The organism is Dyadobacter sp. HNCC25DJ183, assembly GCF_056895175.1.
In genome coordinates this window covers 288358-337448 of record NZ_JBXHAP010000009.1, presented here as the reverse complement: position 1 = coordinate 337448, position 49091 = coordinate 288358, and the positions used below count along the sequence as shown (strand labels likewise).

Genomic DNA, 49091 nt, shown 5'->3' with positions numbered 1-49091 from the left:
TTGCTTATACCTAAAGATAATCAATCCGGAAAATTTGCACAACCGCTACAAACAAAAAAAGACTGCCTCATTTGAGATAGCCTCTTGATTTCAAGTGGGCCCACCTGGGATCGAACCAGGCACCTACTGATTATGAGTCACGTAAAAATAGTATTTTTTGTTGCTTTTTTGTCTCTCTATGATTTTATAAAAGGCTGTAAAACAAGTGATTGATATTTTTTCTTTCGTTTTTATTTTTTGTTATTTTTGGATGTTTTTTAAATTTGTATTGCAAGTTTATTGCAACCACTACCAAATGACAAGAAATCATGGGCGCTATAACAGTCAATTTATTCCTTGATAAACGTACTTCAAATGAGGGTGCAGGTATTGTAAAATGGTTGGTTTCCTTCGAGGGAAAACAACGGCTTTTTACCACCGGGATCAAAGTGCATAATGAGGATTGGACATTTCTAAAAAAACATAAGAATGGAATCCCGGGACAAGTCAAGAATGACTATCGTCGGAAGTTATGGAACATGTTTTACGGGAATTACTTTGAAGAAGATCAAACCGGAAAGGAAGTAGAAAGTTACCTGTCCCGAGCTAAGACAATTATCTCGAAGCTTCAAGGTGATTTTAGCTTCGAATTGTTTGCACACGAGATAAGCATGTACGGCCAGGACCGAAAAACCTTGGAAAACCGCAAGGATGATAATAACGTTGTTGCTGCACTGAAATCAAAAGCCGAAACCATGACACAGCAAGGCAGGATCGGTAATGCAACCAGTTATCTGTCAGCCGCTGCTTCCCTGAGCCGTTTCGTAAGTTCGCTGGCTGTTGAGCAGCGGTATGAATACCTAAATTACATTGCGCCGAAAGGAAAGGCTGTTGCAGCTGAGGACCTCGTCATAAAATTTGAACACCTGACACCGCAGATGCTGGCCCTATATGAAAGATGGATGCTCAAATACGGAAAAGCCGCAAAAAGCAAAAAAGGAAAAGCTGTTGCTGCTTCCCTGACGACAGTCGGTATCTACGGCCGCCACATACGGTCAGTGTTTAATGATGCTATTGAAAAGGGCATCGTCAACCGGGATTTGTACCCGTTCTCTAAAAATCGTTACACCATTCCAGCTGGCAGCAATACCAAAAAGGCGCTAACGAAAGGTGAAGTGTTAAAGATCATGGAATACAAGTGTGCACCTGGGATGGAGCAACGAAGCCGAGACCTCTGGGTATTTTCCTATTTATGCAATGGGATGAATATCAATGATATCTGTCGATTGAAATGGGAGGATATTCAGTCTGACAAGTTGACCTTTGTTAGGCAGAAGACAGCCAGGAGCAGAAAGAGCAACCAAACCCGTATTAAGGTTACGCTGTTCCCCGAAACGCTGGCAATCATAGAAAGGTGGGCAGGCAAAGACCGACACCCCAAAAAAAACATTTTCCCATTCCTTGAAAACGATATGCCGGTTTTAAGAGAGCGGATCATCATCAGTCAGGTCATTAAGATCACCAATCAATATATGAGAGGCATTGCCAAAGAGCTTGAAATCGAAAGTGACGTTAATACCTACAGCGCCAGACACTCTTTCGCGACAATCCTTCTGCAATCAGAAGCACCACTCGCATTCATCAGTCAGTCGCTTGGTCATACTTCGATTTCGACTACAGAAAGCTACTTAGGTAGTTTTGATGATGAAAAAACAAAGAAATATCTCAGCGCGCTGTTGTAGTTTTTGGCCGTAAGCATCGTCTGATAGTCTGTACTAGATTTTATTAAGCATGGAGCATTTCAAAGAATATTTCACCTTCTTACAAAAATTTGACCTTCGACTAACTGAAATCAGGGACAAACGCGAGCCCGCTGAACTCGGCCCAGTCTTCAAGGCTGGCTATGACATCACCCACCAGACCCCACATTTCTCGTTGCAGTTTGCAAAGCGGTTGCAAATCTTAAAGGACCTGGCTGTCATTGACATCATTGGCGCAGATCCCGGGAGGCGAAAAGCATATGTGGGTCAGGCAAAGAAGCTTTTAACCCTATTCAATAGATTTTGGCAGAGCTACTTCCGTCATTACCCTGCAAATGGCGAAAATATCCAGGACAACTTTTTGCTTGTTATTGAATTTGCTGAAATCTTTTACACCGATCTTTTGGAGCCCAATAAAACAGATGGCATCGTCACCCCGGAGTTCCTGGAGGATCTTTGTGATTCAATCCGTGAGAGAGAAGAAAGCCTGGCCGAGTTTATCACAGAAATCACTGCGCTTGAACAAACGGAAGAGCAAAATTCCGAGGAAGAAAAGATAACTAATTGTAAATCGACGCCAATACATATTCGCCGCTACCCTGTATTTATTGAAGGTGTGGCCGAGCAGTTTTTGAAGATCTTCAAGGAGTATTTCGAAGAGAAAGACCAGCAGCCATTGTTGTCGCTTTTGACCGATAACATTGCACCCAGGGAGAAACTGCTTTTTAATAGCAACGGCAATCAGCTTGCTGATGCATTTAAGCAGTTGATAGAAGCCAATCTAATCGTTTCTTGCAATAAGGCCGAGCTTGAAAGTTGGATCATTACGCATTTTCAATATGTGTCAAATGCCCATGCCAAGCCGTTCACAACTGGATACCTGAATGGAATTATTTCTTCAGATACCAAAATTTGCAAGTCGCCAATTCTTGATATCATTAGTAGCAGCCCGGGCGGTTTTTCCCTGGCTGCTGTGGCCAGAAGCAAAAAAGGGCGCGACAACTAAATAAAAATCAAAAAATATCGGTAGTCAATTGTAGGGTAACACGGCTTCCTCCTTGTAACCCACCAAGACAAGCACATAACATTGCGGTATCAAATCAAAAAACGCAACCTTATGGAGCAATACTCATTCGACCAGCTGCCACGCGCAGTTTCCGAGCTTCACCAAAAGCTCGACAGCATCCAGGATCTTCTTTTAGAATCCCGGCAGCCAGCGACACCGGCCATCGAGCTCATGACGATTTCCCAGGCTGCTGAGTTTCTTAATCTATCCGTGCAAACGCTGTACGGAAAAGTCTGTCACAGGGAGATTCCGGTCAGCAAGAAGGGGAAAAGACTGTACTTCTACAAGTCTGAATTGGAGGAATGGATCAAGTCGGGAAAGAAGAAAACGATAAGCGAGCTCAGAGAACAACTTCCCTCACTCGCAATTCAGCAGAAAAGAAGACTTCGCTAAGATAATTCCTCAATGATGTCAGCCAACAATTATCCGTTGAACCTGCCAGGCAGCTATATACGGGTTCAGACCGGCTATTACAAAAAGTGTATGCAGCCGACTGTCAGCAAGGAATTTATGGAGATGTGGATCCCATGGTCTGCCGAAATGCTTAGGCAGGATCTTGAACCAAGTCAGATCAAGAAGATCAGAAAGTTTGATGGTTTCTGTTGTGTTCCGGATCATCTGGAGTACAAAGAGATCGTTGGAAACTTTTACAATCTCTACCACCGGCTGGAAGCGAAACCAGAACCAGGTGATCCAATTAACACGCTAGGGTTTATACGGCACATTTTCGGGGAACAGTTTGAGCTCGGCCTTGACTATTTAAGCCTTTTATACCAGAGACCAACACAAAAGCTTCCGGTGTTGTGCTTTGTATCCAAAGAGCGGAAAACCGGCAAGACCACTTTCCTGAATTTTCTGAAAATGATCTTCGGAAAGAACATGACCTTCAATGGCAATAGTGATTTCCGCTCACAGTTCAATTCCGATTGGATGAACACCTTGATCGTTGCCGTCGATGAAGTGCTGCTCGACCGGCGGGAAGATTCAGAAAAGATCAAAAACCTGAGTACTGCCAAAAACTCCAAGGTTGAAGCCAAAGGAAAGGACCGGAAGGAAACCGAGTTTTTTGGCAAGTTTGTACTCTGCTCTAACAACGAAGAAAACTTCATTGTCATTGACCCGGCCGAAACCCGGTATTGGGTACGCAAGGTGCCGGTGCTGCCCTCGGAAAACATCCATCTGCTGGATTTGATGGCCTCTGAGCTTCCGGCCTTTCTTCATTACCTGATCTCGCGAAGCCTGTCAGTCCCGGTCGCCCAAACCAGGATGTGGTTTACTGAAAGGCAGATTCGCACCGAGGCATTGATGCGCGTTATCCGAAACAACCGTAACCGCCTGGAAACGGAAATGCTATTTATCCTCAGGGAGATCTTTGAGAATACCGGCATCAGTAAACTCGAATTTACAAACAAGGACATGCTGGAGCTTTTGAAGCGGAACATGCCAAGGCTCACCCGGCAGCAGGTTTCCAGTGTCCTGCAAAACGATTGGGGTTTAAAGCCGGTAGCAAACAGTCTGAACTACCAGACTTATCTATACAACAACAGCAATGACCTTGCCGCAGTGCATTCAACAGGCAGGTATTACAGCGTTTCAATGGACTGGATTAGCCAAAAGTATGATGAGGGGCTCTAAAAAGAGCCGCAACTCAGTAATTATCAACGCATAACATGCTCATCAAAGTATCTTATTTTATGATGAGGTATGATGAGCACGATGAGAAAACTCATCAAGGCAAATATGCTTGATGAGGCTTTGATGAGCCCATAAGTTATATCATTATCAATTATTTATATCCATTTCTCATCATCTCATCATAAAAACGGCTTCTACCAGCCTGCTTAAAACAGGTGTCTGCTAATCAAAAATTAAAACCATGAATATCAAGCAATTAAATCAGCTGCCGATCACTGATTTCCTGAATAGAATCGGTATCGAGTCCAGCTATAAAAGGGGGGAAAACCAATGGTATGTATCCCCAATCCGGGAACCTGAGCATTCCCCATCGTTTAAAGTCAATACAGTTATTAATCGATGGTATGACTACGCCATTATGCAGGGCGGGAAGTTATTTGACTTGGCCGAAAGGCTCTATCCCAACCAGGATGCAAGTAGCCTAATTAAAAAGATAAATGACCTTTTTCTCTTTGAACAGCAATTGCCCAATCCCTTATTGACTGCTAAACCTATATGGCAAAGCGTTACCGAAAAGCCGGTCCATGCTGGTGTTTTCACTATTGACGAGGTTAAGCCCTTAGGCAACAACCCAGCAATAACCAGCTATCTGGAAGGCCGGGCTATTCCGCTTGACGTTGCTAAGCCCTATTGTAAGGAAGTGTATTATCAGCTGGAAGACAAACAGTACTTCGCCGCAGGGTTTGAAAACAGGTCCGGCGGTTATGAACTTAGAAATACTTACTTCAAAGGATCAACTTCTCCCAAGGACATTACCCACATTGAAAAAGGGGCAAAGTCCATTTGCGTTGTTGAAGGGTTTATGGATTTTCTTTCCTTGCTCACCCTGCAAAAAAACATCCATCCAATCCACAGTGATTTTCTGGTGCTCAACTCGGTGGGTCTGGCAGACAGGAGCCTGGATATTTTAGAAAGGTATCGCAGCATTTTCCTGTATTTGGACCATGACAATGCTGGTAGAAAGACGCAGGAAAAATACGAGTCGGCAGGGCTTAAAACAGTTGATGCCTCGATCATCTACAAGCAGTACAAGGATGTCAATGACTACTTAGTCAGTCAGAAATCAAGCCAAAAACAAGTGAAAAAGCAGCTGACTTTCAAAAAGTCGGGCGGGCTGCATTTGTAAAAGTCTTCAGAGAGCAAGTTTGTGTTTTCGCTTCGCAAAAACCCGTCCCGCTCCCGCGCGACTAAAACTTGCCTTTTTCTCCCGGTGGTCGCAAAAGGTTTAAAATGAAAAATGGAATGTGAGATGGAAAAGACAGAAATCAAAGACCAAAAGCCCTATAACCCCAAAGGCGGCAGGCCACCAAAAAAAGTAAAACGGCGGAGCCAGCTCATGGTAAGGCTGACAGAAACCGAGCGCTTTTTGATCGAAGAGAAAGCCAAGGATGCCGGCATGAAACCAAGTGCCTGGTTCAGGTTAGCTGCCAAGAAAGCAAAAGTTTTGGCCAGGCTAAAACCCGATGATCTCAGGCATCTGAGGACTCTAACCGGCATGGCTAACAACCTGAACCAGCTAACGCATCTTGCCCATAAGGAAGGCTTGACATTCATCCGGCAATCCTGCAACGAGCTGCTTTTGCAAATCGATTCGATACTGAAAAAGCTCGGAAGCGATGATCGGTAAGGTAACGATTGGCAGCAGCTTTGGCGGCGTGATCCGGTATGTGATGCAAAAGCAGGAGGCAAGTTTGCTACTGGCTGAAGGTGTGCGAACAGGTCAAGTTCAGGCTATGATTGATGATTTCAACATGCAAAGGAAATTACACCCAGACCTTACAAAAGCAGTCGGGCATATTTCGCTGAGTTGGAGCAAGCTGGACCAAGCCATTCTTTCGCCTCAGATTATGAAGCAGCGTGCTTTGGAGTACATGGAAAAAATGAAGATCACCAGCACGCAGTTTATCCTGGTCGAGCACCGGGACAAAAATCATCCACATCTGCATATCATCTACAACCGGGTGGCTAACGAAGGCAAGACGATCTCAGACCGGTTTCAAAAAGAGAGGAACCACAAGGTCTGCAAAGAGATCACACTCGGATACGGCTATCATTTGGGTAAGGGAAAACAGCAGGTTAACCGGCAGCAGCTGAAAGGGGCAGACAAAGTAAGATATGAATTGTATGATGCAATCAAATCAGCAAGCGCAACCGCTGCAAGCTGGAATGAATTGCGCGCCAGGTTGGAAAGGCAAGGCATCGAGACCATTTTCAAGTATAAACCTGGCGCGAGTGAGATCCAAGGTGTGAGCTTTGCCAAAGGCGATATGCAATTTAAAGGATCAAAGATCGACCGGAGTTTAAGCTTTGGCAAGCTGGATGCATTGATCCGGCACAATGAGAAACTGGCGATGACGCAGCAGTTTCTCATTGTGCCACAATATCAGCCCGGACACCCGCAAGAAAGATTTCGCCTCGCAACTCTCTCCCAGCAAAGCATGGACGATAAAATATTTGATGACTTGCTCCGACCTGTACAGCAATTTGACCAGCAGAGCTCGAATCCATCAAAAAAGAAAAAACGTAAAAAATACTTAGGACAAAGCTTATGAAAAAGATAGAAGAACAACTAGAATCGATTGAAGAAGTGCTATCACTTCTTATCAGGAAGAACGCATCGATTGAAAACCTTATCCAAGCGGCCAGTGAATCTCAAAACAAGACGCTTTCCGATACGCTGATTGAGATAAAAAAGGATTTAGAACATCATTCGTCAACTCAAGATTTAAAGACCTACTTTTCCCAGATCCAGCAAGCAATTGTAAGCGTCCCAAAGGAATCACAAGTAGGGCACCACCATCACTTTGACCTTCGTTCGAAAGGTTTTATTATCTCGGCGGTAGTGCTGTTGATCATAACAGCTTTGAGCGTCGCAGTGGCGATCAGCAATTACAACGAAAGCAGCAGACTCGAAGAAAGCGATCTCAAATTTCGAATTGCCAGGCAACTTAGTCCGGCGCTTACAGTGAGAGTTGATAGTATTTACTATGAAGATCCTGACCGAGCAGAACTTGAAACCCAGAAACGTGAGGCAAATGAGCTAACAATTAAAGAAGCGGAAGAGCTTTTGAAACACAAGCAAATGGAGGCCAAGAAAGCGAAGGAGTTGCTCATAAAACTCAAAAGAGAATAAAATTTTACCTGATTGGGGAGAAGTGCAATCAGCTTTTTTACTAATGATACTGTCAAATTTGGTACAGAAATACCGTCGTTTAAATGTAATTTAGAATATTATGACAAATGCCGGTTTAGAGCTCATTTACATCATTCAAGGTTTGATATACGCTAAATTAAGCACCTTAAACTGTACTTCTGGACAACATTGAAATACTTTAAGCGGTTGTCGCCATGGAGCTACAACGAACTGAGCCATTATAGCAAGCGTCGGTAGAATTTAGATCAGCTTTTGATGGTATAACGAAGTTGTTATCTATTGCCTTTAAGCACAGATAAATGCCCGCCACGATTGTTGTTGAACCAGGCTCTCACAATAATACCACCAATAGATATTGTTAGTAAAATTGTTTTACCGGGAAAGCTCATTTGCATCAGTTGGTAGCGGCCGATGTTTTCCAGTACCTTATAATCAACTCCAACAAATCCTTTAACTCATTAAATCCCGTTGGCTTCAGGAAAAATCCCTGGGCTGATTCGCAATACGCCTCAATCACGTGCGGAAGATATATCGCCGTTGTCAGGTAAAGATGAGGGACACATTTTAACACGATATCTGCATTCTTTCTCAATTCTGCCCGCAGTTCGATTCCGCTAAGTTTTGGCAGACTGATGTCTGATAAAATTAGGAAGGACGGTGTACTGGGCCCGCTTAGATAGTCAAGTGCAGCGTGGCTATCTGGTAAGAAAATTCTTTGATTTGAGATTTCAAGCTCGCTAAAAGCTTCTTCCAAAATAAATTGATCGTCAAGGTCGTCCTCGATCACAATAATAACTCCATTTTTATTCACAGGTGGGTTTGTTGGTGTCATGGTATCCATACAATTAATCATCCAGGCGCGATAGGACATAAACCTAATCTTTGCTCAATAGCCGCAGGGGAGTTTATAAAGGCGATTAGTAGCAATTCTGTATAGGTAAATTCCCTTTGTTTAAAATTGATCTAAACAAAATCCAATGATTTGTGTTAAAATTATTTTTACGTGAACCGATTGCCCTTTAACGGGATACCCATAGCGGGATGATAAATCCTTAAATCAAAACTATCTAATATCTACTTGTAGGGTGTCGTATGCAACGGCGTTAAAAAGGGAGTATTTGTAAGAGGACTTCCAGAAATGCCTGTCAAAAACATCACCATGGAAAACATGGTGCTTACTTCTATGGTAGCTGATATTCTGCGGCATGCAGAATCAACATGTCAGCCAACGACGTAGCGGACTTTTTTCTGTAAGCCCCTTTTGGCCAGGCAATGGTTGCCTGGCGCTGCATGTTGGCTCCGGTGATAGGAACCGCCTTTAATTCCGGATGATGAAGTATTGTCGAGTTCATCAGCACGGTCACCCAACGACTTGTTTGTACAAATTGGAGTAAGGTGTATATGTCATTGACCTCAATGCTTAGTGAAGGCGACAAATTATGCTTTTGCATTACCGAGTCCAGATAGCTGCGGATGCTGTATCCAGCCGAGGGTAAAATCAGTGGCAGATCAGGCAAGTCTTTCAGCTTAATATCCTTCCTGGCTGTCACGGGATGGTAGCGATGGGCGATCAGAGATAGCTGAGCGGAAAATAAATGATCTGTTGTAGTGCGTTCATTGTCTGGCTCATCGTAAAATGATAGCATTAAATCCAGATTTCCTCCTTCCAAATTTCGGAGCAGCTCCTGCGTTGTCCCGAAACTGATCATCAATTTGATCTGTGGGTGCTTTTCACAAAAGTCGGCTACTGCCTTGGTTAGCAGGTTACTGAGGCCATACGTAACTCCAATAGAAAGTATTCCTGTTTTGAGATTCATCAGATCCTTAAGAATATCCCTTCCGTCTTCTGAATCCTTCAATGTTTTCAAAGCGTATGGTAAAAATGACTTTCCTGCTTCTGTGAGCCGCACACGCTTGGCAATCCGATCAAAAAGCGGCAGTCCAAGGTCATCTTCCAACTGTTTGATCTGTTGCGACAATGTGCTCTGTGTGATAAACAGTGCTGCGGCTGCTTCTGTGAAATTTTGCAGCTCAGCCGCTTTTGTGAAATATTTCAATTGACGTAACTCCATGCAGCAATATAACCACTTGATCGTTTTTGGCGATGAACTCGATCGAAAAAATGAGTTTAGACGATTAACTTTTGCGTCGGACATTTGGATTATCAAACAAAAACAAAACAGATCATGGAAATCAAACAAACCACTGCCAATGCATTGTCTCATGTTGTAGCCAAAGCTATCATCAACGCGCCCATCGAAAAAGTGAACATTGCTGATTGGCTGCTAAACCTGCCTGATGCCGAATATCAAAAATGTTCCGTCAACCATATCGCTGCAGGGGCTACGAGGACATACGACGGTCAGCCGATGTCGATCAATGTCGAGATGATCGGCGAGGCATTGGTAATCCAGCATTATGTTGCGACCGAATTCCGTGCCGACTATTGTCGAATGCTCTCGCAGTCTGATGTGATCAGCCAGAACGGACGCAGCAAAGTTCAGGTGCTTTGGGAGCTGAAAGCCACCAGAATTGATGATCAGCGTTGTGAATACACCAATGAAATTCACGCGACGGCTACGCCGGAGTTTTTGGAATTCATTGACAAACACGGCATAACCCTTGCACAGGCAGCCGCAGCGCGCCAGGCCGCATCCGATCTTCACAACCAGGAAGAAACGCCACTGTTTGCAAAAAGTATTGAAGCAAAAGCGCTGAATGGCATTTATGGATTCTAAGTAAAAACATGGAAATGATTTTGGGAATTTTGGACTAGAACCCCGTCCCTGGCCTGTGCATTAATTATGTTTTCAAGTGAATCCATTCTTGGCTGTTTTATATCTTTGGTTGATTTGTTTTATTGATGTAAAGCACGCTTAGTTGCGGATTTTAACCGCCGGACAATTTGGCGCAGATGGCGGACAAATCAGCTTAAATTCAGATATTCCTCAGACATATGGAACAGTGCTCGAATCCCTATCAAAACAACAATATCCATACAAATCTTGAATGGGAACGGCAGCTGCTGCTTGATCTGGGCAACGATATCACCAAAGTGCGCGACAAGAATGATTTGATCGTTCTGTTTTCTGAGCGGATCAAGTCGTTATTCCATTTTACGCATACCATTGTTACCTTGATTGACCGCAAGGATGAGACCTACAAGCCATTTTTACTGGATCACCGCGCATCAGCCATTAAGGACCATCCCGAATATGATGATATGGTCAAGGCGTGTTTTCCGCTTGACGAGCCCTTCATCGAATCGGTTTTGGCAGCGGACAGCCCCGTCGATTTTTACCTGGCTGATCTGGTGGATGCGCCGCAAAGCCCGGCATTCCTTCGCGTAAACTTTGAGAAAGGCATCCGGCATGTGCTGATGACAACGCTCCGGACCGGCGACCAGCCGATCGGATTTATCCATATTTACACCGATCGGGAAGATGGGTTTTCGCAAGAATTCAAGGACATTGTGCAAAGGATCACACCGCAATTGTCTAGCGCGGTTTCAAACATTATCAAAAATGAAGAAATCACGCAAAAGGAAAATGAAAAGTCATTCCTGCTTGATTTTAGCAATGATATGACGGCAGTCCGGACTAGGGAAGATCTGGCCATCGTCGTTAAAATAGCCTTGCGGAAGCTGAACCCTGACGGAGGCTATGTGATCCGCAAGATCAATGAAGATGGCGAAACAATGTCTGCTTACCTGTACGATACCGGCGCTTCTGCATTCGATCCGGCATTGCTGGCGCTGGTGCTTGCTGAGAAATACCCGATTAATGACGGGCTCCAAAACCGTATCCTGGATAGCTACATTCCGTTGCTTTTCAATGTTGGTCGCGAGTTGCAGAGAGGCTATAAGCTGTCCTACCTGGATCTTTGGCAAAATATGGGTTTCAAAACAATGGTGGGCATTGCCCTGCGGAATGGTAACACGAATATTGGTCTGCTCTGGCTGAGCATTGACGAGATCAACATTCCGATCCTGCAGGGCATCTGCTCGCAGATTGCCATTGCCATGGGCAACATTATGGCCAACGAGGACATTCTGCGTCGCCAGGCTGAGCAGCAGCTGATGCTAGCATTTTCAAAAGATATCACGGGTGTTAAGTCCAAATCGGACCTGGATCACGTCATTTCCAGTGTTTTGCAGGGCCTCTTTAATACCCGGGTCGCCGTTTTGTATTTGCTGGCAGAAGACCAGGTTACCCTGCGGCCTTACCTTTTCGATCGGCAGTTTTTCCAGGAAGATGAGGTTGAAGAAAATGAGGAATTTTACTCCTTGAATATCAATGAGCAGCATATAAAACAGGTTTTCGAAAGCAGCCAGCCCATTTTGCTGGACATTGATGAAAACCTGGAAGCGAAGTGCCTAAAACTGTCCGTCCAGCGTGAGCAGCGCGGCCTCAATAGCGTATATGCATCGGCGCTCAGATTGGGTGAACAGAATCTGGGGATGGTTTGGATGCTGGGTGAGCAAATCAGTGGGCCGCTTTTGCAAGGCATTTGCGCCCAGATTTCGACGGCGGTATCCAATGTGCTTGCGCACGAACAAATCCTGCATTTGAAAAAGCAGCTGGAAGACGAAAATGATTACCTCAAACAGCAGCTCGACAGGGATTTTGAGGAGATCGTCGGTGGTGGCGAGGCCATGCAGCAGGTGTACCGTCTGATTTCCCTGGTGGCTGAAAGCAACTCGACGGTGCTGCTGCTGGGCGAGACGGGTACTGGCAAGGAGCTGATAGCAAAGGCTGTGCATAACGCATCTGCCCGAAAAGAAAAGCTGATGATCAAAGTCAATTGCGCTGCCATGCCAGCCAGCCTGATCGAGAGCGAGTTGTTTGGGCATGAGCGTGGCGCATTCACAGGAGCCGTCGAGCGGCGCATCGGCAAATTTGAGCTGGCCAATAACAGCACCCTGTTTCTGGACGAAGTTGGGGAGATGCCGCTGGAAGCACAGGTGAAGTTGCTGCGGGTAGTGCAAGAAAAGGAAATGGAGCGCGTAGGTGGCAAAACCACAATAAAATTAAACGTCCGGATCATAGCGGCCACCAACCGCGACCTGGAAGCCGAAGTGAAAGCGGGCCGGTTCCGCTCGGACTTGTATTACCGTTTAAATGTTTTCCCCATTAAGCTGCCAGCGCTTCGCAACCGCCGCGAAGATATCGAAAGCCTTGCCGGATTTTTCCTATCCAAATTCAGCAAAAGCATCGGCAAGAAAACCATGAAACTCTCAGCCAATGCGTTGCGGCAATTACAGGCCTACTTGTGGCCCGGCAACGTGCGTGAACTCGAACACCTCATTGAGCGCTCAGTGATACTAGCGACAGGTCCGATGATCAGCGAGTTTTTCTTGCCGCAGGCAATGGTGACAACGACCGATGAGCAGACGATGCAATCCGATTTACCATTGGAGGAAGTCGAGCGCATGCACATCATACAAGTCCTGCGCCGGTGCGGCGGCAAAATTTCCGGCATCGGGGGCGCCGCGGATATTCTGGGCATCCCCGGCAACACCCTTCATTCTAAAATGCGCAAGCTCGGCATTTCAAAGTCTCATTACTACGCTCATTGAGCCCTTTCATCAGGCAGGACACTTCGTGTCTTCTCATCAAATAAGGTGATGCTTTTCATGCTTTCACTAAATAAAGTGAAAATCAGAAGGAGTTATTTTAATTATAGATCTGATAATCAAATTGTTACCTAATTGGCATTGAAATGGAAAGTTTAGAATCATCTGTAAGATTTTAAATTTAAACATTTCAGAACCATGAAAATTGTAATTGTTGGCGGCACGGGGTTAATCGGATCCAAGGTTAGCGATAAACTCCGGCTGTTGGGCCATCAGGTAGTCGTAGCTGCTCCTTCAACGGGGATTGATGCACTGACAGGTGAAGGACTTGCTGAGGCTATGAAGGATGCCGAGGTGGTGGTTGACCTGTGCAACTCGGCTTCTCCCGAGGAAGATACTGCCATTAATTTCTTCCGTACAGCCGGTAAAAATCTGGCTGTGGCAGAAATGTCGGCTGGCGTAAAACATCACCTTGTTCTTTCGATCGTAGGAACCGACCGAGCCTTGTACATCGGTTACCTGCGCGCTAAAAAAGAACAGGAGGATATCGTCAAAGCGTCCGGTATCCCGTACACCATCATCCGCGCGACGCAGTTCCACGAACACATCACGACATTGATCACAGCCCAATCCGACGAGGAAGCCATCCACATTTCCACCGTGGACTATCAACCCATTGCGGCAGAAGACGTGGCCGAGTTGGTAAGCCGGCTCGCATTGGAAGAACCTAAAAATACAACGGTGGAGATCGCAGGGCCAGACCTGGCGCCCATGAACGAGTTCGTCAGCCATTATCTTTCTGCTAAAGGCGGGGAAAAGCCTTTGAAAGTAAACGACGACAATAAGTACATGTTCTTCGAAATTCCCAAATCCCTGTTGGTCCCTCAGGGCGACTTTTCCCCTGGCGCAATCCGGTTCAGCGACTGGATTAAGCAATAATCAAAGCTTTTCCATTTTAAAAAATTCATAAAACCAAAAATCATGAAAATTGTAATTATAGGTGGCACAGGCCTGATCGGCTCCAACGTCACTAAAAAACTTCGTCAGCTTGGCCACACTGTCATAGCGGGATCACCTTCCACCGGCATCAACGCACTCACCGGCGAAGGCCTTTCGGATGCACTTGAAAATACGGATGTGGTCGTTGACCTTTCCAACTCTCCTTCATTCGACGAGGGGCCGGCCATCCATTTCTTTCAGACCGTGGGCCGCAACATTTTGTCGGCCGAGCTGAATGCAGGTATCAAACACCATTTGATCCTGTCCATTGTAGGTACACACATGATGGAAGGTATGGGGTATATGAAGGCCAAGAAAATCCAGGAAGACTTGGTAAAAAGCTCCGGCGTACCGTATACCATCGTCCGCAGCACCCAGTTCCAGGAATTTGTGCCGACGATTGCTGCCGGAGGCACGCAAGAGAATGAAGTCCACATTTCAAAAATTGACTTCCAGCCCATCGCTGCCGAGGAAGTAGCGCTCTTCATCACCCGTTTTGCGGTATCTAAGCCTGCCAACGGAACTGTCGAGATTGCTGGCCCTGACCGTAGGCCTATGAATGAGTTTGTCGAGAAGTATGTCAAGGCAACTGACGCTGGCAAAACAGTTGTGGCTAACGACAGCAATGAATACTTCGGTTTGGCAGTGCCGCGATCGACTTTGGTACCGGAAGGAAATGCGTATCTGGGGGAAACGCAGTTTGAGGAGTATCTTCGGTCTCTTTCGCCCCAGGCCTGACAACCTTGTAGTTTTTGGATTGTCCTGATTATGCACGGTTGGTAGCAATTGCCGACCGTGCTTTTAAAGAACCTCGATTGCGTATCTCATGAACATTCAAAACGATAGAAGGGCATTGGTAAAATCCCTGCATTACATATCCGGTGTTACATTGTCGGTTTTTATAGCATTTCACTTACTAAACCATCTCTTTGCACTGGATAGACCAGAAAAACATATCCAGGTTATGGAGCAGTTCCGGCTCGTTTATAGACATCCGATTGTGGAAACGCTGCTATTGCTGGTCGTTTTATTCCAGATCGCTACGGGCATCAGATTAATTTACAAACGGGATGCCCAGGCGATTGCCGAGAAAATCCAGGTGTATTCCGGCTTTTACCTTTCGTTTTTCCTCATTGCCCACGTAGGGGCTGTTCTTTCCGCTCGGTACATCGAGCACCTGGACACCAATTTCTATTTTGCAGCGGCTGGGCTTAACTACTATCCTGCAACTTTTATTTTTATACCCTACTATTTCCTGGCCGTGGCCTCAATCAGTTTGCACGTTTCCGCGATTCATTATTTGAAGACTAAATCGAAACAAACAGCTGTTGGTATTGCTGTCGTCGGGATAGCGACTTCATTTATAATCGTACTAGCGTTTACGAATAATTTTAAATGGCTTGACATGCCACTACCGTACGAGCAGTTCATTCGGGCTTTAATTTGAATCATCTCAAAATTATAATTGCTGTTTTGCGATTTCGAGCGATAGATTATATCTGTGACACTGCATCTTAATTTATTCGGTGGTTTAAACGTAATTTGGTTTTAGAAAAGTGAATCCCTCAAAATTGAGCTTACTGGGGTTGAAAGCTCCTTTAAAGTACAGGAAATTAAATGGGATACACGTTTAACTGTTACTTTCGTTCACAAAATACCAGACGGGTGTTTTCAATTTTGATGCCGAAATTCATGAGGTGTAACCCCAGTCTTTTGCTTGAAAAGATGGATAAAATGCTGTTGATATTTGAAACCAAGCTGATGGCCAATTTTCCTAATTGACGCGTTTCCTTCAAACATTCTAAGTTTTGCTTCTTCGATAACTGCAAACTGCAAAAGGTCCAGTGCGGTGCTACCAGTTTCCATTTTAATAAGGTCGCCAAAATAGTTAGTGGAAAGGTCAAGTTTCTCGGCGCAGTATGCCACTGTTGGCAGGCCTAAAAGCTGTGTTTTTCCCGTTTTAAAATAGTCGTCCAAGAGCGCTGCGAACCTTACCAAAATGTCTCTGTTCACATGCGTTCGGGTAATAAATTGTCGATCATAAAACCGCATACAGTAATTGAGCAGCAACTCGATATTATTGACAATCAGCGTTTTGCTGTGATTGTCAATATTTTGGTTTATTTCAACAGCGATTTTTCGAAGGCAATCCAAAATTACATTTCCTTCTCTTTTAGACAGGTGAAGCGCTTCCCTAGCCTCATAAGAGAAGAAAGTGTAATCCCTTTATACTGTTTTCCAAAAGACTCCCCACTAGCAGGTCCATATTAAAAATAAGCCAATAGCCTGACGGCTTGGTCATGATATCATTGTCGTCGACATCGTAGACTTGTCCAGGCGCGACAAAGATCAAAGTACCGTTATCATAATCATATGGCTGGCATCCATAGTCTATATCACCACACTCAAGGTTTTTAAAAAATATCGCATAGACGCCCATGCAACCTCTAAATTCCCGGACAGCCGAAATTTCATCAAAATTGATAATGCTTACCAATGGGTGAAACGTCTCAACTCCAATCCAGGCATTGTAGTCCTTAACCGTATCAATTCTTTTAATTTGATCCATAGTATTTGGGTTTTCCATCCAAATGTACTAATCAGAATTTCCATGAGTTTAGCGGGAAGGCATAATCAGTAAAACTGGTAAATGAAACCGTAAAATGGATAAAAACAGATTCGGGCCGGGCTACAATATTTGTACTATGAGAAGTAAGCTCTAATCATTCTGTAGTCTGACATATTATTTATGATAAGTATTTCTTATCACTATGTAAGTAATCGCTATTAGACTTTTTCTGTATTATCTTGTATTCTTGCCATTCGTGCATCTTGCAGATTTTCAATCCAACCAGCCTTTTTGATTACTATGAACATGATTGACAGAAGACTTTTTCTAACCCAACTTTCGCTTGCAGGCGCAGTGGCCGCAACGGCAGGATTTGGTTTTACGGTAGCACGCAGGCCTGACGAATATATTGAAGCCGAGATCAATACGGGAAAAATAAAAGGGGTACGAAATGATGGTGTAAATGTATTCAAAGGTGTTCCGTATGGTGGTAAGATATCTGGGGATCGAAGGTTTCGACGCCCGGCACCATTGCAGCCGTGGAAAGGTGTAAGAGATGCTACCCTGTTTGGCGCGCCGGCTATTCAACCGCCCAGACGCAATGAGCCCGCGCCTTCGGAAGATTGTCTGTTTCTAAATGTATGGACACCGGCGAATGATAACAAAAAGCGGCCGGTCATGTTTTACAGTCACGGAGGCGGTTTTGTAGGTGGATCGGGCGCATCCCAGGGGCAAGATGGGTCTAACCTTGCACGAAACTTTGATGTTGTTGTCGTGCAAACCAATCACCGTTTGGGCTTGCTAGGCTTTCTTTATCTGGATGAAATCGCGGGCCCGGACTATGCAGGTTCAGGCAACATGGGCATGCTCGACATTGCCGACGGGTTAAAATGGGTTAATCAGAACATCGCCCAGTTTGGCGGTGATCCTGATAATGTCATGATCTTTGGGGAATCGGGTGGCGGAGCCAAAACATCTTGCTTGTATACGATGCCAGCGGCCGCGCCTTACTTTAATAAAGCTTCGATTGAAAGCGGCCCGGGCGTACGGATGACAACGAAAGAAACGGCAGCAGAGACAACGGCGATGCTTTTGAAAGAGCTTAATATAGCTCCCAAAGATTGGAAGAAATTACTCGACGTTCCGGCTGCGGATTTGCTGGTCATGCAGGCCAAGTTGCCATTTGTCCCACCATTTATTGAAAAAAACAACAATCGGGAAGCTATGCAGCGCAATGCGGGTGGTTTCGGCCCGGTCGTGGACGGCGTTGTGCTGCCGCAGCATCCATTTGATCCCATTGCGCCTGAAATTTCCAGAAATAAACCTTTGCTTGTCGGCTGGAATGAGGATGAACATACTTTTTTTGCATGGGAAAGGAAGGATACCGAATCTTTTAAAATTGACTTTGAGGGCCTGAAAAAGAAACTTGAACCCCGCTATGGTGAAAACACCGATAAGCTGATCGAAACTTACCGAAAAGCTAATCCCAAAGCTTCGGCACCGGATATTTTTGTGGCGATCTCCTCTATTGCGATGATGGGCCTTGGCTCAGTGACCATTGCGGAAAGAAAAGTCAAACAAGGAGGGGCGCCGGTTTACCTTTACAACTTCGGTTATAAATCAGAGAAGAAAATTCCTGGCACGGATTACGCCATGGGCACGCCGCATGCGATGGACATTTCTTTCAAATTTAACAATGAGATCCCGCCGCGCGACGGGTCTGCGCCTAAGGAAAGTTTCTTCGGAGGAAATAACCCCGACCGTTTTGTGGCTTCCCACCATTTTGCAGAGCTCTGGACCACATTTGCAAAAACAGGCAAGCCAGCCGCCAAAGATGTGCCTGATTGGCCTGCTTACAACCTGACAGACCGTCCTACCATGCGCATTGATACAAAATGCGAGGTCATCAACGACCGTTTCGCCCAGGAGCTAGCCACGTGGCGGTCACTCGGTAAAGTTTAGCAGTTGTCCGCTTTTTTGTGTAAAACTCGAAATGAGATTGAAAATATTTGTTTCCCTGCTGGCTTCCTGTTTGTTCATCGCGCATTTGCACGCGCAGCCGACCGCGGCCAAGCTAAGCGCAGATCTTTTACAAAAACCCTGGAAAGCGCAGTGGATCACCGGGCCCGGCAGGCCTATCAACCGTTTTACCGCATCTTCGGATTTAAGCCTGAAAGATTACGGGATCTATAAATTCAGAAAAACAATCGAGCTGGCTTCCAAACCTGCCTCATTCGTCGTGCACGTTTCGGGGGATAACCGTTACAAGCTGTTCGTTAATGGCAAGCATGTCTCGCAGGGCCCGGCCAGGGGCGATCTGTATTTCTGGAATTTTGAAACCTTTGACATTGCGCCATTTCTGAATGCCGGTAGCAACATTGTTTCCGCCGTTGTCTGGAATGAAGGCCGCTCCAAACCTGAGTCGCAGATCTCTTACCTGACCGGGTTTATCCTGCAGGGAAACACAGCGGCCGAAGAAATCCTGAATACCAATGAAAGCTGGAAAACGATCAAAGATGAAAGTTACCAGTCACTTTCAGTAAAGGTTCCCGGCTATTATGTGGCCGGTCCGGCTGAGCTGGTGGATATGAACAGCCATGTAAGCGGCTGGGAAAAGGCAGGATATGATGATAGCAAATGGGTGAAAGCAAGGCAGATCGGCCCGGGTGTGACCAAGGATGCAGCCGTGAATTCATCAGGCTGGATGCTGGTACAATCACAGATCCCGCAGATGGAAATGAGTGTTCAGCGCCTTTCGGCAACCCGAAAATCCGAAGGAATGCAGGTTCCGGCAGAGTTTCCGGCAATAAAAAAAAGCATAACGATAGCGGCAAACACGAAGGCGACGATCCTGCTTGACCAGGGATTTCTGACCAATGCTTACCCGACGCTTGAATTCAGTGGCGGCAAAGAGGCCGGCATTTCAATGGGATATTCAGAAGGACTTTACATCGGCAAAAAAGAGGTTCTGAAAAGCCCCCGGCTGCCCATGCTTCCCAAAGGCAACCGCAATGAAATCGACGAAAAGATATTTGTCGGCAGGACCGACAGCATTCGGTCAAGCGGCGGCGCAAGCCAGCAATATACACCGTTGAGCTGGCGGACATACCGCTACATTCAGCTGGTGATCCAGACCAAGGCGGATCCATTGGTGATCGATGACATCTACGGCACCTTCACAGGCTATCCTTTTGAGCAAAAAGCAAAGCTTGTAAGCCAGAACCCTGAAATGAGCAAGATGATGGAAATCGGCTGGCGTACCGCGCGTCTTTGCGCGTTTGAAACCTACATGGATTGTCCCTACTATGAGCAGCTGCAATACATTGGCGATGCCCGGATCCAGGCGCTGGTCTCGGTGTACAATGCCGGCGACGACCGGATGGTGCGCAACGCACTGACCTTAATGGATCATTCGCGCATTGCCGAAGGCATTACATTGAGCCGATACCCCACAGACCTGCACCAGCAAATCCCGACATTCTCGCTTTGGTGGGTGGCCATGCTGCACGATTATTACATGTACCGGCTGGACAGTCTGTTTATCAAAGACAAACTTCCTGGCGCCAGGCAGGTGCTCTCTTTTTTCGAGCGTTACCAGCAGGCCGACGGCTCTTTGAAAAACGTGCCCTACTGGGTTTTCACCGATTGGTCACAGGGAAAAGGGTGGGATTTTGGGATGGCTCCAACCGGCAAAAATGGAGAATCGGCCGTGCTGGATATGCAGCTGCTGTGGACTTACCAGCTCGCGTCAGATCTGGAAGAGAATCTGGGATTAAAAGAGCTCGCGGCCCATTACCGCAGCCGGGCTGCACAGCTTAAAAAGACGATTCAAAGCAAATATTGGGATGCTGGCAAAGGGCTTTTTGCCAATACTCCTGAAAAAGATAATTACTCGCAGCACGCCAATTCGCTGGCAATCCTGTCGGGCGTCATCCCCCCAACTCAGGCAAAACCTTTAGCCACCAAAATGCTGGCTGACACCAGTCTGGCACCCGCATCGATTTACTTCAAATTCTACCTGCACCAGGCATTGACCAAAGCCGGATTGGGCGATAATTACATGAGCTGGCTGGGCAAATGGCGGGAGAATATGGAGCTTGGCCTGACCACCTGGGCAGAAACTTCTGATGTAAGCACGTCCCGCTCGGATTGCCATGCATGGGGATCAAGTCCGAACATTGAATTTTTCAGGACAATCCTGGGTATTGACAGTGATGCCGCCGGTTTTGCAAAAGTAAGGATTACACCTCATCTGGGTTCAATTACCGATATCAGCGGCCAGATGCCGCATCCGAACGGGACGATTTCAGTAAACTACAAAGTGAAGCAGGGCGCATTGCAAGCAGAGATCAATCTTCCTGAAAAGACTTCGGGCAGCTTCCTCTGGAAGGGGAAATCGATTGCTTTGAAGCCGGGAAAAAATTCGCTTAAAATATAGCCAAGCCATTTTCTGAGTGTTTTTTTTCAAAAAGAACATATACGTTCGGATTATGAATATCAAACAGGCTAGTTTTGACGTTACATCATAAGCTGTTGAACATTTCTGTTTGATAATCATAACCTACAACTATGAAAGATCGTAACATCCCGCCCATCTCCGAATTTGGTACCGAGCTAAGAAACCAGGGATTCAAGGTTTTCGAAATCAAGGCTGGCGAAAATGTAGTCAGGACCTATAACCGGAAGGACTTCTATAAAATCTGCCTTGTTACGGGCCGTAGCCTTGTACAGTACGCCGACCGTGGAATTGAAATTGATGCAAAGACCTTATTCTTTGGCAATCCGCATATCCCCTACTCCTGGGAAATCATCTCAGAGGAATATACCGGTTATACCTGCTTGTTTTCTGAAAGCTTTTTAAAGGTCAATGAACGTTCGGAAAGCCTTCAGGAAAGCCCGCTGTTCAAAATTGGAGGTACTCCCATCTTTACATTGACAGAGGAGCAGCGGAACTTCATTGCTTCGATCTTTCAGAAAATGATTGCTGAAGATGCAACGGGTTATTTGTTTAAACATGACCTGATGCGCAACTATATCAATCTGCTCATCCACGAAGCATTGAAAATGCAGCCAGCCGAGAATTTCTTCAAGCATAAGAATGCGGCTGAACGTACAGCTTCTCTGTTTTTTGACCTTTTGGAAAGACAATTTCCCATCGAAAGCATTGACCAGCCCATGCAGTTTAAAACGGCCCAGGAATTTGCCAACCGGCTTTCGGTGCATGTCAATCATTTAAACCGGTCTGTGAAAGAAATCACAGGCAAGCCTACCAGCGCCCATATTGCGGAGAGGATTATTATGGAGGCCAAAGCGCTGTTGATTCACACCGATTGGACCATTGCCGAAATCGGCTATGCCCTTGGATTTGAATATCCTGCCTACTTCAACAATTACTTCAAAAGGCTCACCGGCAGCGTGCCATCTTCGGTGCGGCTTCAAACTGCGTGATTTCCATAATGATTGGTTTGATTATCATCATGACGTGCCTGTAACCCGGAGCTACCTTTGTAAAAAGAGTTTCAACGAGTTACAGTCCAGTTATGAGAAATTGCAACGCTTCGCCGCCGGAGAACGCTGGCAATACAAAGCAGAAACGTTTTAAGGTTTACAAAACAGGGGTTGGATTAGACATACACCCGGCCTTTACGCGAAGGGATTTTGCTAAAATTTACCTGATCGCCGGCAACGCTTCTATTCGCGCGTGCGGGAAGACCATTTATACCAGTGGGCCCATCCTGCTTTTCGAGCCGCTGGTGCCATATTCTTTGCATGAGATTGTCACCGATACAAGTTTTACCTGCCTTTTTTCCCAAGACCTGCTTCATTCTGAACTGTGTTCAAAAGTTTACCATAAATTGATGGCATTTGCTGCCAGCTCAGAACCTGTTATTTTCAGCTTGGACAGCAAACAAAAGAATTTCATCACGTTTGTGTTTGAGCAAATCATCCTCGAACAGGATACGGCCTATACATTCAGCCATGAGCTGTTCTGCAATTATATGAACCTGATATTTCACGAGGTTCTTAAAAAAACGACTGGGAACAAGACAGGTTACCAGCTATTTCATCTCAATTAATCATAACGCTACTCACCTGCTATAATGCCGGTATTGTTTGATATCCATAACCTATGGTTTGGTAATCATTACTCCGTAAGGGGCTCAGCAAAGTAATTTTGCAACATTCGAATTAATGCTTTACCACTATGAAAGAAGAAAAGTCAATCACTACCATTCAGGAGCCAAAATGGGTTGCAGTGTATTCCATATCATTAGCAGTGGCTGGACTAATCACCTCCGAATTCCTTCCTGTAAGCATTCTCACCCCGATTGCCCGTGACCTTCATGTGACAGAAGGGGTGGCCGGCCAGGCGATCTCGGTAACTGCATTAGTTGCCATGTTTTCCAGTTTATTTACTGCAATGCTGACAAAAAAAATTGACAGGCGGTGGGTACTATTATCGTTTTCGGTGTTACAGATCATTTCAAATATTCTTGTTTCACAGGCATCCTCATTCGGCATTCTGACGGCAGGAAGGGTCTTGCTGGGCATTGCAGTTGGGGGGGGTTGGGCTATGTCCACGGCTACAACGATGCGATTGGTACCGCAGCATCTGATTTCAAAGGCGCTTTCCATCGTTTTTGCGGCTGTTTCATTTGCGACTGTCCTGGCCGCGCCCCTGGGTAGTTTTCTGGATGGGATGATCGGTTGGCGTAATGTATTTCTGCTCGTCTCAGGTATTGGTGTTATTGCTTTTATCTGGCAGGCGTTAGTGCTTCCGCCAATGCCTCCAAGTAGCCCACCACAACTACGAACACTGATTTCAGTAGTTAGGCGGGAGCCTGTGAAGAGGGGAATGCTGGGGGTTACATTTTCATTTGCAGGATATGCAATTTTCTTTACCTATCTGCGCCCATTTCTGGAAAATATTACACATGTGCCGGTGCCCATTCTGACGAACATTCTTTTGATTTACGGTGCTGCCAACTTTTTTGGGGCCATTATCGCCCGGTTTATGATTGACAAAAACCTTTCATTGACCATGGTGACGATGTCTTTTTCGATGTCCATTGTTACTGCCCTGCTCATTTTCCTGGGAGGTAATATGATCCTTGCGTCACTGTTTATCGCCGTGTGGGGCTTTGCGTTTGGAAGTGTCCAGGTAGGCTGGCCAACCTGGATTACCCTTGCAGTTCCTGATGAAGCCGAAAGTGGCGGCAGCGTTCTTGTTGCCACAACCCAGCTTGCCATTACATTGGGTGCAGGCCTGGGTGGGCTGGTATTTGACCACGTAGGGATTGAAGGCACATTCGGGATGGGGAGTTTGGTGTGGCTTTGCGCTGGGTGGGCAATATGGCGTGCCATGAAAGGGCGCGTATGGAAGGCCGCTTCGTCTAGTGGCAGTATGGTGCATTTATGATTTGCCGGCTTGTTTCACTCAATCCCACATCTTGTTTGATATTCATAATATATCGCTTGATATCCATTGGACTTCACAGTGGCAATCCCATTAATTTTGAATAATTGAAAGGCACACAATGGTGCCTAAAATTTCTTCTTAACGGAAATCATCATGAAAGATAAAGTAGCATTTGTAACAGGAGCGGCAAAAGGAATGGGAGAAGCTGCTTTAAGGAGCTTTGCCAAAGCCGGAGCTGCCGTGATCATCGCAGACGTAGATATGGATGCAGCAAACACCCTGGCCCGCGAGCTGACCAGCAGCGGTGCCAGGGCAACGGCTGTGCATTGTGACGTCACAAAAAGTGGAGATGTAAAAGCTGCTATTGAGCAGGCCGTCTCACTTTACGGAAGCCTTGATTTCGCATTCAATAATGCAGGCGTGCAAGCCCGCAATGTTTTCACTGCTGATATGACCGAGCAGGAATATGACCGTGTGATGAATATTAATCTAAAAGGCGTCTGGCTTTGCATGAAATATGAATTGATCCAGATGCAAAAACAGGGGGGCGGGGCGATCGTTAATAATTCATCTATTGGCGGCATTGTCGGCGGCCCCGGACGGGCAGCTTATCATGCCTCTAAACATGGCGTAATCGGCCTTACCAAAAGTGTTGCTGCCGAATATGCAGCCAAAGGCATTCGGATCAATGCCGTCTGTCCGGGTACCATAGACACCCCAATGGTCCAGGAGATGTTCAGCTTGGGAGATTTGTCGGAAGAAGATTCTAAAAAAGGCGCGCCCATTGGCCGCATCGGGAAGCCCCAGGAGATTGCAGATGCAGTACTGTGGCTTTGCAGCCCGCAGTCCAGTTTTGTGATCGGACAGGCATTGACCGTGGACGGAGGCCTGACCATTTAATAATTGGATCTGCCCTGTCAGGCACTTGCCTGATAAGGTGGCTAACAGTTTTGTAACAATGGCAACGTTTAAAACAGCACGATAAAATATTAATAATGAAAAATTTAAAACGGCTCGGCAGTATTGCCTTGGTCATCATTGCAATGATTAACAGTAATAGCACAATAGCACAAGACTTGTCCGATGGCGCTGATAATTTTTATAAAAGTGATAAGGTAATCATCAAAAAGATCACTTTTAAAAATCAGTACAACATGAAGGTAGCGGGCAATCTATTTGTCCCGAAAAACCTGGATCAAACCGAGAAAAATGCCGCCATTATTGTCGGTCACCCGATGGGCGCTGTAAAGGAGCAGAGTGCAAATCTTTATGCCACTAAAATGGCCGAGAAAGGCTTTGTAACCTTATCGCTGGATCTGTCATTCTGGGGAGAAAGCCAGGGGGAGCCGCGCAATGCGGTCGCGCCCGACATTTATGCAGAAGATTTCAGTGCTGCGGTGGATTACCTGGGTACACAGGCGCTTGTGGACCGCGAGCGGATCGGTGTATTGGGGATTTGCGGGAGCGGCAGTTTTGTGATCAGTGCAGCCAAAATCGACCCGCGCATGAAAGCCATTGCAACCGTGAGCATGTATGATATGGGCGCGGCGAACCGCAATGCGCTCAATCATTCCCTGACAGCTGAACAACGCAAAAAAATCATTGAGGACGCCGCCCAGCAGCGTTATGCCGAATTTACCGGCAGTGAGCCCAAGCTTACCGGCGGAACAGTTGACGAGCTTACCAAAGCTTCAAATGCTATCGAACGGGAGTTTTATGATTTCTACCGCACCAGTCGTGGGGAGTATACACCAAAAGGGTACAGTCCTAAACAAACCACACACCCGACACTTGCGAGCAATACCAAGTTTATGAATTTTTATCCTTTTAATGATATTGAGACGATCTCACCCCGTCCGATGCTCTTCATTGCGGGTGAAAAAGCGCATTCGATCGAATTCAGCCAGGATGCATACAAGCTTGCAGGACAGCCTAAGGAGCTGGTGATCGTTCCCGGAGCGGGCCATGTTGATCTTTACGACCGTGTAAATTTGATCCCTTGGGACAAACTGGAATCCTTCTTTAAGAAAAACCTTCATTCCAAAACGGAAGGCACTGTCGGACTGTTGCCTGAAAGAAAGTGATGGCGGAGTATCTGAATAAAAAACACAAATAGCAGAACAGATGAAACAATCAAGAATTATCATTTATCCTTTGCTGGTATTTATTCTGGCGATCATGGCATGTAATTCAGACGGTGGCGTGGACCCAAATTCAGATCCTGAAAATCCCGGGCAGGAAAATCCCGGCGCCGACAGTAGCGTCGTTGACACTTCCAGCAACCGGTTGAAAATCATCGTTGGTACAAGGACATTCAACGCCACGCTAGTTTCGAGCCCCACGGTTTCGGCCTTCAAAGCAAGGCTCCCAATGACGGTGAATATGACTGAATTGAACGGTAATGAAAAGCTCTACAATTTCAGCAGGGCCTTGCCGGCCAATGCCTCCAATCCGCGAAACATTGTAACCGGCGATCTGATGCTTTACGGTTCTGCCACGCTGGTGCTTTTTTACGAGTCGTTTCCGACTTCGTACAGTTATACCAGGCTTGGGAAGATAGACAATCCAGCAGGGCTTGCTGCCGCTTTGGGTAATGGTTCTGTTTCGGTTCGTTTTGAATTGGAGTAAGGATGCTTGGTACCAATTAATGCTTAATTAGTGAACGGTTAGTAGGCTGTTTCCGAGATTTAAAATTTCATATAATCACCTAATAATCAACAAATGGAAAAGACCAGAAATACTATCAAAACTAAGCTATTATTAACCTTGGCTGCAATTGCGCTAATTACCTTTCAAGGCTTCTCGCAGTCAAAAGCTGATGCAGATGTCAAGCAAGCAATTTTTCCTAAAGGTAAACAAGGGCCCGCATCAAATTTTACCGGGAAGGCCTTCAACTATGGGCTACTGGATAGTGATTCGACTTACAATACAGTGGTTGGAAACGTGCTTTTTGAACCGGGCGCCCGCTCAAACTGGCATAAACATCCGGCCGGTCAAATCCTGATCATTACGGCCGGTGAGGGTTATCACCAGATAAAAGGAAAACCGATCGAAAAAATGCGAAAAGGCGATGTCGTGAAATGTCCGCCCAATGTTGAGCATTGGCATGGCGCGAGCCGCGACAGTAGCCTGCATCAGATGTATATTGTACCTAATACTGAAAAAGGGATTGTTGAATGGCTGCAACCAGTTACTGACAAGGAATACAATGCATTTAGATAGCATCGTAATATTCAAAAGTTTATCCTAAGCTAGATGAACAATTGCAAGGCAGGCCTGGCGTTCAGGTCTGTTTTTGCTAAATGAGAAACTTAATCGTCTATTCAAGAGTGACAAAACAACATTGTCTGGACTTTCAACAATATTCAACGAACCAAACAAATTTTAATAGAAATTAGAAATCATGGAAATTATTAGAATAGGATCTCAGCCATCAAGTGCTGGCGCTCGGGATTGGTTTACAGGAACAGTTCGCATTGATGCTTTATTTCAACCAAACGAGTTTAGAAGAGGTCAGGCCGCAAGCGTCACTTTTGAGCCCGGAGCACGTACTGCCTGGCATACCCATCCGCTGGGACAAACGCTCCTTGTTACGTTCGGAGCGGGTTGGGTGCAGCGGGAAGGTGGTAAAGTGGAGCAAATTTTCCCTGGTGACATCGTTTGGTTTAACGCGGGGGAAAAGCATTGGCACGGCGCAACGGCAACTACCGCAATGACCCATATTGCTATCCAGGAACAATTGGACGGAAAAGTCGTCGAGTGGATGGAGAAAGTGGAAGATTCTGATTATACAGTCGGCTCGTGATCGAATCCATACTTAAACTCATGATGATGAACAACCTAAGTTTTTTAAAATTTATCATTTTACTGATCTTGTTGGGAGCCTGCAAACAGGAAAACGAACCCGATACCAATCCACAGCCGGGGTCCGGGCAGAGCAATGATTCTACTTCGGTGGAGGTTAATGCGCCGAATGCCAGATATACTCCGGCTTTTGCAGGCCAGACGCGGATCCGGGGCGTGTGAACTCAAACGCAGTTTACGACTAGGATTGTGACGGATCAGCTCACTAATCCATGGGGCATCACCAGTTTGCCGGATGGAGGGCTGCTAATCACCCAAAAAGGCGGTCAGATGCGGATTGTGAGTACTAATGGAGTGCTTGGTGGTGTAATTACGGGATTGCCTGCGGTTAACGCTTCCGGGCAGGGCGGGTTATTGGGATTATGTCTTGATCCGCAATTTGGATCAAACCGGTTGGTATATTGGGTGTTTTCTGAACCTGTGTCGGGCGGTAGCCTAACTTCTGTGGGACGTGGCCGACTCTCTTCTGATGCAAGCAGGATTGAAAATGCGACGGTAATTTACAGGGCGATGCCATCACACAACGGAAGCGCACATTATGGCGGCCGGATCTTATTTGATCGCACGGGTCATTTGCTGGTGAGCACGGGTGAACGCTCGGATATGGTCACAAGGCCACAATCTCAGTCACTTACTTCGGGTTTGGGTAAGATCGTCAGGATTACGACCGATGGACGCCCCGCGGCAGACAACCCTTTTATCGGCCAAAGCAATGCACGTCCGGAGATTTGGTCACTGGGGCATCGTAATCCGCAGGGATTGGCCATGCACCCGGTCAGTGGGGATTTATGGCAAAGCGAACATGGACCGCGAGGGGGTGATGAAATCAACCGTGTCCAGGCAGGAGGAAATTATGGCTGGCCAACTATAACGTATGGACTGGAATACAGTGGACAGCCAGTTGGTGCAGGCATTCAGCAGCGGGATGGGCTTTTGCAGCCCGCTTATTACTGGGACCCGGTGATTTCACCAAGCGGCATGACATTTTTTAGCGGAAATTCGATCCCGGAATGGGAGAATAACCTTTTTGTAGGCGCGCTGAGTGGCATGCACATAGCGCGACTAGTGATTGAAAATAACCGGATTGTGGGCGAGGAGCGGCTTTTGGTCAGCGAACAGCAGCGTTTTCGGGATATAACCCAGGGACGTGATGGCGCTTTGTATGCCGTGACCGACCAGGGCCGCCTTTACCGGATTGCCTCAAATTAAGGTCGGGCAATGACATTAACGAGATCTTTCGGGTTTCTGCGCCAGCTAGCTGACATGAGCTTGTCAATAGCAACTGGATGGCACTATGTCTGTGGGGTGGATCAAAGGGCCGGGGATCTCGTAAATTTGATAAGTTTATAAGAAGTACAGTTGTAAAGAAAGGTGAGTGTTGATGACGCTCACCTTTTTAGTACATGCGTATATAGTTAAACGTTATTTGTTTGTGATGGCAGTTAATCAAAAAAGCATTGGGCAGAAGCCAGGTCCATTTTTATTTGATCACTCTAAGACCTGCAAATTTTATTTGACTTCTCATTCCGGAAAAGTATTTTCCAGGTTTCATGAAATATCATGTTTGAAATTCATAATGAATAGTTTGATTATCATTACTGGTCTTGCTGGGCAACTATTAGATTTGTTACCAGCAACGGCTGAGTGTCCGCTGAGACGACGCTGGGTTCTGGAAATTGATCTTTAAAAAGCATGAAACCACAGACAAGCGCGTTCGATAATATTAAACTTCATTAGTAGACTAAGGATGGCAAGGGTATTCATTACAGGCTCTGTAGACGGGCTTGGTCAGTTGGCGGCAAATGCCCTGGTCCATAAAGGGCATAGTGTGGTGCTGCATGCACGCAATCGGGAGCGCTCCAAGTATGGCCTGGCCATGGTGCCTGGCGCGGAAGCTGTACTTACCGGTGATTTGTCAAGCATTGAAGAAACAATCAATCTTGCTGCCCAGGTTAACAGACTCGGGAATTTTGATGCCATTATACATAATGCAGGTGTATACCAGATCAAGGAAAGCAAACTGACTCAGGATGGCCTACCACCATTATTTGCTGTTAACAGTCTAGCTCCCTATATCCTGACAGGCCTGATTTCGGACCCAAAGCGTCTTATTTACATCAGTTCTGGTATGCATAAGCAGGCCGACCCTCATTTGGCGGGGTTAAACGGGGATAATCTCAGTATCACTTATTCCGACTCCAAATTTCACAATCTGATCTTGGCCATGGCAGTCGCCCGGCTTCGCCCAGCAATTTATGCTAATGCCGTAGATCCTGGCTGGGTGCCCACCAAGATGGGTGGGCCCGGCGCGCCCGATAATCTGGAAAAAGGCTTTGCCACCCAGGTTTGGCTTGCTGTCAGCAGTGATGATCAAGCAAAAGTATCTGGCAGGTATTTGCATCATCAAAAGCCGGACCGCTACCTGCGCCAGGCTGACCAGGCAGTAATCCAGGAGAAGTTCCTTTCTTTTTGCGAAAACCTGACCGGCATAGCCATACCTGTTGGTGTGAAAGATGTCATTTCCTGATCGGGATGGAATTGAATCTTTTGCAGAATCCCACGCAACTAAACTCATGTCGGCCAGCTCGATGGTCTGTTACATCTGAATTTTGACCAATCCGCCCAGCGCCTGCACCAATGGCGTACATGGCTCTGTTTTGTAAATGAGCACGTGCTGAATGACGATCTCTTTAAATGGGGTCCCATCCGCGTTGGCAATCGGCACCGAGATAAGGCTGGGGTCGTGCTGTAAATCCAGAGAAGCGGGAATAAATGCAATGCCTTTGTCGGATCTTACCATACTTTTCAAAAGCTCAAACGATGGGACATAGTGCGCTATATTGCTTTCCCTGTGAAAACCCGCCCTGCGGCATACTTCTTCCAAATGACCAAAGAACAGACCGGCTTCGGGCCCGTGATCGATCCATTTTTCATTTTTCAGCTCCGCAAGTCTGACTGCCTTGCGGCCGGCAAGTGGATTATTCCGGTTCATCAAAATGCAGTAATCGGCTTGGGTATATTGATTGGCAGTCAGCCCTTCCTTCACGAGGGGAAGCACGCAAAGCCCCATATCTATTGCACCATTTGATACACTTATTTGTACCTGGACCGGATTTGGCAGTTCAACAAGCTTGATCTCAACGGCAGGGAAGCGGGAGGAAAACAGCTCTAATATTGCCATGATCCTTTCGGGCAGAATGAGCTTAAAAACACCCAGTGTGATTACCTGCTGCTTTGCTCCAACTTGCCGGACATCACGGATGGCTTTATCAGCAAGTGAAAGAATGCGTTTGGCATCTGGCAAAAAAGCTTCTCCTGTCTGGGTTAACTCTACCTTGTGAGACTTTGTTCTTTTGATTTTAACAAATAGCTCAACGCCCAGCTCAGCTTCCAATAACTTCACCTGCTGGCTTAATGCTGGCTGTGAAATAAAAAGTTTTCGGGCAGCATTACCAAAATGCAACTCGTCGGCAACATGCACGAAATATTTCAGCTGACGTAATTCCATTTCCGTATCTATATATTTGGTTTACAAATATGTAGGTTAATTCCTTCGACAAATCACACTTCCTTCTACTCTGGAAGTTCTATTTGATATTCATAAGAAATGGTTTGATTATCATTATTTACAGAGGGGTTTACAAGGCGACATTTACATCTTACAAGTCTCTAAAATATCCATTTGTACCAAACGTAAGTACAAAGCCAATGAACCGATTAGATTTTCTAAAAAAAGGATTTAACTCTCTCACTGCGCTTGCAGCTATTCCCATATTTGAAGCTTGTAAGGAGGATGAAAGTGCAGAAAACGCAGCCACCAATCCAACATCGGCGAACTGTGCTGTGACCAATTCAGAAACGGCGGGGCCATTCCCGATAAGAAGGCCGAATGATTTAATCACCAATAATATTGTTTCTGATAGAACAGGCATACCGCTGCAAATAAATATCACCATCAGAAATGTGAACACTAATTGCGAAATTTTGCCTGGCGTTCTGGTAGATATCTGGCAATGCGACAAGGACGGCTATTATTCAGAGTACGGCGGCAATGGGTCTCAATCGGTAAATTTAACGGATGTACATTTTCTTAGGGGACGCCAGATAACCAACACTGCGGGTCTGGCCTCCTGGACAAGCATTTTTCCGGGTTGGTATCCAGGCCGGGCGCCTCATATTCATGTTCATATTTACAGCCCCTCAGGCACTTCGTTACTAATCACCCAGATTGCTTTTCCCAAGGAAATTTGTGACACGGTTTACAGGCAAGGTGTTTATGCAAGTCATGGCCTGCAAGATACCACCAACGAGAGGGACATGGTCTTCGGCGATGGTGTTGCCAATGAAATGGGGCAAATATCAGGAAGCGTGGCAAATGGATTTGTGTTGAATCACACCATTAATGTAAGGGCATAGCAGCGAAGTGATCAAACCAGGCAATGCAGGGCATTTGCACGATTTTAGTAATAGTTAAGGAGTAAATACCTATTCACCATCAGAACTGTAATCATATATCACCGACATCAACATGGAGAACGAAAATAATGCCGGGGAGCCGGAAAGCACGGGCGCCTCGCGGCGCGCGTTCCTGAAAAAAACGTCCGCGCTGGCTGCCTTTGTGCTGACTCCGCCCGCCGCGGTTCATGCCGTTGAGAAGGGTCTGGACGAAAAAGTGGCGGTCGCATTTGAGCAGCAGCCGCTTCGCGTGGAGATCAACGGCGCTATGCAGCAATTATCGGTGGAGCCGCGGGTAACTTTGCTGGACTTGCTGCGTGAGCAGTTACAATTGACCGGCACCAAAAAAGGCTGCGACCACGGCCAGTGCGGGGCGTGCACGGTGCACGTGGACGGCCATCGCGTCAACTCCTGCCTCACCCTAGCCCTTACCACGGAAGGCAGCAAGGTCACCACGATCGAGGGGTTGGGAAGTGCCGACAAGCTGCATCCGATGCAGGAAGCATTTATCAAACACGATGGATTTCAATGCGGTTATTGCACACCCGGTCAGATTATGTCGGCTGTCGCCTGTATCAATGAAGGCCACGCCAATTCGCCTGATGAAGTGCGGGAATATATGAGTGGGAATATCTGCCGGTGCGGGGCCTATGCGAATATTGTGGAAGCGATCATGGAAGTTAAATCGAAAACAGGCCGGATATGAACCCATTTCAATTCACGCGTGCAAACACGCCCCAGGCGGCTGTATCGGCCGTTTCAAAAGAAAGCGGCGCTTATTTTCTGGCCGGAGGAACAAATCTGATCGACCTTGTTAAAAGAAAAGTTGTCATTCCCGAGCGGCTGGTTGACATTAACCGTCTGCCCCTGGCCACGATTGAAGAAACTACGTCGGGAATCCGCATCGGCGCGATGGCGAAAAACTCGGCGGTGGCCGATCATGCGCTGATCAAAAAGCATTTTCCGTTGTTATCCATGGCCTTGAATGCCGGCGCTTCTGCCCAGCTGCGCAATATGGCGACCGTCGGTGGCAATATGATGCAGCGCACGCGTTGTCCGTATTTTTATGATCATTCGATGCCTTGTAATAAACGTGGTCCGGTTCAATCGGGGCCCTCGAAAGGCCAGCCCAATGGCCCGACCGGATGCGGCGCGATCGGCGGTGTCAACAGGATGCATGCGATTTTTGGTACTTCTGAAAAATGCATTGCCGTGCACCCCAGCGATATGTGCATTGCACTTGCTGCATTGGACGCAACCGTCAATGTGACCGGCCCGAAAGGCAACCGAAGCATTCCGTTCGCTAATTTCCATCGCCTGCCGGGCGATGCGCCGCAGAAAGACAACACGCTGCTGCCGGGGGAGCTGATTCTCTCTGTTGACATACCAAAAAATGAACTGGGCAAATATTCGCATTACCTGAAAGTGCGCGACCGCACGTCCTATGCATTTGCGCTGGTTTCGGTGGGGGTCGCTGCGGATATGAAAGGCAAGACGATCCAGGATGTCAGGCTTGCCATGGGCGGGGTTGCCCATAAGCCCTGGCGGCTGGCAGAAGCGGAGCGTTTTCTGAAGGGAAAAGAAGCCACGCTCGAAAATTTCAGGCAGGCAGCCACGCTCGCCATGCAGGGAGCGAAAGGTTATGGCGAAAACGATTTCAAACTAACCCTGGCTCCCAATTCCATCATCGAAGCACTTCAAATCGCTACTCAAATCGTCTGACCATGAAAAAAGATACAAAAAATCCACCGCTTGACCGGGTCGACGGGCGAATGAAAGTGACCGGCGGGGCCAAATACTTTGCCGACTTCGCCATTCCCAGTATGACTTACTGCGTGATCGTTGGAAGTACCATCGCGCGGGGAACCGTTACCAGTATCGATACTAAGAAAGCGCAAAGTGCTCCTGGCGTATTGGGCGTATTTACCCATCAGAATATGCCGCCCATTCCAGGTTGGGATACCCCCGCAAACAAACAGGCAGACGGCCAGCCCCCCAAGCCTGGCACCGAAGAAAAGTACCGCATGCTGGGCGGTCCCAAAATCCTGTTCGACGGCCAGCCTATTGCGATGGTGGTTGCAGATACGTACGAACGCGCGACTTATGCAGCATCATTGGTCAAAGCAGTATATAGCAAACAAAACGCGCGTACGGATCTTGAAAAATATAAAAAAGACGAGATTACGCCCCGAGGCGGGGATTATGCCCGGGGTAATGCAAATGCTTTCGAATCAGCACCGGTGCAGCTTGAAGCGGAATATACAATTCCGATTGAAGTGCACAACCCGATGGAGTTGCATGGAATTGTTGCATACTGGACCGGCCCGGATCAGCTGATGATCTACGCCAAAACGCAGGGTGTCAATTCGACCCAGCAGGCGATGGCGCAGGCATTTAAACTGGACCCAAAAAACATCCACGTGCATACCGAATTTATGGGAGGTGGTTTTGGGATGGGGCTGCGCACCTGGCCGCAGGAAACCGCGACCGTGGCGATCGCAAAAAAAATCGGTCGTCCCGTGAAGCTGGTGATGCACCGGAGCCAGATGTTTACCATGGTTGGCCACCGTCCGTACACGGCGCAGTCCATTCAAATGGGTGCAGACAAAAACGGCAAGCTCGTTGCCATTCATCATGCGGCCACAGCCGAAACGGCCAAATACGAAGATTTTACGGAAGCGACAGTGAACATGACCAAGTTCATGTACGAATGCCCCAATGTCAGCACTCGTTACCGGCTCGTGCGGCTTGACCGAAGCGTACCGATCTGGATGCGCGGCCCCGGCGAGGCGACCGGTGCATTTGCATTGGAATCGGCCATGGACGAAATGGCGCACAAGCTTGGCATGGATCCCATCGAATTTCGGCTTAAAAACTATACGGAAACCGATCCGGAGCATAACCGGCCTTATTCAAGCAAACATTTGAAAGAAGCCTACGAGCGCGGGGCGGAGGCGATCGGCTGGAAAGACCGTAAAAACGAGCCGGGCGCCAGCAAGGAAGAAAACTGGATGAATGGTTACGGCATGAGCACGGGCGTTTTCAATGCATTCCGATGGGAAGCATCGGCCAGAGTGGTGCTTCATGCGGACGGATCGCTGATTGTGCAAAGTGCGGTGACGGATATCGGTCCGGGCACGGGGACAGCTTTGACCATGATTGCACACAATGTGCTCGATATTCCCTTCGAGCGTATTAAGGTTGAATATGGAGATACGTCACTACCCAAAGCGCCAAGTCAGGGCGGTTCAGCGATCGTTTCCGCGGTAGGCTCAGCTGTTTTTGATACGTGTACAAAAATAAAAAATGACCTGTTTGAACTGGCAGTAAAAGCAGGAGCGCCGCTTGCGGGCAGCAAAGCCGCTGATCTTTCCATAGAACAGGGAAATGTGTTTGTTTCAAATAGCCCGTCAAAAAAGGTGTCGATAGTCGAATTAATGAAGGCCAATAATCTGCCTTCCATCGCCCAAACTGCCGATTCGAAAGGGAGTGCTGAGCTGGAAAAATATTCGATGTATTCGTTCTCTGTGCATTTTGTAAAGGTAGAAGTCAATGCGCTTACCGGCGCAGTCCGGGTGACCAAAGCGGTCAGTGTAGCCGATTCAGGCCGGATTATCAGTCCCAAAACCGCAGCCAGCCAAATGATCGGCGGCGTAGCAGGCGGTATTGGAATGGCCCTGACTGAGGAAGCGATTATTGATCACCGCTATGGCCGGTTTGTCAACAATAATTTCGCCGATTACCATGTAGCCGTTCATGCAGACGTGCCTGCGATCGAAACCATTTTTATCGACAAACCCGACCCGATCATTAACCCGATGGGCGCAAAAGGAATGGGTGAGATTGCACTCATCGGATTTTCTGCGGCCGTTGCCAATGCGGTTTTTAATGCAACCGGGAAGCGGGTACGGGAGTTGCCAATCACGCCGGATAAGGTGATGCAGCAGGTGTCTTGACGCTCAATTCACCGGTAAGTCACAATGAAATTATCCACTAATTTGAATATCAGATCTGACAAAGAACCCAGCAAAGTTAATTTGCTGGTTCTTTGTCATCTGCGGCTTTCATACTATCACTCGCGGGGAATGTGTAACAAAAAGCACGTGAATCTAAATACCTGAAAACTGCATTCTAATTTAAATTTTGAAGCCCCCGAAATGTGTTTGGGGTCTGGCCAACGTGCTGTTTGAATAGCCTTGAAAAATGCTGGGGATATTTGAATCCCATTTCAAATGCGATCTCGCTCACGGTCTTGGTCTGGTCAAAAATTCTTTCTTTGGCTACATCAATCAGTTTTGCCTGAATATAGTCCTGCGCGGTTTGCCCGGTTTCTTTTCTGAATAGATCACCAAAATACTTTGTCGACAGGCTTAGCTCACTGGCAAAGTAAGCAACGGAAGGTAATCCGATCATCGTGGGCTTATCTGATAAAAAGTAATTGTTCAACAGCGTTTCAAAGCGTTCTAGAATTCCTTTATGCGCTGTTTCACGGGTCAGAAATTGCCTGTCGTAAAAGCGTTTGCAGTAATCTAAAAACAGCTCGATATTGGAAACGATCAGCTTCCGGCTGTGGTGGTCAAGGGCATGTTCGAGTTCGTAGCTGATCTTAGCGAAACAATCCATCACAATTTGTCTTTCCCGCTCGGAGATGTGCAAAGATTCGTGGGTCTGGTAGCTAAAAAAGCTGTATTCATGGATGTGCTGGTTCAATGAGGTGCTGTGCAGCAGATCCGGATGAAAAACCAGCGCGTAGCCGTTCGGCCTGTAAAGTTCGTTTTCAAGACTCACTACCTGGCCCGGCGCAAAGAAAACGAGCGTGCCTTCCTGATAATCGTAATGCTGCTTGCCGTAGCGCAAATCGCCGCATGCTACTCCTTTTAGCATCACAAAGTACAGCCCCAAATACATGGTTTTGATCTGCCGCGCCTCAGCTTTGGACAGGTCTACAACCGTCACCAAAGGATGCAGTGTTTCGTGCTGGTTGAATGCATTGTATTCACTAATAGAATCAAAGCGGATCTGATTTCCCATCGTCTTTTTTGTTAACCGATACCAAATTACTGAATTCAATTAGGCCCGACTACACACTCATTATGAATCTGGAACATTGGTACAAATATCTGGAATATATATACAAAGCGATTGCAGAAACGGCCGGAACTTTGTGACACAACAACCGAAGCTAAAAAGATAAGATTGGTTGCCAATCTTCCAATTGGCCTACCGATTTAAATGATCATCAAAAAACTAAGAAATATGCAGAAGCGAAAATTAGGAAATAACGGGCTGGAAGTTTCTGCCGTTGGGCTGGGCTGCATGGGACTGAGCTTCGGATACGGGCCTGCAACTGAAAAGCAGGAAGCCATTAAACTGATTCGTGCGGCTGTGGAGCGAGGCGTTACATTTTTTGATACAGCCGAGGCATACGGGCCATTTGCTAACGAGGAATTGCTAGGCCAGGCTCTGGAGCCATTCCGTAAAGATGTGGTGATCGCAACCAAGTTTGGTTTTTCGGGCGGGGTACCAGCCAGAGGACTTGACAGCCGGCCGGAAAATATCCGCGCTGTGGCGGAAGCTTCTTTGAAGCGTTTGCGAACGGATGTCATAGACCTGTTCTACCAGCATCGGGTAGACCCGAATGTGCCGATTGAAGAAGTTGCCGGAGCCGTAAGGGATCTGATCAGGGAAGGGAAAGTGAAACATTTCGGCCTTTCCGAAGCGGCCGTTTCGACGATTCGGAAAGCACACGCCGTGCAGCCCGTTGCCGCATTGCAAAGTGAGTATTCGCTTTGGTGGAAAGAGCCAGAGGCGGAAATCCTGCCGTCCCTGGAAGAGCTGGGAATTGGCTTTGTGCCTTTTAGTCCGCTGGGAAAAGGGTTTTTGACAGGTAAAATCAATGCTGATACGAAGTTTGACGAAAGCGATTTCAGAAATAAAGTCCCCCGGTTTGCAGAGGAAAACAGGAAAGTAAACCAGAATCTGGTCGACCTGCTTGGCCAGATTGCAGCCCAACAACAAGCCACTGCCGCACAAATTGCATTGGCATGGCTGCTGGCTCAAAAACCGTGGATAGTCCCCATTCCGGGAACCACTAAAATGCACCGGCTCGAAGAAAATCTGGGTGCTGCCGACATCCAATTAAGCGAAAATGATATAAGCGAGATCAATGCAGCGGTTTCCCAGATTGAGATCATGGGCGCACGCTATCCGGCAGAAATGCAAAAACAAATTGAACGGTAAAGAATTAGAATTTCCGCTGCCGCATTTGAAAAAGTAACATTTAAATTAAGCAAGTAGTAAGAATCAGATTAGTTGAAATTATGGAAAATATCAAAGGAAAAGTAGTTGTCATTACTGGCGCAAGCAGCGGGATGGGTGAAGCGGCTGCAAAACATTTGGCAAACTTAGGTGCATCCGTTGTGTTAGGCGCTAGAAGAACGGATAAAATAGAAAAGCTTTCAAAACAAATCAATGACACTGGTGGGAAGTCACTTGCCGTTGCCGTGGACGTAACCAAAAGGGATGAGGTAAAGCAATTCATCGATTCTGCGGTGCAGCATTTCGGTCGGGTGGACGTGATCCTGAATAATGCGGGAATCATGCCGCTATCCCCGATTGACCGTCTGAATGTTGACGAATGGGATGCAATGATTGACGTGAACATTAAAGGCGTGCTGAATGGCATTGCCGCTGTGCTGCCATACATGAAAGAGCAGAAATCAGGACAAATCATTAATACTGCTTCCGTTGCCGGACATAAGATATTCGGCGGTTCTGCGGTTTATTCCGCTACCAAGTTCGCTGTGCGCGCATTGAGCGAAGGATTGCGAATGGAAGTGAAGCCTTACAATATCCGCACCACAATCGTTTGTCCCGGCGCAGTGAAGACCGAGCTACTCGATCATATTACCGAGGCCGATATCCAGAAAGCCAACCAGGATTACGTGGGAACCGTAGGGATCAGTCCCGATAGTTTTGCGCGTGTGGTTGCCTTCGCGATCAGTCAGCCGGATGACGTAGATATCAATGAAGTGATCTTCCGTCCGACCGCGCAGGAACTATAACAATTCCTTTTGGACAGTTTGATATTCATAAGCAATTGTTTGATATCCTACATTCTGCTCAATAGCGTCAGCTTATATTGGGAATATCAAAATAGTGCAGAATGATCGGGATTTTGTGACTAAGTACTACCGACCTTGCTTACTTCAACACGATATGGCAATGTAAGTCAACAAGTTATACGTAAATGGGCGAAACTATGAAAGAAGAAAATTCAGCAGGCCACATCAGCCGGCGCGAAATGCTGGCCGGGACTGCCATGGCAGTCACTACACTGGCTCTTACCAAGGTAACCGGAGTAGAGGCTGCGCCACCGCCGCAGGCTGTTGTGCCGGTTGTATCGGCTGAGGTATCGTTCACCGTAAACGGAAAGTTCCAGAAACTTGAAATCGATACCAGGACAACATTGCTGGACTCGCTTCGGGAACATTTGCACCTGACAGGCACCAAAAAGGGTTGTGATCATGGACAGTGCGGTGCCTGCACAGTGCTTGTTAATGGAAAGCGCATCAACTCTTGCCTTTCGCTCGCATTGCAGCACGAGAATGATTCGATCACGACAATCGAGGGGCTTGGCACACCAGAGCAGCTGCATCCGATGCAGGCCGCATTTATCAAGCACGACGGATACCAATGCGGCTATTGCACGCCGGGACAGATCTGTTCGGCCGTGGCAGTGCTGGAAGAGATAAAGGCTGGCATCCCCAGCCATGCCAGTAGCGATCTGAATGCTGAGATGTCATTTACCAATGCAGAATTCCGGGAAAGAATGAGCGGCAACATCTGCCGCTGCGGCGCATACTCCAACATTGCCGAGGCAGCAGCAGAGGTTGCAGGCACATAACATAAAGGGTGCCCACTGCATTTTTCACGAAAAGACATTCCATCCCATGAAAACATTCACATACGAGCGCGTTACCACGCCGGCCGAGGCGGCCGCAGCCGTTGCCGCCAAGCCCGGCGCTAAATTTTTGGCAGGCGGCACAAACCTGCTCGATCTGATGAAATTACAGATCGAGACGCCTTCACACCTGATCGATATTGGCCGGATCGGACTGGATAAAATTGAACCGACAGCAAATGGCGGGGTAAGGATAGGCGCACTGGTCAGTAACACAGACCTTGCGGCAGACCCGCGTATCCGTAAAGACTATGGTGTTTTGTCCAGGGCATTGGTTGCGGGAGCCTCGGGACAACTTCGCAATAAGGCCACGACGGCAGGCAACCTTTTGCAGCGTACGCGGTGCCCGTATTTTTATGATACCAACCAGCAATGCAACAAACGCGTGCCTGGCAGCGGGTGTGCGGCAATCGCCGGATTCAGTAAACAACTTGCCGTCATCGGCAGCAGCGACGCCTGCATTGCAACTTATCCCGGCGATATGGCCGTGGCCATGACGGCGCTTGACGCCGTGGTGGAAACCATTAATCCCGCTGGCGCGAGCCGGCAGATCCCTATTTCGAAACTTTATCGTTTGCCGGGAAAAACCCCTCATTTAGAGAATACGCTGGAAAAGAACGAGCTGATCACATCTGTGGTTCTGCCTGCCCCAGCCGGAGGCACGCACATTTATCATAAAGTCCGTGACCGGGCTTCTTACGCATTTGCCCTGGTGTCGGTTGCAGCCATTTTGTTCAAAGACGGAAGCGGCAGGATCGCCGTTGGCGGCATTGCTCCAAAGCCATGGCGCGTTCCGGGCGCTGAAAGTCTGTTGCCATCGGGCTCAAAGGTATTTACTGCAAAAATTCTCGAGGGCGCCAGGCCTACCAGGGACAATGAATTCAAAATCAGTCTGGTAGAACGTACTATTGAACTAGTCTTAAAACAAGGGAAAAGCTGATATGAAATTCGATAAACCAGCAGGGCAGAACCCTATCGACCAGTTAAAGGTCGTTGGCAAGCCAACCGACCGCGTGGAAGGCCCTTTGAAAACAACGGGTACGGCCAAGTATGCCTACGAATATAATGAAGAGGTCACTAATCCTGCCTACGGCTATATTTTAGGAGCCGCCATTGCACGAGGAACGATCACGCGCATTGACCAGACTGCGGCCAAAGCAGCGCCAGGCGTACTGGCGGTTGTGACCGCTGGCAATGCGGGTCCATTACAGACTGGCAAGTTTTACGTCAGCCGTTTTCTGGCCGGCCCGCAGGTCGACCATTATCATCAGGCCGTTGCCATTGTCGTAGCCGAAACCTTTGAACAGGCAAGGTCAGCAGCCGCACTTTTAAAAGTTGAATACAAAAAAATTAAGGGTAATTGTGACCTGGAAGCTTCAAAAGATAGCGCCGGGCCTCCTGCGCCAGGTCCATATACCCCTCCGGCGGAAACGCTTATAGGTGATTTTGAAGGTGCATTTCAAACGGCCCAGGTAAAATTAGATCAGTCTTACTCGACGCCCGATCAGGCGCATGCCATGATGGAGCCTCATGCAACCATTGCAAAATGGGATGGCAACAAACTTACCTGCTGGTGTACGATACAGCAGCTGAATTGGGGTGTTCGCGACCTTGCCATCATTTTGGGTATGCCCAAAGAAAATGTGCGGCTTATCTCATCTTACATTGGCGGAGGCTTTGGCGGAAAGGGTACGGTGCTATCAGACCTGGTAGCGGCAAGCCTGGCGGCGCGTGCCGCTGGCCGGCCGGTAAAGCTGACCTTACAGCGTCCGCTTATGTTCAATAACACCATTCACAGGCCTAAAACCATACAGCGGATCCGGATCGGGGCAGAACCAGACGGAACCATTACGGCGATCGGCCATGAAAGCTGGTCGGGCAACCTGCCAGGTGGCATGACTGAATCTACTATCGCATCAACGCGGTTGCTATATGCCGGGGCCAACAGGCTCACCAGGCTCCGGCTCGCTGTTTTGCACCTTGTTGAGGGAAGCGCGATGCGCGCGCCGGGAGAAGCATCGGGTATGATGGCCTTGGAAATAGCGATGGATGAAATGGCCGAAAAGCTTCAAATGGATCCTGTCGATTTCCGGATCAAAAATGATACGCAGGATGATCCCGAAAAACCAGGTCGTAAATTTTCGACCCGTAAACTGGTCGAATGCCTGCGTGAGGGAGCTGATCAATTTGGCTGGAAGAACCGGAATGCCGTGCCGGGTGCTGTCAAAGACGGAGACTGGCTTATTGGGATGGGCGTCGCATCTGCTATGCGCGGCGCGCCTATTGTTAAGTCAGCAGCACGCGTGCGGCTAGACAAAAGCGGTAAAATCACTGTGGAAACAGACATGACCGATATCGGTACGGGCAGCTATACCATCATCGCACAAACCGCAGCGGAAATGATGGGCGTCGAAATCGGTCAGGTCAAGGTGAAGCTTGGGGATTCATCCTTTCCTGAATCGTCGGGATCCGGCGGGCAGTTGGGTGCAGCGTCTTCCACATCCGGCGTATATGCGGCCTGCGTAAAACTGCGTGAGGCAGTAGCTAATGCGCTTGGTTTTGATATCGAGAAGGCCGTTTTTTCCGATGGACGTGTGCATGCTGGCGATCGCAGTGCTGCTTTGGCTGAGGCTGCAAAAAATGGGGAGCTTATTGCAGAGGATGAGATGACATACGGAGAGCTCTCAAAAGAATACGCGCAGGACACCTTCGGGGCGCATTTTGTTGAGGTCGGAGTGAATGCGTTGACATACGAGGTCCGGGTAAGAAGAATGTTGGCAGTCTGCCACGCAGGCCGGATATTGAATCCAAAGGCGGCCCGCAGCCAGGTCATCGGCGCGATGACGATGGGAGTTGGGGCCGCATTGATGGAAGAAATGGTAGTCGACAAGCGGGTTGGGTTTTTTGTAAACCATGACCTTGCCGGTTACGAGGTCCCTGTTCATGCGGACATCCCGTATCAGGAAGTGATTCTGCTGGAAGATATTGACCCGACCATGTCTCCCATGAAAGCAAAAGGAATCGGCGAACTGGGAATTGTTGGTGTGGCAGCAGCCGTAGCCAATGCGGTTTATAATGCGACAGGGATCAGGGTTCGGGACTATCCTGTTACGGTTGACAAGCTTTTAAAAGCAGTTTAGTGTTTGCTTGACCATCCGAGTCCACAGTTGAACAAGCTTGTTTCAAAAATCAACGATGGAAATGGAAAACCTCTTTGGTGACTCACTCCTTAACAATATAGTCCTGCGAAACTGCATGCTTCACTGTATCCTTGTTTATTAAAGTAGCTAACTCAAAGACCGCTTTCCTTTCGCATCATACTCAGGAACGCAGGCGTAATGCCTAAATAACTGGCGATGTGTTTTTGAGCAATACGCTGCTCCAACCGGGGGTGGTGCTTACGGAACTCGATGTAGCGTTCTTCGGCAGTTTTGTAAAGTTGGGAGGTTATCCGGCGCTGATAAAGCTCAAAGCCGTTTTGGTTAAGGATACGAAAAAATCGCTCAAACTTTGGGATAGTTTCGAACAGTTTTTCCAGTTGTGGTAAAGAAATGTAGTATACCTCGCTGTCTTCCAGGGCCTGAATGGCATTTGCTGCTGGTTTTACCGTGAAAAAGCTCACAATATCGCACGTCCACCAGTTTTCGGGATAAAAACCAATGATATGATCTTCCCCGCTCTTATCAGTGTAAAACATACGCAGACAGCCTCGTTTTACAAAATAAATGTAACGGTCAATCTCTCCTGCGTGCAGCAGCCAGGTGCGCTTCTTGACCGCCATGAGCTGAAAAAAGGCAAGCGCCTGCTCCTGCTGGGCAGGGGCAAGCGCTATGTGCATGGCAAAATTATTCAGGATAAGCTGGTGCATGAGCGAAGATACCTATTACAATGCAAACGGGCGTGTCATGTACAGTTTCAGGTCGCCCAAAGCGGCCAGGCGCAGTGGTTCTGCAACTTGCCGGTATGCATCGCTTTGCGCAACGGTCAGAAATGCTTCCACGCTAGTATATTCCACGAGCAGAATGGCATCCCAGTCTTCGCCTTCATCGGCTATTACGCTGGCCAGTACATCGCTCAGCAGATTTACTTTCGCATCCAACCCTAACTGTTCCATCACGCCGTGAAATGCCGGAAGATACTCTTCAATGTAAAGGCGGCGGTCTGTGAATTTAAGCATATTCAGCATCAATACCGGGCCTGTGCCTTGCACGGTGTCCGGAATAGTTACTACTCTCATTTTTCTGCTATGTTTTTCAAAATTTTCCATAGCCCAAAGTTCGACCGACCAGAACAAAAAAAAGTTTAGCTAGTTGAAGATTTTGAGAAATTTTGATGAGTAGCAACCAAGGTGTATAGGCATAAAAACATCGCTAACCTTGCCGTCGGGCTAGGGGATGATCCAGCCATGAACTTTAAATCTGCGCTCTTTAATTCCATTCTGTATAGTCAGAATGCCACTATATTTTGTGTCAGCGAGAGAGTCTTTGACTTCTTCTTTCAGAGTCAGTCTGGCATTGTACTTATCCGAGGAAAAGTACATGGTCAATCCCTTGCGCCCCCTAAGGGTTATCGTGTGGTTAATGAAGATTTTTTGTCCGTCAATAATTATGAAACCTTTCTTTAAGGGGTTAGCGACAAATATGTATTCATGTTTGGACACGGGTGTCGATGCATGACTAATATAGTACCCCTCTTGATTTGGGAACGGGTTTTCGGTAATGATGGATAATTTTAAAGAGTCAATCGAAGGGGACCCACCGTAGCAAACCGCTAGGTTAAAGATAACGCCTATAATGACTAGCAAAATCCGCATATCAATCACAAGGTTTAAGTTTAAAAAAGCGTGACTAAAAGGGAAATTAAGGACCAGGAAGTTAGATGCCTTCCCAGTCTTTTTTAGAACGTTGAGCATTAATGTTGTTCTCCAAGAAGCATTTTAGTGCTCCTGGTAGCAAACAGATTTCAAGGGGTAGTGCCATTAACACCCCGTTCAGTTGAGTGAATGGTGGGTTGAAAGCTAACTGCCATCTGCGGCTTAGCGTAGTCTGGTTTTATGGATTGCTCACGCGCCTGTTTGATAAAAGACAAAGCGTTAAAAATAGGAGGGATATTAGTAAAGTACCTTTATTTTTCATAAGTATGCGGATAGTGCGGTTTCTCGCAAACGCTCAAATATAAGGAATTTTCTTAGACAAAAAATCAGCCTCATATCTTGTTAAATGCCTATTAGGTAGCTAAATGATTACTTATTTACAGAAAAACAGTAATTATTTGCAACTGCATAATACTTAGTAAGTAAGCGTTACTCCATAAAAATGAGATCCTCTATAACTTAGAATAGTTATAAATTAGCTTGCTTGCTTTTTTACATTTCACGCAATAGATGGAATAGCATGTATTTCAGCAACCATCGTTGACCTTTTGAGCTGAAAGCAGAATGGATGGAATTTGGAGAATGTTACAGATAGCAGTCCTTTTTTTATCTTTGACTATTTAGGAGCGTAACACTTTGTTTTGAAGGTCAGTTAACGCTACGTTTCACTTCATTCAGCGCTAATTTGATTACCCTTACAATACCTGGGCTTGCACAGGCAAAGCGAGATCATCAATCTTTCATAGATTCGATACGACGCAGCATAAGCAGCCGAACTGACAATCTTAGTGAGGAAAATGCCATGAGCCAATATGCTTTGGGGCTTGGGCCCTGGCTGTACGCTCATGCGTTGGCAGCTTATCCTAACATCCAGGATCTTCTTATCATTGAAGACCTGCATGGGCAAATACATAAGCTGGCTGCTCATACAGAGGATCTGCTCAGGATCAATGAAGTTGAGCTGGCCAAAGCTGTTTTTGATCAAATACTGGCATTGGATAATATCTTTTGCCAAAAGCTGGCCACGCTTGAGCAGGAAAATCCAATAGTCTCCCATACCAGCCAAGACTCCTTCTCTTATGAGCCGCAAAAAACCGGCAAGCAGGAATTGCTCGAAGTAATGATTGATAAGGCGCCAGCAGCCATGATGATAATGACTGGTCCTGATCACGTTATTTCCATTGCTAATCAACGTATGCTAGATATGCTGGGAAAGGGCAGTGCAATCATTGGCAAGCCAGCCTGGCTTGCAGTCCCGGAAATACAGGTGCAGCCCTACCTCGCTATATTGGATTCTGTCTTACAAAGTGGAAAGGCATATACGGCAAAGGGTATGCCGGGCCATTTATCCAAAGACGGGGTGGTGAGCAGTCACTATTTCGATTTCACATACAGTCCACTGCTAGATTCTAAAGGGATTGTCTATGGGGTGATCGCCGTAACGGTTGAAGTTACTGAAAATGTAATGTCGGACTTAGCCACTCAGAAAAGTCAAACTGCACTCAGGGAGGCTGAGATGGATAGTCAGATCAAAACAGCGGTATTGGACTATTGTGAGCTGATCATTGGCATTAGCGATCTGGAACCGATGCCTGAGCCTTTATACAACAATCAATATACGTTGAAAAAGCTGGGTTGGCAGCATAACAAAGGCCGTACCCTTATTGATGCAGTGTATCCCGAAGACCGGGAGTTTGTCCTGCGTGTACTTCCCGAGATATTTGCTCAAAAAGGGGGAAGCCATGAAATACGGCTGTGGAACGAGGTGACAAAAGAACCATTTTGGGTTCAATGGAATGTGATGGTCATCGATAATCCTCAGACAGGACTCCCAGCAATTCTTGCCACAGTAAGCCCTGACATTACCGAACGGAAAGAGCAGCAATTGTTAATGCAACAACAGCAACAATCGCTGCTGAATGCGATTGAGGTAGCCCAGCTTGGTACCTGGAGCATGGATATTGCTACGCAGAAAACGACGTTTTCCCGCCGTCATCTTGACATGTTTGGTGTATTGGCACAAGAGATGAGCCTTACCCAGGCAATAAGCCATGTTATTGAAGGCGAACGCCAGGGATTGGCCGATGCATTTTTTTATGCACTTCATTCTGGAAGTGATGGCAAGTTTGAGGCAGAATATACGATTCGGCATGCGATCACAAATCAGCTGCACATTATCCATTCTAAAGGACAAACCATCTACGATACATCTGGCAACGCCGTCAGCATTTCAGGGATTGCCCAAGATGTGACGGTTTTAAGAAACCAGCAGCAAACCCTTGAATCCCTGGTTGAACAGCGAACCCAGGAATTGGATGCGACCAATAAAGAACTGGAAATTGGAAACCAGAAGTTGCAGTACGCAAATCTATTGCTAAGCCGCTCCAATGAGGATTTAAACAGGTTTGCTTATGTGGCCTCACATGACTTGCAAGAACCCCTTCGAAAGATTCAGCAATTTGGGAGTCGGTTGAATACGGAGTATGAAGCAGCATCACCAAAGGCAAAAGATTATTTGCAAAGGATGATTGCAGCCGTAGAGCGGATGTCAAATCTTATCAGTGACCTGCTGACATTCTCCCGTATCTCTACAAATAACGCCCCGACTCAAAGTGTTTCACTACACCTACTTATACAACAAGTGCTGATAGAATTGGATGTACAGATCACCGAGGCAAATGCGGTATTCGAAATTGGCTCTTTACCTGAGCTTGAAGGAAACCCTACCCATCTTGGTCAGCTTTTTCAGAATTTAATTAGCAATGCTATTAAGTTTCGAAAAACCGACGATGCTGGCGCTTTCATACCCCCAACAATTAAGATCTATGCCAACAAAATTGCTTATGCAGATTTGCCAGTAATAACCCAGCCTTTAGGCAAGGCTTCATATTATCATCAGATCAATGTGAGCGACAATGGTATTGGTTTCAACGAAATTTATCTTGACCGTATTTTTCAGGTTTTCCAGCGCTTGCATGGCAGGAGTGAATATTCGGGAACTGGCATTGGCCTTGCAATTTGTGAACGCATAGTAACCAGTTTGGGTGGGGTTATCACTGCCAGCAGTGTTCCAGGAGTTGGTGCAACGTTCCAGGTCTACATTCCACAAACTTAGTTATTGGCCATTCATTCCTGCCCTTAACCTACGGTGGCAAGGTTTTTAAACCAACAATCATAAAAAGCAATATGGGATACGGTCCAATACTATACGTTGGTGGAGATGAAGATGATCGCTATCTGGTTACAGAAGCGTTAGAAGCAATCGGGTCTACCAGCAAAGTGATTAATTTCGACAATGGCCAGGGACTGATAAATTATTTGAACAGCAGCAAGGAAAGGCCTTTTATCATTTTATGTGACTTATACCTTCCGCAAATGACAGGTTTGGAGCTTAAAGACGCTATCAATGCTGATGAAGTATTGAAGCGGCGGGCCATTCCATTTATTTTTCTATCAGAATCTGTAAATCCAAGCGATGTTGATAATGCTTACATGTCACTAGTTCAAGGATTTTATGTAAAGGCACCAACCTTTGAAGGTTTGAAAAGCCAACTCAGTGCTATTTGCCAGTATTGGGAGCGTGCAACTTTGCCAGGCGAAAGACGGTAGGGATTATTCAAACATGTGAGCTTTTATGCATTGCGCAAAAAGTTTATGCTGTTTTACCAGCTAGATGGTCTTTGTTCTTCCCACATTTCTCGTTTTATCAGTGTATGCCG

The 49091-nt window shown here is 46.9% G+C and carries 45 protein-coding genes; 37 read left to right on the top strand and 8 right to left on the bottom strand.

Annotated elements, in window-relative coordinates:
• Positions 1-308: 308 nt before the first annotated feature.
• The 8 genes from AC1XTG_RS23160 (at position 309) to AC1XTG_RS23125 (ending at position 7633) form a co-directional block, all read left to right on the top strand.
• A complete protein-coding gene (locus tag AC1XTG_RS23160; RefSeq protein WP_484843620.1) occupies positions 309-1721 on the top strand; it encodes a tyrosine-type recombinase/integrase in 1413 nt (470 codons plus the stop codon).
• A 49-nt stretch (positions 1722-1770) separates the two neighbouring features.
• A complete protein-coding gene (locus AC1XTG_RS23155) occupies positions 1771-2745 on the top strand; it encodes a hypothetical protein (protein WP_484843619.1) in 975 nt (324 codons plus the stop codon).
• A 111-nt stretch (positions 2746-2856) separates the two neighbouring features.
• Positions 2857-3198 carry a helix-turn-helix domain-containing protein gene (locus tag AC1XTG_RS23150; protein ID WP_484843618.1) on the top strand — a complete coding sequence of 114 codons (342 nt, stop codon included), beginning with the start codon at positions 2857-2859 and terminating at the stop codon, positions 3196-3198.
• 12 nt (positions 3199-3210) lie between these two features.
• Complete coding sequence (locus AC1XTG_RS23145; protein ID WP_484843617.1) at positions 3211-4440, top strand: primase-helicase family protein; 1230 nt, start codon at positions 3211-3213, stop codon at positions 4438-4440.
• Between the two features lie 241 nt (positions 4441-4681).
• Positions 4682-5626 carry a toprim domain-containing protein gene (locus AC1XTG_RS23140; RefSeq protein ID WP_484843616.1) on the top strand — a complete coding sequence of 315 codons (945 nt, stop codon included), beginning with the start codon at positions 4682-4684 and terminating at the stop codon, positions 5624-5626.
• Positions 5627-5749: 123 nt separating this feature from the next.
• Entirely contained in the window at positions 5750-6127 is a 378-nt protein-coding gene (locus AC1XTG_RS23135; RefSeq protein WP_484843615.1) for a plasmid mobilization protein, read from the top strand.
• Positions 6117-7052: a relaxase/mobilization nuclease domain-containing protein gene (locus AC1XTG_RS23130; RefSeq protein WP_484843614.1), complete on the top strand. Its 936-nt coding sequence runs from the start codon at positions 6117-6119 to the stop codon at positions 7050-7052. The genes AC1XTG_RS23135 and AC1XTG_RS23130 overlap by 11 nt, the downstream gene beginning before the upstream one ends.
• A complete protein-coding gene (locus AC1XTG_RS23125; RefSeq protein WP_484843613.1) occupies positions 7049-7633 on the top strand; it encodes a hypothetical protein in 585 nt (194 codons plus the stop codon). The genes AC1XTG_RS23130 and AC1XTG_RS23125 overlap by 4 nt, the downstream gene beginning before the upstream one ends.
• A gap of 415 nt (positions 7634-8048) precedes the next feature.
• On the opposite strand, the gene AC1XTG_RS23120 is transcribed toward AC1XTG_RS23125, so the two are convergent.
• Together AC1XTG_RS23120 and AC1XTG_RS23115 are read right to left on the bottom strand one after the other, a co-directional pair.
• On the bottom strand, positions 8049-8525 hold the full coding sequence (locus tag AC1XTG_RS23120) for a response regulator (RefSeq protein ID WP_484843612.1): 477 nt from the start codon (positions 8523-8525) through the stop codon (positions 8049-8051).
• A gap of 310 nt (positions 8526-8835) precedes the next feature.
• Positions 8836-9726 carry a LysR substrate-binding domain-containing protein gene (locus tag AC1XTG_RS23115; protein WP_484843611.1) on the bottom strand — a complete coding sequence of 297 codons (891 nt, stop codon included), beginning with the start codon at positions 9724-9726 and terminating at the stop codon, positions 8836-8838.
• Positions 9727-9840: 114 nt separating this feature from the next.
• On the opposite strand from AC1XTG_RS23115, the gene AC1XTG_RS23110 reads away from it, so the two are divergent.
• The 5 genes from AC1XTG_RS23110 to AC1XTG_RS23090 all read left to right on the top strand — a co-directional run bounded on the left by AC1XTG_RS23110 (position 9841) and on the right by AC1XTG_RS23090 (position 15675).
• Entirely contained in the window at positions 9841-10392 is a 552-nt protein-coding gene (locus AC1XTG_RS23110) for a hypothetical protein (protein WP_484843610.1), read from the top strand.
• Between the two features lie 218 nt (positions 10393-10610).
• Complete coding sequence (locus AC1XTG_RS23105; protein ID WP_484843609.1) at positions 10611-13232, top strand: sigma-54-dependent Fis family transcriptional regulator; 2622 nt, start codon at positions 10611-10613, stop codon at positions 13230-13232.
• A 195-nt stretch (positions 13233-13427) separates the two neighbouring features.
• The gene (locus tag AC1XTG_RS23100) at positions 13428-14168 is read left to right on the top strand and encodes an SDR family oxidoreductase (RefSeq protein ID WP_484843608.1); all 741 of its coding nucleotides are present in this window, start codon (positions 13428-13430) and stop codon (positions 14166-14168) included.
• Between the two features lie 42 nt (positions 14169-14210).
• On the top strand, positions 14211-14966 hold the full coding sequence (locus AC1XTG_RS23095) for an SDR family oxidoreductase (RefSeq protein ID WP_484843607.1): 756 nt from the start codon (positions 14211-14213) through the stop codon (positions 14964-14966).
• 88 nt (positions 14967-15054) lie between these two features.
• Positions 15055-15675 carry a hypothetical protein gene (locus tag AC1XTG_RS23090; RefSeq protein ID WP_484843606.1) on the top strand — a complete coding sequence of 207 codons (621 nt, stop codon included), beginning with the start codon at positions 15055-15057 and terminating at the stop codon, positions 15673-15675.
• A 224-nt stretch (positions 15676-15899) separates the two neighbouring features.
• Here AC1XTG_RS23090 and AC1XTG_RS23085 read toward each other — a convergent pair whose 3' ends face one another.
• The gene (locus AC1XTG_RS23085) at positions 15900-16241 is read right to left on the bottom strand and encodes a helix-turn-helix domain-containing protein (RefSeq protein ID WP_484843605.1); all 342 of its coding nucleotides are present in this window, start codon (positions 16239-16241) and stop codon (positions 15900-15902) included.
• 187 nt (positions 16242-16428) lie between these two features.
• Positions 16429-16797, bottom strand: coding sequence for a hypothetical protein (locus AC1XTG_RS23080; protein ID WP_484843604.1), 369 nt, complete (start codon positions 16795-16797; stop codon positions 16429-16431).
• 306 nt (positions 16798-17103) lie between these two features.
• On the opposite strand from AC1XTG_RS23080, the gene AC1XTG_RS23075 reads away from it, so the two are divergent.
• From AC1XTG_RS23075 to AC1XTG_RS23015, 13 genes are all read left to right on the top strand, one after another.
• Complete coding sequence (locus AC1XTG_RS23075) at positions 17104-18759, top strand: carboxylesterase/lipase family protein (protein WP_484843603.1); 1656 nt, start codon at positions 17104-17106, stop codon at positions 18757-18759.
• 31 nt (positions 18760-18790) lie between these two features.
• Complete coding sequence (locus AC1XTG_RS23070) at positions 18791-21235, top strand: alpha-L-rhamnosidase-related protein (RefSeq protein ID WP_484843602.1); 2445 nt, start codon at positions 18791-18793, stop codon at positions 21233-21235.
• A 131-nt stretch (positions 21236-21366) separates the two neighbouring features.
• On the top strand, positions 21367-22245 hold the full coding sequence (locus tag AC1XTG_RS23065; RefSeq protein WP_484843601.1) for a helix-turn-helix domain-containing protein: 879 nt from the start codon (positions 21367-21369) through the stop codon (positions 22243-22245).
• Positions 22246-22337: 92 nt separating this feature from the next.
• Positions 22338-22874 carry a hypothetical protein gene (locus AC1XTG_RS23060; protein WP_484843600.1) on the top strand — a complete coding sequence of 179 codons (537 nt, stop codon included), beginning with the start codon at positions 22338-22340 and terminating at the stop codon, positions 22872-22874.
• Positions 22875-23002: 128 nt separating this feature from the next.
• The gene (locus AC1XTG_RS23055; protein WP_484843599.1) at positions 23003-24217 is read left to right on the top strand and encodes an MFS transporter; all 1215 of its coding nucleotides are present in this window, start codon (positions 23003-23005) and stop codon (positions 24215-24217) included.
• Between the two features lie 153 nt (positions 24218-24370).
• Positions 24371-25117: a glucose 1-dehydrogenase gene (locus tag AC1XTG_RS23050; protein ID WP_484843598.1), complete on the top strand. Its 747-nt coding sequence runs from the start codon at positions 24371-24373 to the stop codon at positions 25115-25117.
• Between the two features lie 95 nt (positions 25118-25212).
• Positions 25213-26301, top strand: a complete 1089-nt coding sequence (locus AC1XTG_RS23045) for an alpha/beta hydrolase (protein ID WP_484843597.1) — start codon at positions 25213-25215, stop codon at positions 26299-26301.
• A 40-nt stretch (positions 26302-26341) separates the two neighbouring features.
• Entirely contained in the window at positions 26342-26845 is a 504-nt protein-coding gene (locus AC1XTG_RS23040) for a cyclophilin-like fold protein (RefSeq protein ID WP_484843596.1), read from the top strand.
• Positions 26846-26938: 93 nt separating this feature from the next.
• On the top strand, positions 26939-27439 hold the full coding sequence (locus AC1XTG_RS23035) for a cupin domain-containing protein (RefSeq protein WP_484843595.1): 501 nt from the start codon (positions 26939-26941) through the stop codon (positions 27437-27439).
• A gap of 181 nt (positions 27440-27620) precedes the next feature.
• A complete protein-coding gene (locus tag AC1XTG_RS23030; protein ID WP_484843594.1) occupies positions 27621-28022 on the top strand; it encodes a (R)-mandelonitrile lyase in 402 nt (133 codons plus the stop codon).
• A gap of 20 nt (positions 28023-28042) precedes the next feature.
• On the top strand, positions 28043-28243 hold the full coding sequence (locus AC1XTG_RS23025; protein WP_484843593.1) for a hypothetical protein: 201 nt from the start codon (positions 28043-28045) through the stop codon (positions 28241-28243).
• A 27-nt stretch (positions 28244-28270) separates the two neighbouring features.
• Positions 28271-29290 (top strand): PQQ-dependent sugar dehydrogenase, encoded by a 1020-nt coding sequence (locus AC1XTG_RS23020; protein ID WP_484843592.1) that lies wholly within the window; start codon positions 28271-28273, stop codon positions 29288-29290.
• Between the two features lie 538 nt (positions 29291-29828).
• The gene (locus AC1XTG_RS23015) at positions 29829-30608 is read left to right on the top strand and encodes an SDR family NAD(P)-dependent oxidoreductase (RefSeq protein ID WP_484843591.1); all 780 of its coding nucleotides are present in this window, start codon (positions 29829-29831) and stop codon (positions 30606-30608) included.
• Between the two features lie 69 nt (positions 30609-30677).
• Here the strand turns inward: AC1XTG_RS23015 and AC1XTG_RS23010 are convergent, their stop codons facing one another.
• The gene (locus tag AC1XTG_RS23010; protein WP_484843590.1) at positions 30678-31589 is read right to left on the bottom strand and encodes a LysR family transcriptional regulator; all 912 of its coding nucleotides are present in this window, start codon (positions 31587-31589) and stop codon (positions 30678-30680) included.
• A 200-nt stretch (positions 31590-31789) separates the two neighbouring features.
• Between AC1XTG_RS23010 and AC1XTG_RS23005 the strand changes: the two genes are divergently transcribed.
• The 4 genes from AC1XTG_RS23005 to AC1XTG_RS22990 all read left to right on the top strand — a co-directional run bounded on the left by AC1XTG_RS23005 (position 31790) and on the right by AC1XTG_RS22990 (position 36492).
• A complete protein-coding gene (locus AC1XTG_RS23005) occupies positions 31790-32497 on the top strand; it encodes a dioxygenase family protein (RefSeq protein WP_484843589.1) in 708 nt (235 codons plus the stop codon).
• A 112-nt stretch (positions 32498-32609) separates the two neighbouring features.
• A complete protein-coding gene (locus tag AC1XTG_RS23000; protein ID WP_484843588.1) occupies positions 32610-33242 on the top strand; it encodes a (2Fe-2S)-binding protein in 633 nt (210 codons plus the stop codon).
• Positions 33239-34258, top strand: a complete 1020-nt coding sequence (locus tag AC1XTG_RS22995; RefSeq protein ID WP_484843587.1) for an FAD binding domain-containing protein — start codon at positions 33239-33241, stop codon at positions 34256-34258. The genes AC1XTG_RS23000 and AC1XTG_RS22995 overlap by 4 nt, the downstream gene beginning before the upstream one ends.
• A gap of 2 nt (positions 34259-34260) precedes the next feature.
• Positions 34261-36492: a xanthine dehydrogenase family protein molybdopterin-binding subunit gene (locus tag AC1XTG_RS22990; protein ID WP_484843586.1), complete on the top strand. Its 2232-nt coding sequence runs from the start codon at positions 34261-34263 to the stop codon at positions 36490-36492.
• 175 nt (positions 36493-36667) lie between these two features.
• Here the strand turns inward: AC1XTG_RS22990 and AC1XTG_RS22985 are convergent, their stop codons facing one another.
• Positions 36668-37567: a helix-turn-helix domain-containing protein gene (locus AC1XTG_RS22985; protein ID WP_484843585.1), complete on the bottom strand. Its 900-nt coding sequence runs from the start codon at positions 37565-37567 to the stop codon at positions 36668-36670.
• Between the two features lie 225 nt (positions 37568-37792).
• Between AC1XTG_RS22985 and AC1XTG_RS22980 the strand changes: the two genes are divergently transcribed.
• The 5 genes from AC1XTG_RS22980 to paoC all read left to right on the top strand — a co-directional run bounded on the left by AC1XTG_RS22980 (position 37793) and on the right by paoC (position 43639).
• The gene (locus AC1XTG_RS22980; protein ID WP_484843584.1) at positions 37793-38776 is read left to right on the top strand and encodes an aldo/keto reductase; all 984 of its coding nucleotides are present in this window, start codon (positions 37793-37795) and stop codon (positions 38774-38776) included.
• 80 nt (positions 38777-38856) lie between these two features.
• Positions 38857-39600 carry an SDR family oxidoreductase gene (locus AC1XTG_RS22975; protein WP_484843583.1) on the top strand — a complete coding sequence of 248 codons (744 nt, stop codon included), beginning with the start codon at positions 38857-38859 and terminating at the stop codon, positions 39598-39600.
• Between the two features lie 197 nt (positions 39601-39797).
• Positions 39798-40442 carry an aldehyde dehydrogenase iron-sulfur subunit PaoA gene (gene paoA, locus AC1XTG_RS22970; protein WP_484843582.1) on the top strand — a complete coding sequence of 215 codons (645 nt, stop codon included), beginning with the start codon at positions 39798-39800 and terminating at the stop codon, positions 40440-40442.
• A gap of 46 nt (positions 40443-40488) precedes the next feature.
• On the top strand, positions 40489-41439 hold the full coding sequence (locus AC1XTG_RS22965; protein ID WP_484843581.1) for an FAD binding domain-containing protein: 951 nt from the start codon (positions 40489-40491) through the stop codon (positions 41437-41439).
• Position 41440: 1 nt separating this feature from the next.
• Complete coding sequence (paoC, locus tag AC1XTG_RS22960) at positions 41441-43639, top strand: aldehyde oxidoreductase molybdenum-binding subunit PaoC (RefSeq protein ID WP_484843580.1); 2199 nt, start codon at positions 41441-41443, stop codon at positions 43637-43639.
• 152 nt (positions 43640-43791) lie between these two features.
• Here paoC and AC1XTG_RS22955 read toward each other — a convergent pair whose 3' ends face one another.
• Together AC1XTG_RS22955 and AC1XTG_RS22950 are read right to left on the bottom strand one after the other, a co-directional pair.
• Positions 43792-44367 carry a Crp/Fnr family transcriptional regulator gene (locus AC1XTG_RS22955; RefSeq protein ID WP_484843579.1) on the bottom strand — a complete coding sequence of 192 codons (576 nt, stop codon included), beginning with the start codon at positions 44365-44367 and terminating at the stop codon, positions 43792-43794.
• A 15-nt stretch (positions 44368-44382) separates the two neighbouring features.
• Positions 44383-44736: a hypothetical protein gene (locus AC1XTG_RS22950; protein WP_484843578.1), complete on the bottom strand. Its 354-nt coding sequence runs from the start codon at positions 44734-44736 to the stop codon at positions 44383-44385.
• Positions 44737-46174: 1438 nt separating this feature from the next.
• Between AC1XTG_RS22950 and AC1XTG_RS22945 the strand changes: the two genes are divergently transcribed.
• Positions 46175-48487 (top strand): PAS domain-containing sensor histidine kinase, encoded by a 2313-nt coding sequence (locus AC1XTG_RS22945; protein WP_484843577.1) that lies wholly within the window; start codon positions 46175-46177, stop codon positions 48485-48487.
• A gap of 71 nt (positions 48488-48558) precedes the next feature.
• Entirely contained in the window at positions 48559-48981 is a 423-nt protein-coding gene (locus tag AC1XTG_RS22940) for a response regulator (RefSeq protein WP_484843576.1), read from the top strand.
• Positions 48982-49091 lie beyond the last annotated feature (110 nt).

Excerpts from the sequence above, each read along its gene's own strand:
- AC1XTG_RS22995 (WP_484843587.1), top strand. The coding sequence starts at position 33,239 with ATGAACCCATTTCAATTCACGCGTGCAAACACGCCCCAGGCGGCTGTA.
- AC1XTG_RS22945 (WP_484843577.1), top strand. The coding sequence starts at position 46,175 with ATGAGCCAATATGCTTTGGGGCTTGGGCCCTGGCTGTACGCTCATGCG.
- AC1XTG_RS23060 (WP_484843600.1), top strand. The coding sequence starts at position 22,338 with ATGAGAAATTGCAACGCTTCGCCGCCGGAGAACGCTGGCAATACAAAG.
- AC1XTG_RS23125 (WP_484843613.1), top strand. The coding sequence starts at position 7,049 with ATGAAAAAGATAGAAGAACAACTAGAATCGATTGAAGAAGTGCTATCA.
- AC1XTG_RS23135 (WP_484843615.1), top strand. The coding sequence starts at position 5,750 with ATGGAAAAGACAGAAATCAAAGACCAAAAGCCCTATAACCCCAAAGGC.
- AC1XTG_RS22955 (WP_484843579.1), bottom strand. The coding sequence starts at position 44,367 with ATGCACCAGCTTATCCTGAATAATTTTGCCATGCACATAGCGCTTGCC.
- AC1XTG_RS23055 (WP_484843599.1), top strand. The coding sequence starts at position 23,003 with ATGAAAGAAGAAAAGTCAATCACTACCATTCAGGAGCCAAAATGGGTT.
- AC1XTG_RS23040 (WP_484843596.1), top strand. The coding sequence starts at position 26,342 with ATGAAACAATCAAGAATTATCATTTATCCTTTGCTGGTATTTATTCTG.
- AC1XTG_RS23130 (WP_484843614.1), top strand. The coding sequence starts at position 6,117 with ATGATCGGTAAGGTAACGATTGGCAGCAGCTTTGGCGGCGTGATCCGG.
- AC1XTG_RS22975 (WP_484843583.1), top strand. The coding sequence starts at position 38,857 with ATGGAAAATATCAAAGGAAAAGTAGTTGTCATTACTGGCGCAAGCAGC.
- AC1XTG_RS23010 (WP_484843590.1), bottom strand. The coding sequence starts at position 31,589 with ATGGAATTACGTCAGCTGAAATATTTCGTGCATGTTGCCGACGAGTTG.
- AC1XTG_RS23025 (WP_484843593.1), top strand. The coding sequence starts at position 28,043 with ATGATGATGAACAACCTAAGTTTTTTAAAATTTATCATTTTACTGATC.
- paoC (WP_484843580.1), top strand. The coding sequence starts at position 41,441 with ATGAAATTCGATAAACCAGCAGGGCAGAACCCTATCGACCAGTTAAAG.
- AC1XTG_RS22980 (WP_484843584.1), top strand. The coding sequence starts at position 37,793 with ATGCAGAAGCGAAAATTAGGAAATAACGGGCTGGAAGTTTCTGCCGTT.
- AC1XTG_RS22965 (WP_484843581.1), top strand. The coding sequence starts at position 40,489 with ATGAAAACATTCACATACGAGCGCGTTACCACGCCGGCCGAGGCGGCC.
- AC1XTG_RS22985 (WP_484843585.1), bottom strand. The coding sequence starts at position 37,567 with ATGGGAAATCAGATCCGCTTTGATTCTATTAGTGAATACAATGCATTC.
- AC1XTG_RS23035 (WP_484843595.1), top strand. The coding sequence starts at position 26,939 with ATGGAAAAGACCAGAAATACTATCAAAACTAAGCTATTATTAACCTTG.
- AC1XTG_RS23045 (WP_484843597.1), top strand. The coding sequence starts at position 25,213 with ATGAAAAATTTAAAACGGCTCGGCAGTATTGCCTTGGTCATCATTGCA.
- AC1XTG_RS23115 (WP_484843611.1), bottom strand. The coding sequence starts at position 9,726 with ATGGAGTTACGTCAATTGAAATATTTCACAAAAGCGGCTGAGCTGCAA.
- AC1XTG_RS23005 (WP_484843589.1), top strand. The coding sequence starts at position 31,790 with ATGAACCGATTAGATTTTCTAAAAAAAGGATTTAACTCTCTCACTGCG.
- AC1XTG_RS23155 (WP_484843619.1), top strand. The coding sequence starts at position 1,771 with ATGGAGCATTTCAAAGAATATTTCACCTTCTTACAAAAATTTGACCTT.
- AC1XTG_RS23140 (WP_484843616.1), top strand. The coding sequence starts at position 4,682 with ATGAATATCAAGCAATTAAATCAGCTGCCGATCACTGATTTCCTGAAT.
- AC1XTG_RS23105 (WP_484843609.1), top strand. The coding sequence starts at position 10,611 with ATGGAACAGTGCTCGAATCCCTATCAAAACAACAATATCCATACAAAT.
- AC1XTG_RS23030 (WP_484843594.1), top strand. The coding sequence starts at position 27,621 with ATGGAAATTATTAGAATAGGATCTCAGCCATCAAGTGCTGGCGCTCGG.
- AC1XTG_RS22940 (WP_484843576.1), top strand. The coding sequence starts at position 48,559 with ATGGGATACGGTCCAATACTATACGTTGGTGGAGATGAAGATGATCGC.
- AC1XTG_RS23095 (WP_484843607.1), top strand. The coding sequence starts at position 14,211 with ATGAAAATTGTAATTATAGGTGGCACAGGCCTGATCGGCTCCAACGTC.
- AC1XTG_RS22950 (WP_484843578.1), bottom strand. The coding sequence starts at position 44,736 with ATGAGAGTAGTAACTATTCCGGACACCGTGCAAGGCACAGGCCCGGTA.
- AC1XTG_RS23000 (WP_484843588.1), top strand. The coding sequence starts at position 32,610 with ATGGAGAACGAAAATAATGCCGGGGAGCCGGAAAGCACGGGCGCCTCG.
- AC1XTG_RS22990 (WP_484843586.1), top strand. The coding sequence starts at position 34,261 with ATGAAAAAAGATACAAAAAATCCACCGCTTGACCGGGTCGACGGGCGA.
- AC1XTG_RS23070 (WP_484843602.1), top strand. The coding sequence starts at position 18,791 with ATGAGATTGAAAATATTTGTTTCCCTGCTGGCTTCCTGTTTGTTCATC.
- AC1XTG_RS23050 (WP_484843598.1), top strand. The coding sequence starts at position 24,371 with ATGAAAGATAAAGTAGCATTTGTAACAGGAGCGGCAAAAGGAATGGGA.
- AC1XTG_RS23015 (WP_484843591.1), top strand. The coding sequence starts at position 29,829 with ATGGCAAGGGTATTCATTACAGGCTCTGTAGACGGGCTTGGTCAGTTG.
- AC1XTG_RS23090 (WP_484843606.1), top strand. The coding sequence starts at position 15,055 with ATGAACATTCAAAACGATAGAAGGGCATTGGTAAAATCCCTGCATTAC.
- AC1XTG_RS23120 (WP_484843612.1), bottom strand. The coding sequence starts at position 8,525 with ATGTCCTATCGCGCCTGGATGATTAATTGTATGGATACCATGACACCA.
- AC1XTG_RS23075 (WP_484843603.1), top strand. The coding sequence starts at position 17,104 with ATGATTGACAGAAGACTTTTTCTAACCCAACTTTCGCTTGCAGGCGCA.
- paoA (WP_484843582.1), top strand. The coding sequence starts at position 39,798 with ATGAAAGAAGAAAATTCAGCAGGCCACATCAGCCGGCGCGAAATGCTG.
- AC1XTG_RS23080 (WP_484843604.1), bottom strand. The coding sequence starts at position 16,797 with ATGGATCAAATTAAAAGAATTGATACGGTTAAGGACTACAATGCCTGG.
- AC1XTG_RS23145 (WP_484843617.1), top strand. The coding sequence starts at position 3,211 with ATGATGTCAGCCAACAATTATCCGTTGAACCTGCCAGGCAGCTATATA.
- AC1XTG_RS23110 (WP_484843610.1), top strand. The coding sequence starts at position 9,841 with ATGGAAATCAAACAAACCACTGCCAATGCATTGTCTCATGTTGTAGCC.
- AC1XTG_RS23160 (WP_484843620.1), top strand. The coding sequence starts at position 309 with ATGGGCGCTATAACAGTCAATTTATTCCTTGATAAACGTACTTCAAAT.
- AC1XTG_RS23150 (WP_484843618.1), top strand. The coding sequence starts at position 2,857 with ATGGAGCAATACTCATTCGACCAGCTGCCACGCGCAGTTTCCGAGCTT.
- AC1XTG_RS23065 (WP_484843601.1), top strand. The coding sequence starts at position 21,367 with ATGAAAGATCGTAACATCCCGCCCATCTCCGAATTTGGTACCGAGCTA.
- AC1XTG_RS23100 (WP_484843608.1), top strand. The coding sequence starts at position 13,428 with ATGAAAATTGTAATTGTTGGCGGCACGGGGTTAATCGGATCCAAGGTT.